This window comes from Nonomuraea sp. NPDC050783 (assembly GCF_040802095.1).
In the GTDB taxonomy this organism is placed as follows: Bacteria; Actinomycetota; Actinomycetes; order Streptosporangiales; family Streptosporangiaceae; genus Nonomuraea.
Genome location: NZ_JBFAHK010000004.1, coordinates 224,689 through 282,094 on the forward strand (window position 1 = coordinate 224,689; position 57,406 = coordinate 282,094).

Annotated in this window: 46 protein-coding genes (2 of these 46 running past the window's edge); 23 read left to right on the forward strand and 23 right to left on the reverse strand. The window is 74.3% G+C overall.

Annotation, left to right across the window (positions count from 1 at the left end; all coding sequences use genetic code 11):
* From AB0H75_RS12455 to AB0H75_RS12470, 4 genes are all read right to left on the reverse strand, one after another.
* Positions 1 to 553, reverse strand: partial view of a glycosyltransferase gene (locus AB0H75_RS12455; protein ID WP_367794838.1) — the beginning only. The gene continues 623 nt to the left of window position 1, outside the view; only the first 553 of its 1,176 coding nucleotides appear in the window; its start codon is at positions 551 to 553; the stop codon falls past the left edge of the window.
* A gap of 24 nt (positions 554 to 577) precedes the next feature.
* Positions 578 to 1,927, reverse strand: a complete 1,350-nt coding sequence (locus AB0H75_RS12460; protein ID WP_367794841.1) for an ATP-binding protein — start codon at positions 1,925 to 1,927, stop codon at positions 578 to 580.
* Positions 1,924 to 2,622 carry a response regulator transcription factor gene (locus AB0H75_RS12465; RefSeq protein ID WP_367794844.1) on the reverse strand — a complete coding sequence of 233 codons (699 nt, stop codon included), beginning with the start codon at positions 2,620 to 2,622 and terminating at the stop codon, positions 1,924 to 1,926. Before AB0H75_RS12465 ends, AB0H75_RS12460 begins: the two co-directional genes overlap by 4 nt.
* A gap of 63 nt (positions 2,623 to 2,685) precedes the next feature.
* Positions 2,686 to 3,858 (reverse strand): cytochrome P450, encoded by a 1,173-nt coding sequence (locus AB0H75_RS12470; protein WP_367794847.1) that lies wholly within the window; start codon positions 3,856 to 3,858, stop codon positions 2,686 to 2,688.
* A gap of 84 nt (positions 3,859 to 3,942) precedes the next feature.
* Between AB0H75_RS12470 and AB0H75_RS12475 the strand changes: the two genes are divergently transcribed.
* Positions 3,943 to 4,500, forward strand: a complete 558-nt coding sequence (locus tag AB0H75_RS12475; protein ID WP_367794850.1) for a TetR/AcrR family transcriptional regulator — start codon at positions 3,943 to 3,945, stop codon at positions 4,498 to 4,500.
* 78 nt (positions 4,501 to 4,578) lie between these two features.
* Here the strand turns inward: AB0H75_RS12475 and AB0H75_RS12480 are convergent, their stop codons facing one another.
* Both AB0H75_RS12480 and AB0H75_RS12485 read right to left on the reverse strand, forming a co-directional pair.
* Entirely contained in the window at positions 4,579 to 6,093 is a 1,515-nt protein-coding gene (locus AB0H75_RS12480) for a phytoene desaturase family protein (protein WP_367794852.1), read from the reverse strand.
* Positions 6,080 to 7,024, reverse strand: coding sequence for a LysR substrate-binding domain-containing protein (locus AB0H75_RS12485; RefSeq protein ID WP_367794855.1), 945 nt, complete (start codon positions 7,022 to 7,024; stop codon positions 6,080 to 6,082). Before AB0H75_RS12485 ends, AB0H75_RS12480 begins: the two co-directional genes overlap by 14 nt.
* 70 nt (positions 7,025 to 7,094) lie before the next feature.
* On the opposite strand from AB0H75_RS12485, the gene AB0H75_RS12490 reads away from it, so the two are divergent.
* From AB0H75_RS12490 to AB0H75_RS12505, 4 genes are all read left to right on the forward strand, one after another.
* On the forward strand, positions 7,095 to 8,279 hold the full coding sequence (locus AB0H75_RS12490) for a YeiH family protein (protein ID WP_367794858.1): 1,185 nt from the start codon (positions 7,095 to 7,097) through the stop codon (positions 8,277 to 8,279).
* 121 nt (positions 8,280 to 8,400) lie between these two features.
* Entirely contained in the window at positions 8,401 to 9,327 is a 927-nt protein-coding gene (locus AB0H75_RS12495; RefSeq protein WP_367794860.1) for a pseudouridine-5'-phosphate glycosidase, read from the forward strand.
* Positions 9,324 to 10,253 (forward strand): carbohydrate kinase family protein, encoded by a 930-nt coding sequence (locus tag AB0H75_RS12500; RefSeq protein WP_367794864.1) that lies wholly within the window; start codon positions 9,324 to 9,326, stop codon positions 10,251 to 10,253. The genes AB0H75_RS12495 and AB0H75_RS12500 overlap by 4 nt, the downstream gene beginning before the upstream one ends.
* Before the next feature lie 82 nt (positions 10,254 to 10,335).
* Entirely contained in the window at positions 10,336 to 13,005 is a 2,670-nt protein-coding gene (locus AB0H75_RS12505; protein WP_367794867.1) for a hypothetical protein, read from the forward strand.
* A 6-nt stretch (positions 13,006 to 13,011) separates the two neighbouring features.
* Here AB0H75_RS12505 and AB0H75_RS12510 read toward each other — a convergent pair whose 3' ends face one another.
* The 6 genes from AB0H75_RS12510 to AB0H75_RS12535 form a co-directional block, all read right to left on the reverse strand.
* A complete protein-coding gene (locus tag AB0H75_RS12510; RefSeq protein ID WP_367794870.1) occupies positions 13,012 to 16,248 on the reverse strand; it encodes a helix-turn-helix transcriptional regulator in 3,237 nt (1,078 codons plus the stop codon).
* A gap of 49 nt (positions 16,249 to 16,297) precedes the next feature.
* A complete protein-coding gene (locus tag AB0H75_RS12515) occupies positions 16,298 to 16,732 on the reverse strand; it encodes a GNAT family N-acetyltransferase (RefSeq protein ID WP_367794873.1) in 435 nt (144 codons plus the stop codon).
* 136 nt (positions 16,733 to 16,868) lie between these two features.
* Entirely contained in the window at positions 16,869 to 18,005 is a 1,137-nt protein-coding gene (locus tag AB0H75_RS12520) for an acyl-CoA dehydrogenase family protein (RefSeq protein WP_367794876.1), read from the reverse strand.
* A gap of 2 nt (positions 18,006 to 18,007) precedes the next feature.
* A complete protein-coding gene (locus AB0H75_RS12525) occupies positions 18,008 to 18,901 on the reverse strand; it encodes a hydroxymethylglutaryl-CoA lyase (protein ID WP_367795991.1) in 894 nt (297 codons plus the stop codon).
* 12 nt (positions 18,902 to 18,913) lie between these two features.
* Positions 18,914 to 20,938: a biotin carboxylase N-terminal domain-containing protein gene (locus AB0H75_RS12530; RefSeq protein WP_367794878.1), complete on the reverse strand. Its 2,025-nt coding sequence runs from the start codon at positions 20,936 to 20,938 to the stop codon at positions 18,914 to 18,916.
* Positions 20,939 to 20,940: 2 nt separating this feature from the next.
* A complete protein-coding gene (locus AB0H75_RS12535) occupies positions 20,941 to 22,512 on the reverse strand; it encodes a carboxyl transferase domain-containing protein (RefSeq protein ID WP_367794881.1) in 1,572 nt (523 codons plus the stop codon).
* Positions 22,513 to 22,582: 70 nt separating this feature from the next.
* Between AB0H75_RS12535 and AB0H75_RS12540 the strand changes: the two genes are divergently transcribed.
* The 5 genes from AB0H75_RS12540 to AB0H75_RS12560 all read left to right on the forward strand — a co-directional run bounded on the left by AB0H75_RS12540 (position 22,583) and on the right by AB0H75_RS12560 (position 26,060).
* A complete protein-coding gene (locus AB0H75_RS12540) occupies positions 22,583 to 23,182 on the forward strand; it encodes a TetR/AcrR family transcriptional regulator (RefSeq protein ID WP_367794884.1) in 600 nt (199 codons plus the stop codon).
* 82 nt (positions 23,183 to 23,264) lie between these two features.
* Positions 23,265 to 23,918 (forward strand): PadR family transcriptional regulator, encoded by a 654-nt coding sequence (locus AB0H75_RS12545; protein WP_367794887.1) that lies wholly within the window; start codon positions 23,265 to 23,267, stop codon positions 23,916 to 23,918.
* A gap of 14 nt (positions 23,919 to 23,932) precedes the next feature.
* Positions 23,933 to 24,910: an ATP-binding cassette domain-containing protein gene (locus AB0H75_RS12550; protein WP_367794890.1), complete on the forward strand. Its 978-nt coding sequence runs from the start codon at positions 23,933 to 23,935 to the stop codon at positions 24,908 to 24,910.
* Complete coding sequence (locus AB0H75_RS12555) at positions 24,907 to 25,767, forward strand: ABC transporter permease (RefSeq protein WP_367794893.1); 861 nt, start codon at positions 24,907 to 24,909, stop codon at positions 25,765 to 25,767. Before AB0H75_RS12550 ends, AB0H75_RS12555 begins: the two co-directional genes overlap by 4 nt.
* Before the next feature lie 95 nt (positions 25,768 to 25,862).
* Positions 25,863 to 26,060 (forward strand): hypothetical protein, encoded by a 198-nt coding sequence (locus AB0H75_RS12560; protein WP_367794896.1) that lies wholly within the window; start codon positions 25,863 to 25,865, stop codon positions 26,058 to 26,060.
* A 60-nt stretch (positions 26,061 to 26,120) separates the two neighbouring features.
* Here the strand turns inward: AB0H75_RS12560 and AB0H75_RS12565 are convergent, their stop codons facing one another.
* Entirely contained in the window at positions 26,121 to 27,488 is a 1,368-nt protein-coding gene (locus AB0H75_RS12565; RefSeq protein ID WP_367794898.1) for a hypothetical protein, read from the reverse strand.
* Positions 27,489 to 27,684: 196 nt separating this feature from the next.
* On the opposite strand from AB0H75_RS12565, the gene AB0H75_RS12570 reads away from it, so the two are divergent.
* On the forward strand, positions 27,685 to 29,907 hold the full coding sequence (locus tag AB0H75_RS12570) for a thiamine pyrophosphate-dependent enzyme (protein WP_367794900.1): 2,223 nt from the start codon (positions 27,685 to 27,687) through the stop codon (positions 29,905 to 29,907).
* A 9-nt stretch (positions 29,908 to 29,916) separates the two neighbouring features.
* On the opposite strand, the gene AB0H75_RS12575 is transcribed toward AB0H75_RS12570, so the two are convergent.
* Positions 29,917 to 31,581: a protein kinase gene (locus tag AB0H75_RS12575; protein WP_367794902.1), complete on the reverse strand. Its 1,665-nt coding sequence runs from the start codon at positions 31,579 to 31,581 to the stop codon at positions 29,917 to 29,919.
* 35 nt (positions 31,582 to 31,616) lie between these two features.
* Positions 31,617 to 32,315, reverse strand: coding sequence for a M50 family metallopeptidase (locus AB0H75_RS12580; protein ID WP_367794904.1), 699 nt, complete (start codon positions 32,313 to 32,315; stop codon positions 31,617 to 31,619).
* 177 nt (positions 32,316 to 32,492) lie between these two features.
* Between AB0H75_RS12580 and AB0H75_RS12585 the strand changes: the two genes are divergently transcribed.
* Complete coding sequence (locus tag AB0H75_RS12585) at positions 32,493 to 32,966, forward strand: nuclear transport factor 2 family protein (protein WP_367794906.1); 474 nt, start codon at positions 32,493 to 32,495, stop codon at positions 32,964 to 32,966.
* Positions 32,967 to 32,986: 20 nt separating this feature from the next.
* The gene (locus AB0H75_RS12590) at positions 32,987 to 34,105 is read left to right on the forward strand and encodes a magnesium and cobalt transport protein CorA (RefSeq protein WP_367794908.1); all 1,119 of its coding nucleotides are present in this window, start codon (positions 32,987 to 32,989) and stop codon (positions 34,103 to 34,105) included.
* A 101-nt stretch (positions 34,106 to 34,206) separates the two neighbouring features.
* Here the strand turns inward: AB0H75_RS12590 and AB0H75_RS12595 are convergent, their stop codons facing one another.
* From AB0H75_RS12595 to AB0H75_RS12615, 5 genes are read right to left on the reverse strand one after another with little or no spacing between them, the layout of a single operon-like run.
* Entirely contained in the window at positions 34,207 to 35,040 is an 834-nt protein-coding gene (locus AB0H75_RS12595) for a Clp protease N-terminal domain-containing protein (RefSeq protein WP_367794910.1), read from the reverse strand.
* A gap of 40 nt (positions 35,041 to 35,080) precedes the next feature.
* Complete coding sequence (locus AB0H75_RS12600) at positions 35,081 to 37,138, reverse strand: transglutaminaseTgpA domain-containing protein (RefSeq protein WP_367794913.1); 2,058 nt, start codon at positions 37,136 to 37,138, stop codon at positions 35,081 to 35,083.
* Positions 37,135 to 38,259, reverse strand: a complete 1,125-nt coding sequence (locus AB0H75_RS12605) for a DUF58 domain-containing protein (RefSeq protein ID WP_367794916.1) — start codon at positions 38,257 to 38,259, stop codon at positions 37,135 to 37,137. Before AB0H75_RS12605 ends, AB0H75_RS12600 begins: the two co-directional genes overlap by 4 nt.
* The gene (locus AB0H75_RS12610; RefSeq protein WP_367794919.1) at positions 38,259 to 39,245 is read right to left on the reverse strand and encodes an AAA family ATPase; all 987 of its coding nucleotides are present in this window, start codon (positions 39,243 to 39,245) and stop codon (positions 38,259 to 38,261) included. The genes AB0H75_RS12605 and AB0H75_RS12610 overlap by 1 nt, the downstream gene beginning before the upstream one ends.
* 13 nt (positions 39,246 to 39,258) lie before the next feature.
* Positions 39,259 to 41,421: a hypothetical protein gene (locus AB0H75_RS12615; protein ID WP_367794923.1), complete on the reverse strand. Its 2,163-nt coding sequence runs from the start codon at positions 41,419 to 41,421 to the stop codon at positions 39,259 to 39,261.
* Positions 41,422 to 41,570: 149 nt separating this feature from the next.
* Between AB0H75_RS12615 and AB0H75_RS12620 the strand changes: the two genes are divergently transcribed.
* The 3 genes from AB0H75_RS12620 (at position 41,571) to AB0H75_RS12630 (ending at position 47,800) form a co-directional block, all read left to right on the forward strand.
* Complete coding sequence (locus AB0H75_RS12620; RefSeq protein ID WP_367794926.1) at positions 41,571 to 42,770, forward strand: hypothetical protein; 1,200 nt, start codon at positions 41,571 to 41,573, stop codon at positions 42,768 to 42,770.
* A 245-nt stretch (positions 42,771 to 43,015) separates the two neighbouring features.
* Positions 43,016 to 44,524: a hypothetical protein gene (locus AB0H75_RS12625; protein ID WP_367794929.1), complete on the forward strand. Its 1,509-nt coding sequence runs from the start codon at positions 43,016 to 43,018 to the stop codon at positions 44,522 to 44,524.
* 72 nt (positions 44,525 to 44,596) lie between these two features.
* Positions 44,597 to 47,800 carry a chromosome partitioning protein ParA gene (locus tag AB0H75_RS12630; RefSeq protein WP_367794932.1) on the forward strand — a complete coding sequence of 1,068 codons (3,204 nt, stop codon included), beginning with the start codon at positions 44,597 to 44,599 and terminating at the stop codon, positions 47,798 to 47,800.
* A gap of 9 nt (positions 47,801 to 47,809) precedes the next feature.
* Here the strand turns inward: AB0H75_RS12630 and AB0H75_RS12635 are convergent, their stop codons facing one another.
* Positions 47,810 to 49,105 (reverse strand): citrate synthase, encoded by a 1,296-nt coding sequence (locus tag AB0H75_RS12635; RefSeq protein WP_367794935.1) that lies wholly within the window; start codon positions 49,103 to 49,105, stop codon positions 47,810 to 47,812.
* Between the two features lie 68 nt (positions 49,106 to 49,173).
* Here AB0H75_RS12635 and AB0H75_RS12640 point away from each other — a divergent pair, with 68 nt between their 5' ends.
* On the forward strand, positions 49,174 to 50,388 hold the full coding sequence (locus AB0H75_RS12640) for a hypothetical protein (RefSeq protein ID WP_367794938.1): 1,215 nt from the start codon (positions 49,174 to 49,176) through the stop codon (positions 50,386 to 50,388).
* Here AB0H75_RS12640 and AB0H75_RS12645 read toward each other — a convergent pair.
* Together AB0H75_RS12645 and AB0H75_RS12650 are read right to left on the reverse strand one after the other, a co-directional pair.
* Positions 50,329 to 51,696: an NAD(P)/FAD-dependent oxidoreductase gene (locus AB0H75_RS12645; RefSeq protein ID WP_367794941.1), complete on the reverse strand. Its 1,368-nt coding sequence runs from the start codon at positions 51,694 to 51,696 to the stop codon at positions 50,329 to 50,331. The two genes, AB0H75_RS12640 and AB0H75_RS12645, sit on opposite strands and share 60 nt — an antisense overlap.
* 76 nt (positions 51,697 to 51,772) lie before the next feature.
* Positions 51,773 to 53,065 carry an MFS transporter gene (locus tag AB0H75_RS12650; protein WP_367794944.1) on the reverse strand — a complete coding sequence of 431 codons (1,293 nt, stop codon included), beginning with the start codon at positions 53,063 to 53,065 and terminating at the stop codon, positions 51,773 to 51,775.
* A gap of 147 nt (positions 53,066 to 53,212) precedes the next feature.
* On the opposite strand from AB0H75_RS12650, the gene AB0H75_RS12655 reads away from it, so the two are divergent.
* The 6 genes from AB0H75_RS12655 to AB0H75_RS12680 all read left to right on the forward strand — a co-directional run.
* Positions 53,213 to 53,848 (forward strand): HAD family hydrolase, encoded by a 636-nt coding sequence (locus AB0H75_RS12655; protein ID WP_367794947.1) that lies wholly within the window; start codon positions 53,213 to 53,215, stop codon positions 53,846 to 53,848.
* 107 nt (positions 53,849 to 53,955) lie between these two features.
* Entirely contained in the window at positions 53,956 to 54,798 is an 843-nt protein-coding gene (locus AB0H75_RS12660; RefSeq protein ID WP_367794950.1) for a class I SAM-dependent methyltransferase, read from the forward strand.
* Positions 54,799 to 54,889: 91 nt separating this feature from the next.
* Positions 54,890 to 55,294 carry a GntR family transcriptional regulator gene (locus tag AB0H75_RS12665; RefSeq protein WP_367794953.1) on the forward strand — a complete coding sequence of 135 codons (405 nt, stop codon included), beginning with the start codon at positions 54,890 to 54,892 and terminating at the stop codon, positions 55,292 to 55,294.
* Positions 55,291 to 56,181, forward strand: a complete 891-nt coding sequence (locus AB0H75_RS12670) for an ABC transporter ATP-binding protein (protein WP_367794955.1) — start codon at positions 55,291 to 55,293, stop codon at positions 56,179 to 56,181. Before AB0H75_RS12665 ends, AB0H75_RS12670 begins: the two co-directional genes overlap by 4 nt.
* Complete coding sequence (locus tag AB0H75_RS12675; protein WP_367794958.1) at positions 56,178 to 57,236, forward strand: ABC transporter permease; 1,059 nt, start codon at positions 56,178 to 56,180, stop codon at positions 57,234 to 57,236. Before AB0H75_RS12670 ends, AB0H75_RS12675 begins: the two co-directional genes overlap by 4 nt.
* Positions 57,233 to 57,406: the 5' end (the start) of a S41 family peptidase gene (locus AB0H75_RS12680; protein ID WP_367794961.1), read on the forward strand. 1,248 nt of this gene lie beyond the right edge of the window; 174 of the gene's 1,422 nt are visible here — the first part of the coding sequence; the start codon lies at positions 57,233 to 57,235; the stop codon falls past the right edge of the window. Before AB0H75_RS12675 ends, AB0H75_RS12680 begins: the two co-directional genes overlap by 4 nt.

Consider the following 57,406-nt stretch of genomic DNA (forward strand, 5'->3'; position numbering starts at 1 on the left):
CCTCGACCCCGGGCAGCAGCGCCTGGGCGATCTCGGTGCGGACGGCCTTGAAGCCGCACTGCGCGTCGGAGAACCCGGCGCCCATCAGCGAGCGCAGCAGCAGGTTGTAGGAACGGGAGATGAACTCCCGCTTGGGTCCCCGCTCGACCCGCGACGCCCGGGCCAGCCGGGTGCCGATGGCCAGGTCGCTGTGGCCCGACAGCAGCGGCGCGACCAGCGGCAGGAACGCGTCCAGGTCGGTCGACAGGTCCACGTCCATGTAGCTGACGACGTCGGCCTCGCTGCGCGACCAGACCAGGCGTAGCGCGCGTCCGCGCCCCTTCTCGTCGAGGTGCACGGCCCGGACGTGCGGCAGCTCCCGCTCCAGCTCGGTGGCGATGCGCCAGGTGTCGTCGGTGCTGGCGTTGTCGGCGATCGTGATCCGGAACCCGTAGGGGAAGTTCCTGGCGAGGTACCCGTGCAGGCGGGTGACGCTCGCGCGGAGCGCCCGCTGCTCGTTGTACACGGGGACGGCTACCTCGACCAGGCGCGTCCGTACTGCTGTTGTGTCCATGCACCCAGCTCACGTATCGGGTCTTTAAGGGGACTTATCCGATTCTGAGTGACGAATGAGAGTTCCCGGTAGATCCAGAGTTGCGACCGCTCCGCCACCCGGCGCATTCGCCAGGCTCACCCGGCCGCCCGCCTCCGCCACCGCCTGGGCCACGATGGCCAGGCCGAGCCCGGACCCGGGCAGGCCACGCGCGGACGGGGAGCGCCAGAACCGCTCGAAGACGTGCGGCAGCTCCTCCTCCGGCAGCCCCGGCCCGTGGTCGCGGACGGTCAGCCGGCCGTGCTGGAGCGACACCTCGACCCCGCTGTCGGGGCTGAACTTGGCGGCGTTGTCGATGAGGTTGATCACGGCGCGCTCCAGCGAGGCGGCGTTGCCGACGACGTACCAGGGCTGGAGGTCGGTGACGACCTGCGCGCCGCGCAGCCGCGCCCGCTCCACCGCCGCCGTCACGACCTCGTGGAAGGCCACCTCGACGTGCGGTTCGTGGTCGTGGTCGCCGCGGGCGAGCTGGAGCAGGTCGGCCACCAGCGTGGACAGCTCGGCGAACTGCGCCTTGACGTTGACCAGCAGCCGCTGCTTGGCCTCGGGGTCGAGGCTGCGGCCGGTCTGCTCGCTGCGCAGCAGCAGGTCGATGTTGGTGCGCAGGGTGGTCAGCGGGGTGCGCAGCTCGTGGCCGGCGTCGGCGACGAGCTGTTTCTGGCGCTCGCGCGAGCCGGCCAGGGCCGCCGTCATCGCGTTGAAGGACGACGACAGGCGGGCGATCTCGTCGGTGCCGCGCACGGGGATGCGGGTGTCGAGGTCCTCGGTCTGCGCGATGTGCTCGACCGCCCGGGTCAGCTCGCCCACCGGGCGCAGGGCGGTGCGCGAGACCGCGAGCCCGGCCATCGCCGCGCCGAGCGCGCCGAGCACGCTGATGCCGCCCAGGCCGAAGGCCGCGTAGCGCATGGTGCGCTGGACGTGCCAGAGCGGCCGGGCCTCCAGCACGGCCATGCCGGGCTGGAGGTTCACGGTCACGACCCGCACCTGCTTGCCGTCGCGGGTGACGCCGTTGCGGTAGAGGGGCTCGGGCAGGTGGTCCAGCGCCCGCAGGTCGTCCTGGACGGGCACGATGGGCGGGCCGAGCGAGCAGGTGCTGCCGTCGGGGTACAACACCGTCGCCATGCCCTCGAAGAACGGCCCGCGGGTGCCGGTGGGCCGGCAGGTGTCGATCAGGTACTTCGCGTCCCCCTGGGACTCCAGGATGCTCTGGTCCACCTGCGCGACGACCAGCATCTGGATGATGAACCACGACATGACCGCGCACAGGGCGACGGCGAGCGACACGGCCGCGGTGACCAGGAGGGTCAGCCGCGCCCGCAGGCTGCGAGGTCTCACGGGGCGGCCCGCAGCACGTAGCCCACCCCGCGCACGGTGTGGATGACGCGCGGCTCGCCTCCCGCCTCGGTCTTGCGCCGCAGGTACATGACGTACACGTCGAGGGAGTTGGAGGTGGGCTCGAAGTCGAAGCCCCACACCTCGCTCAGGATCTGGTCGCGGGTGAGGACCTGCCGCGGGTGCGACAGGAACAGCTCCATGAGCAGGTATTCGGTCCTGGTCAGGTCGAGCCGGCGCTCGCCGCGGGTGACCTCGCGGGTGGCCGGGTCCATGCGCAGGTCCGCGTACGTCAGGACGTCGCCCTCACGGCCGCCGGTGCTCAGCGCGCCGCGGCGCAGCAGGGCGCGTACCCGGGCCAGCAGCTCGTCCAGCTCGAACGGCTTGACCAGGTAGTCGTCGGCCCCGGCGTCGAGCCCCGAGACCCGGTCGCCGACCGCGTCTCGGGCGGTGAGCATGAGGACGGGGATGTGGTTGCCCGAGGCCCGCAACCGGCGGCAGGCGGTCAGCCCGTCGAGCCGCGGCATCATCACGTCGAGCAGCACCGCGTCGTAGGTGTCGCGGGCCAGCTCCTCCAGCGCCGCCAGCCCGTCGTTGGCGGTGACGACCTTGTAGCCCTCGAACTCCAGGCTCGACTGCAACGCCTCGCGCAGGGCGGGCTCGTCGTCCACTACCAGCAACCGTGCGGGCTCACTCATACTCCAAACGCTAAGGGACCATCATGAGAACCCTATGAACGGGACCTTCCGCGTTTCCCGGGGTCACCACGTGACGGGCAGCTCGGCGAGGCCGAAGATGGCGGCGTCGTACTTGGCGGGCGGGTCCTCGCCGGCCGTCGCGGCGCGCAGGCCGGGCAGGCGCTCGAACAGCGTGCGCAGGGCGATCTCCAGCTCGGCGCGGGCCAGGTTCTGGCCGAGGCACTGGTGGACGCCGTAGCCGAAGGCCACGTGGTGGCGGGCGCCGCGCCGGACGTCGAAGTCGTCGGGGCGCTCGAAGGCCCGCTCGTCGCGGTTGGCGGAGGCGCCGAGCACGAAGACGCCCTCGCCCCGGCGGACGAGCTGCCCGCCGATCTCCTGGTCCTCGACGGCCACCCGGTCGAAGGCCACCCAGTCGGCGATCGAGTGGTAGCGCAGCAGCTCCTCGACGGCGGCCGGCCAGCCGGACGGGTCGGCACGCAGGGCGGCGAGCTGGTCGGGGTGGCGCAGGAGGGTGAGCGCGGCGAGCGGGATCATGTTGGCGGTGGTCTCGTGGCCGGCCAGGAGCAGCAGGAAGATCACGCCGACCAGCTCGGCGTGCGTCAGCCGGCCGCCGGTGATGAGCCGGCCGAGCAGGTCGTCCTCCGGGCCCTTCTCGGCGGCGGTGACGAGCGCGTCGAGGTAGTCCCTGATCTCGGACATGGCGGTGCGGCGCACCTCGTCCTCGGCGGCCGACAACATCGTGCGGGTGCGCGACTGGAAGAACTCGTGGTCGTCGTACGGGACGCCGAGCAGCCGGCAGATGACCAGCGACGGCAGCGGCAGCCCGAAGTCGCGCACCAGCTCGGCGTCCGGCCCCTTGGCCAGCATGTCGTCGATGAGCCGGTCGGCGATGTCCTGGATGCGCGGGCGCAGCTCCCGGACGCGGCGGACGGTGAACTCGGGGATGAGCAGCCGGCGGAAGCGGGTGTGCTCGGGCGGGTCGAGGTCGATGAAGTGGCCGTCGGCGAACCCGGGGACGGGCTCCCCCGCCTCGTGGTGGGGGTGGCCGGGGATGGCGGGGTTGGTGCTGATGCCCGTGCCGGACAGCACCTGCTGCGCCTCGGCGTGCCGGGTGACGAGCCACACGTCCTTGCCGCGGAACGTGCCGCGGACGAGCGGGGCCCGCTCGCGCAGCTCGGCGTACTCGGGGGGCGGCGCGAACGGGCACCTGCGCTGGACGGGGAAGGGCTGAGCCATAGTCTGCTCCCTAAAGCCGGATCGCATTGCTTACTTACACGAAAGTAAGCAATGCGGGGGCCGGCCGTCAAGGATGGGAGCGGCATGGCAGGGCGGCGGACGGACACACGAGAGCGGATCCAGCAGGTCGCGCTGGAGCTGTTCGCCGAGCGCGGATACGACAAGACGACGCTGCAGGAGGTGGCCGAGCGGCTGGAGATCACCAGGCCGGCGCTCTACTACCACTTCCGCACGAAGGAGGACATCCTGGCCAGCGTCGTGGACCGGCTGGTCGAGTCGATGGACGAGCTGACGGCGTGGGCCAAGGAGCAGCCCGCGACGGCCGAGGCCAGGAAGGAGATCCTGGGGCGGATCGCGGGGCTGCTGGAGGACCAGTGGCGGCCGCTGTTCCGCTTCGCGCAGGTGAACCAGGGCGTCATGGGGCACCTGCCGGCCGGGGAGCGCATGCAGCAGGGGCTGATCGGCATGCTCTCGGTGCTGTCGGCGCCCGGGGACGACCCGGTGCGCCGCTTCGAGGCGCGGCTGGCGGTGCTCGCGGTGGTGCTGGGCACCGTGCCGTTCCCGCTGGAGCTGGACCTGCCGGAGGAGCAGCGCGCGGCGGTGGCCATGGAGGTGGCCACCAAGCTGATCTCCGGTTACTAGCGGCCCTGGCTCCTGGGCGGGCCGGACTCCTGGGCGGGCCGGACTCCTGGCGGGCCTGGCTCCTAGCGGGCCTGGCTCCTAGCGGGCCAGCAGGGCCATCGCCGCGTTGTGGCCGCCGATGCCGCTGACGCCGCCGCCCCGGCGGGCGCCCGCGCCGCACAGGAGGATGCGCTCGTGTCCGGTCTCCACGCCCCAGCCGCCGCCCGGGCCGTCCTCGTCGTACGGCCAGCTCAGGTCGGTGTGGAAGATGTGACCGCCCGGCAGGCCGGCGTCCCGCTCCAGGTCCACCGGCGTCCTGGCCTCGACGCACGGGCTGCCGTCGGGCGCGGCGAACAGGCAGTCCTCGATGGGCTCGGCCAGGACGGAGTCCAGCGAGGCGAACGTGGCGCGCAGGGCGGCGCGGCGGGCGCCCTCGGGGTCGTCGCGGAAGAGCCGGGCGGGCATGTGCAGCCCGAACAGCGTCATCGTCTCGGCCCGGCCGCGCAGCTCCGGCCCCAGGATCGACGGGTCGGTGAGCGAGTGGCAGTAGACCTCGGCGGGCGGCAGCTCCGGGACGCGCCCGGCCGCGGCCTGGGCGTGGGCGCGGGCGAGCTGGTCGCGGCCCTCGTTGATGTGGAAGGTGCCGCTGAAGGCGGCGCGCGGGTCCACCGCGGGGTCCTTGAGCCGGGGCAGCCGGCTCAGCACCATGTTGACCTTGAGCTGCGCCCCCTCGGGGACGGCCGGCGGGCGGCCGAGCAGCCGGTCCAGCACCGCGGGCGGCAGGTTGGCCAGCACGTGGCCGCCGGTCACGGTGTGCTCGCCGGTCCCGTCCACGAAGGCGACCTCGCCGGACGGCGCGATCCCGATGATCTCGGCGCCGGTCCTGATCTCCGCGCCCGCCCGGCGGGCCGCCGCCTCCAGCGCGCCGGAGACCGCGCCCATGCCGCCCACCGGGACGTTCCACTCGCCCGTGCCGTCGCCGATGACGTGGTAGAGGAAGCACCGGTTGGCCGACAGGTCGGTGGCGGGGTCGGCGAAGGTGCCGATGAGCGCGTCGGTGAGCACGACGCCGCGCACCGTGTCGTCGGCGAAGCGCTCGTCCACCGTCCGGCCGATCGGCTCGGCGAACAGGTCCCGCCACGCCTCCGGGCCGACCAGGCGCTCGATCTCGGCGGCGGTGCGCAGCGGCTGGAGGAGGGTGGGGGCCAGGGTGCGGGCCACCTGCCCGGTCAGGCGGTAGAAGTCCTGCCAGGCCTTGTGGTCGGCCTCGCCGCCGGTGACCGCGGCGAAGGAGGCCGCCGTGCGGGCGGCGTCCTCGTTGTCGACGAGCAGGCCCGTGCCGCCCTTCGGCGTGTACGAGGCGTAGCGGCGGCGGCGCAGCTCCAGCCCCAGCCCCAGGTCGCGGACGATCCGCGCGGGCAGCAGGCTGACCAGGTAGCTGTAGCGCGACAGCCGCGCGTCCACGCCGGGGAAGGCGCGCGCCGAGATCGCCAGCCCGCCGGTGTGGCCGAGCCGCTCCAGCACCAGCACCCGCCGCCCGGCCCCGGCCAGGTACGCCGCCGCGACCAGCCCGTTGTGCCCCGCGCCCGCCACGATCACGTCATATGCGCCCATCTCCGCACTTTAAGGTCCCCGCCGCGTCCTCCGTCAATGCCGGGCGCTGGCTCGCCACGGCGAGCAGGGTCGCGGCCGGGGCGGTGAGCGGCCGGCCGCGCCGCCACACCGCGCACAGCCTCCTGGCCAGGTCCGGCCCGGCCAGCGGGATCTCCACCAGCCGCCCGGTGGCCACCTCCGCCTCCACCGCGTACGCGCTCAGCACCGCCGGCGCCGCGCCCGCCTGCGCCGCGCCCTTGACCGCCGAGTTCGACCCCAGCTCCAGCCGCGGCCCGGCCCGGTGCAGGCCGGCGAAGGCCACCTCCAGCGTCTCCCGGGTGCCCGACCCCGGCTCGCGCACCACGAGCGGCGTGGCGGCCAGCTCCGCCCCGCCGAGCGCCGTGCGCCGCCGCGCCCACGGGTGCTCCGGCGCGACCACGACCACCAGCCGGTCGGCGCCCACCACCCGGCTGGCCAGCCCCTCGGGGACGCTCGGCCCCTCGACGAACCCCAGCTCCACCTCGCCGGCCAGCACCCGGGCCGCCACGTCGGCCGAGTTGACCACGTCCAGTCCCACCTGGACGTCGGGCTCGCGGCGCTGCAGCTCGCCCAGCCACCTCGGCATCAGGTACTCCGCGACCGTCATGCTGGCCGCCGTCCGCAGGTGGGCCCGGCCGGCGTGCCGCACGGCCTTGACGGCGCGCACCAGCTCCTCGGCCGCCGCCAGCACCTGCGCCGCCCAGCCGGAGACCATCTTGCCCTCCGCGGTCAGCGTGGAGCCGCGCGGGGTGCGCTCCAGCAGCGGGACGCCGAGACGGCGTTCGAGCCGGGCGACGCGCTTGCTCGCGGACGGCTGCGCGATCCCGGCGGCCTTGGCCGCCCGCCCCAGGCTGCCCAGCTCGCCGACGTCCACGAGCAGCCGCAACGACTCCAGATCGGGCAACTCACTCATAGCCCCAGGCTATGAGCTCCCAGGCGATCGCCGGCTACCGGCCGCCCTTGACGCCCCGAAGACTGAGGGCATGCTCACCGGCGACCACCCTCGCGCCCGCCTGCCCGCCGCCCTGCCCGCCGTCCTGCCGGGGGTGGCGCTGGCCGCCGTGGCGGTGGTGCCGGCCCTGGTCGTCAACCACTTCGTGCCGGCGCTCAGCCCCGCCGTGGTCGCGGTGGCGTGCGGAGCGGCGCTGGCGAACCTGGCGGCGGTCCCCGCGCGGTTCGGGCCGGGGCTGGCGTTCGTCTCGCGGCGGGTGCTGCGGGTGGCGATCGCCCTGCTCGGCCTGCGGATCGTGGTGCCCGACGTGCTCGCGCTGGGCTGGCGGACGCTGGCCGTCGTGGCCGTCGCGACGGGGGTCACGTTCCTGGTGACGCCGCGCGTGGGGCGCGCCCTCGGGCTCACCCCCGGCACCTCGCTGCTCGTCGCCGCGGGCGTGTCCATCTGCGGCGCGTCCGCCGTCGCCGCCATGCGCGACAGCGTGCCGGCCTGCGACGACGACGACGCCGCCAACGCCCTCGGCGTCGTCGTCCTGTACGGCACCGCCGCGATCGTGGTGCTGCCCGCGCTGGCGTCCCTGCTGCGCCTGCCGCCCGACCGGCTCGCCGTCTGGGCGGGCGCCGCCGTGCACGAGGTGGCCCAGGTCGCCGCGATCGGCGCGGCCGCGGGCGGGCTCGCCACCGCCGTGACGGTCAAGCTGGCCCGCGTCGTCCTGCTGGCCCCGATGGTCGCACTGGCCGCCCACCGCCGACCTTCCCCGGACGCCGAGCGGGGCCGTCCCGGGGACGACGAGCCGGGCCGTCCCCGGGACGACGAGCCGGGCCGTCCCAGGGACGACGGGCCACTGGCCGGGCCGGCGGTCCGGCCGCACGTCCGATCGCAGGTCCAGTCGCAGGGCCGGCCGCCGGCCCGGTCGCACGTCCGGCCGCACGTCCGGCCGCAGGGCCGGCCGCAGGGTCGGCCGCCGGTCGTGCCGCTGTTCGTGGCCGCGTTCCTCGCGATGGCGGCGCTGCGGAGCACGGGCCTGGTCCCGGAGGCCGTGACCGCCGCGGTGCCGCAGGTGACCGGGGTGCTGACCGCCGCCGCCCTGTTCGCCCTCGGCACCGGGATCGACGTGCGCAAGCTGGCCAGGGGAGGCCGGACGCTGCTGCTGGGCGGGTTCGCCAGCGCGCTCGTCGCGGGCCTCTCGCTGGCCGGGGTGACGCTGCTCGTGTGATCATCGGCTGGACGACGGACCCCGGGAATGGCCGTAACCTGCAGAGTCAGCGGCAAATGTCGTAAACTCCGCCCCTCCCCTGCCCGGGGCCCAGGATCACGCAAGGAGCACGAGACCCACCATGCGCAGCACCGCAGACTCCGTCCTGAAGCCGTCCGACGAGGTAGCCGAGGCCCTGGCCGGCGGCGCGCCGGTCGTGGCGCTGGAGTCCACGATCATCTCCCACGGGCTGCCGCAGCCGCGCAACCTGGAGGTCGCGCGCGAGCTGGAGGGGATCGTCCGGGCGGCGGGCGCCGTGCCGGCCACGATCGCCGTGCTCGACGGCGTGCCCCGCGTCGGGCTGGACGCGGCGGAGCTGGAGCGCATCGCCACCGAGCCGGGGCTGCGCAAGCTGGGCCAGCGCGACCTGCCCGTGGCCGCCGCGCTCAAGGCCAGCGGCGCCACCACGGTGTCGGCCACGTCGTTCCTGGCCGCCCGCGCCGGCATCCGGATCTTCGCCACCGGCGGGCTCGGCGGCGTGCACCGCGGCTGGACCGAGGACCAGGACGAGTCCGCCGACCTCGACACGCTCGCCCGTACCCGGATCACCGTCGTGTGCGCCGGCGTGAAGTCGATCCTCGACGTGCCCGCGACGCTGCAGCGCCTGGAGACGCGCGGCGTGAGCGTGGTCGGCTACCGCACGGACACCTTCCCCGGCTTCTACCTGCACACCTCCGGCCGGCCGATCGACTGGCGCATCGAGACGCCGGAGGAGGCGGCGGCCGTCATGCGCGGCCAGGACGCCCTCGGCGGCCAGGAGACCGCGCTGATCGTCGCCAACCCCGTCCCCGTGGACCAGCAGCTCGACCCCGAGCTGCACGACCGCGTGCTGGCCGAGGCACTGGCCGCCGCCGAGCGCGAGGGCGTCAAGGGGCAGGCGATCACCCCGTTCCTGCTGGGCTACCTGGTCGACGGCACCGGCGGCGCCTCCCTGGAGGCCAACCTGGCCGCCGTGCGCGGCAACGTCGCCCTCGCCTCCCGGATCGCCCTGAGCTGGGCCGGCTCGTGACCGGCCGCGGCCTCCTGGTCGTCGGGGACGCGGTCACCGACGTGGTGGCGCGGCACGGCTCGCCGATCGTGGCGGGCGTCGACGCGGCGGCCGACATCGTGCTGCGCCCCGGCGGCTCCGGCGCGAACACCGCCGCCTGGGCCGCCCACCTGGGCGCCGACACCCGCCTGCTGGCCAGGCTGGGCTACGACAGCAGCGACTGGCACCTCGCCGAGCTGGCCAGGAGCGGCGTGCGCCCGCAGGTGAGCGTGGACCCCGACCACCCCACCGCCGTCGTCATCGCCATGGTGGACCACAGCGGCGAGCGCTCGATGCTCACCAACCGTGGCGCGGGCGGCCTGATCTCCGAGCACGACTGGGACCCCGCCCTGCTGGAGGGCGTGGCGCGGCTGCACCTGTCCGGGTACGTGTTCTTCGCCCCGCCGGGCCTGCGCCTGGCCCGGGCCGCCATCGCGGACGCGGCGGCCGCCGGGGTGGCGGTCAGCGTCGATCCGGCCTCCACCGAGCCGCTGCGCGCCTTCGGCGTCGAACGTTTCACGGCCGAGACCGCCGCGGCCGATCTCGTCATCCCCAATCTCGACGAGGCCCTGCTCCTCACCGGCGCGCCCACGGCGGAGCGGGCGGCCGAGCTGCTGAGTGAGAGATACGGCACAGCGGTGGTGAAGCTGGGCGCGCGAGGAGCGCTGGCGGCGGTGTCCGGGACGGTCATCGCCCAGGTAGCGGGGGTGGCGGCCGACGTGGTGGACACGACCGGAGCTGGGGACGCGTTCGCCGCCGGGTTTCTCGCCGCGACCTTGCGGGGATGCGGGGAAGAGGCAGCTCTGGAAGAAGGATGTCGTGCGGGTGCCGCATGTGTGGCCCAGGTGGGGGGTCGTCCACGGTACGGTTTGGATCTGAACCGTCTTTACCCTATTCACACTGATTGATAGCTTGCCGCGTAGGCTGCACCACTAGCCACAGGCACAACGGGCAGCACACGCGGCACACTGGGGAGGATAAGGTCCGCCGATGGAAGTCGAGTCATCGATCTGCCTGAGCGACCTAGTCCCTGCTCTGCGCTGGAGCCGGCCGCAGCAGATCGCCGAGGCGCTGAGCGATCCGCGCCTGCCCGCCGGATGGTGGTCCTCGCTTCCGCTGCCGAAGGCGCTCGGCACGGCGGGGCTCGACTGGATCTGCGAGCGCCTCGCCCGGCTGGCCGCCACCCGCTGGGACCATCTGCCGCTGGCCGACCTGGTGCCCGCGCTCACCGTCCACGCCGTCGATCCGGCGTTGCCCGGCTGGCCCGAGGCCACCCGCACGGCGGTCACCGGGCTCGGCGGCTGGCAGCGGCTGCGCCGCCTGTCCCCCGGCGATCTCGGCACCCCGTCCGCGACGCCCGAGGTGGTGGTCGGCGCGGTGCTGCGCGAGGTCCTCGGCCGCATCGCCGCCGCGCCCGCCGTCGTGCCCACCGCCGCGCATCCCGAGGTGACGCGCCCGCTGCCGCGCGGCGCGGACGAGACCCGGAGCACCGGCTCCTTCCCCGCCGTCCCCCGGTCCGGCCCGCTCGCCCCCGCCCCTTCCTTCCCCGGCCTCCCGGACGCCCCCCTCCCCGCCGCCGCCCAGAGCGGCCCCTTCGCCGCCCCGGCGGACGGGCGCGGCTCCTCCCCCGCCCCCTCGGCCCCGGAAGGGCAGGGCGGCGTCTTCCCCGCCGCTCCCGGCGGCGATCGCCAGGCGGCGAGCGGCGGCCTGTTCGGCCAGGGCCAGCAGCCGGACAACGACCGGCAGCGCCGCACGGGCGCCTTCCCGGCCCAGGGCACCGAGCGGCAGAGCGGCGCCTTTCCGGGGCAAAGCGGCGAGCGCCAGACGGGCGCCTTCCCCGGGCAGGACAGCGAACGCCAGAGCGGCGGTTTTCCCGCCCAGGGCGGCGAACGCCAGACGGGCGCCTTCCCCGGGCAGAGCGGCGAACGCCAGACGGGTGCCTTCCCGGGGCAAGGCGGCGAGCGCCAGAGCGGCGGTTTTCCCGTGCAAGGGGACGACCGGCAGGGCGGCGCGTTCCCCGGGCAGGGGGGCGAGCGCCAGACGGGCGCGTTCCCGGCGCAGGGCGGCGCGTTCGCCGGGACCTCCCAGAACGGTTCGTATCCGGGGCAGAGCGGCGCCCCGCGCCAGGGACTCCCGGGCGACGGCCTGCCGCAACGCCCGTCCCCCGCCCAGCCCGGACAATCCGCCGCCCAGCCCGGGCAGCCCGCCTCGTCCGGGCAACCCGGGCTACCCGGCCAGTCCATCCAATCCGGACAACCCGGGCAGCCCATCCAGCCTGGGCAGCCCGACCGCCTGCCGCAGCGTCCCGCGTCCCGGCAGCCCGGCCGCGAGGACACCGGCGCCTTCCCCGGCCTCTCGAACGGCCCGCTCCCCGGCACCGCCACCCCGAACGGCACCTCCCCCCAGATCCCCGCCCAGCCGGGCCCCTCGCTCCCGGGCCCCTCGCTCCCGGGCGGGCCGCTCCCGGGCGGGCCGAGCACCGGCTCCCTCCCCGCCGTCCCCGGCGCGGACCCGTCGAAGACCGGCTCCATCCCTGCCCCTGCCCCTGCCCCCATCTCCGCCTCCGGTTACGCCACCGGATCCACCGCCCCGGTGCCGTCCGACCCCGACCACGCGATGGTCCGCGTCGTGGACAGCCTGTTCCGCAACCTGAACAAGCTGGAGCTGGCCGTGGCCGTGCACCGGTTGTTCGCCGAGGACCCGGTCAGCCTCCGCACGCTGGCCCACAAGATGCTGGTCGAGCGGGAGGCCCTGTCCCAGGCGCAGCGCACGGCCGAGGAGCGGGTGCTCACCTGGCTCCGTTCCTCGGAGTCCGCCCCGGTGACGGGGCACATGTTCCGGCTGACGGAGTGGCTGGGCGCGGCGGCGACGGAGGAGCAGCTCATCGGCGCCGACCCGGCCCACCCGGTCATGGTCCCCTCGCTGCGCACCCCGCTGTGGCGGGTGCTGGTCACGCTCATGCCCGACCGCCGCCTCCAGGACGGCTGGCTCGTGGTGGGCGACATCCACGGCCTCCAGGCCCGTACGCGGCAGATCCTGGCCACCGCCCCGCCGGACGCCGACGTGGTGGAGCTGATGGCCGAGCTGGGCATCCGCGCCCACTCCGCCAAGGCGTGGCTGGACGCCCTGCCGCCCGAGTCGGCCGACCCGATGGCCTCGGCTCCGTCCCCGGCCCAGCCACTGCCACGCCGCACGCCGGGCGCGAACGGCCACCATCACCGCGGCGGCCAGCCCATCCCGCCCGTGACGTCCAGCTCGATCGACCCCTCGGCCGCGCTCGCGACGCTGTCGGCGCTGTCGGGCGGCCGGTCCGCGATGTTGCCGGGCAGCCTGGCGGGCACACCGTCCACGCCGCCTCCGCCGCTGCCGAGCCCGTCCTCGGACCCGCGCCGCTGGCAGCGCATCGAGGTCACGCCGGAGCACCTGCGCGGTGGCCCGGTGCCGGTGCCGGAGGGGTACGCGGCCCAGCTCGGCATGCGCCCCGGCACCCTGCTGTCGGTCACGGGCCCCGGCGACAACGCGATCGTCCTGGTCTGGCAGGGCCACCAGCCGGTCTTCGACTCCCTCCAGCCGGTCCTCATGCGCCTGAACGCCCGCCCCGGCGACCAGGTGTACGTGACGGTGGACGGCTACCGCCTGGAGGCCCAGCTCACCGCCTGAGCCCGCTCAGTCGCTGAAGAGGCGGAGGCGGTGGGCCGTGGCGGCGGCCTCGCCGCGGCTGGCGACGCCGAGCTTGGCCAGGATGTTGGAGACGTGCACGCTCACCGTCTTCACCGAGATGACCAGCGTCTGGGCGATCTCCCGGTTGCTGCGGCCGTTGGTGACCTCGCGCAGCACCTCCAGCTCCCGTGCCGTCAGCCCGAGCGGCTGCCCGTCGCCGGCGGGCTCGTCCGTCCCGCCGCCGATGCGGGCGCGCCGCCGGAACACGTCGAGCTGTTCCAGCAGCGGCGCGGCCCCGAGCCGGTCGGCCAGCTCGCGCGCCCGCCCGAGCCGGGCCGCCGCCTCCTGCCGGTCGCCCGTCGCCAGCAGCGCGTGCGCCGACGCCAGCAGGCCGCGAGCCTCCGCGTACGGCTGCCCGAGCGACACCCACGCCTGCACGGCGAGATCCCACGCCTTGACCTGCCAGACCGCCCGCGCCGCCGGATCCACGAAACCCGCGGCGCCCGGAGGGCCCACGGAACCGTCCGGGCCGGTGATGCCCGTGACGGCGGAACCCGTGCCAGTGGAACCCGTGGCGACGGAACCCGTGCCAGTGGAACCCGTGACGGCGGAACCCGTGGCGACGGAGCCCGTGGCGGCGGGCTCGGGCCCGATCAGCGCCTCGAACGTGAGCCGCTGCGCCTGCTGCAGATCGCCCTCCACGCCGATGGCCGACGCCAGCTCCCGCAGCCGGGGCAGTAACGACGCCGCCAGCCGCGCCACGGCACCCCCGTCCAGACCGCTGGACAACGACCCCCCGCCCACCGATCCGCCGGTCACCGCGCCACCGCCCGCAGGTCCACCGGCCGCAGGTCCACCGGCCACTGCGCCACCGATCATGGCGCCGCCGCTGCCCGCCGGACCAGCGACCGCCGCGCCGCCGCTTCCGCCGATGCCGGCGATCGCGGTCAGCATCCGGGCGAAGCTCACCAGCAGTTGCCACGTGTAGCGCGGGCTGCACGTCAGGTCGCGCTCCTCCAGGGCCCGGGCGACCGCCTCCACCGCCTCGCCGAGCCGCCCCCGAGCCTCCAGCAGCCGCACCTCCCGCCGCAGGTGCGGCAGCAGCATCTGGTCACGGTGGGCGCCCCGCGACAGCACGCCGCGCGAGGAGTGCAGCAACTGCTCGGCCCGGTCGAGCTGCCCGCGGGCCAGCGCGATGTCGGTGGCGAACCCCTGGAGGCTGGCCCGGTAGGGGGCGGGCGGCGCGAGGTCGATGGCGCGCTCGATGACCTCCAGCGCCTCGTCCCACCGCCCGAGCGAGACCAGCGGCTCGGCCAGGTTGATCGCCAGGAAGGTGCCCGAGGTGCGGGCCAGGCCGTAGTGGGCGGCGCCCTCGATGCCCTCGCGGGCGACCCGCGCGGCCTGCTCGTGCCGGCCCGCGCCCTCCAGCGCGTCGGACTCGGAGATGGCGCAGCGCATGAGCGCGCTGTACGCCTCCCCGCCGGCGGCGATGCGGCGCGCCTCGGCGAACGCCTCCATCTGCGCCTCGATCTCGGAGTAGCGGAAGCGCGCCCAGGTGGCGGTGATGAGGGCGTGGACCTCGACGTTGGCGTCGCCGATCGCGCGGGCGATCTCGCGGGCCAGGCCGGCCGTGGCGATCTTCTCGGCGAGGTCCTCCGGCCGGTGGAGCATCCGCGACAGGCTCTCCAGCACCTGCCCGCGCAGCCTGGTGGGCGGCTCGGCGGGCACCAGGGAGGCGGCCCGCCGCAGGTCGTCGAGGTTGCCGGGGCGGCCCAGGTCGAAGCGGGTCAGGCCGCGCTGCCGCAGGATGGCGGCGGTCCTGATGGGGTCGGTCTCCGGGTCGAGCTCGGCCAGGACGGCGCCGGCCAGGGCGATGCTGCGTTCGTACTCGCCGGCCAGGTGGGCGACGACGGCGGTGTGCCTGAGCACGTCGAGCCGGTCGCGGCCGATGCGCTCGGCGGCGTCGGGCACCTGGTCCCACAACTCCAGGACGCGGGAGAGCATGCGCAACTGCTCGTCGTAGGCGGTGGACGTGCGGGCCGCGGCGGCCGCCCCCCAGGCGCTGACCAGCGCCCAGGTGGAGTCGTGGGCCGCGTGCCAGTGGTGGGCCAGCTCGATGGCGCCGCGCGGGGCGGGCAGGATCGACAGGTCGCGCTCCAGCGCTTCGGCGTAGCGGGTGTGCAGGCGGGTGTGCTCGCCGGGCAGCAGGTCGTCGTGGAGCGCCTCGCGGATGAGCGCGTGCCGGAAGCTGTAGCCCTCGCCGTCGACCACCAGGACGTTGCCCGCGACGGCCGGCCGCAGGGCGCGTGACAGCGCGCTCTCGTCGAGCCCGGCCACGGCGGACAGCAGGTCGTGCTCGATGCGCTGGCCGCCCGCGCTGGCCACCCGCATCAGCTCCTGCGTCTCCTCCGGCAGCCGCTCGACGCGGGCCAGCAGCAGGTCGCGCAGCGACTCGGGCAGGTCGCCGCCGCCGCCCTCGCTGAGCAGCGCCTCGACGAACAGCGGGTTTCCCTCGCTGCGCGCGTAGATGAGGTCCATGTCGGTGTCGGGGGGCTGCCGCTCCAGGATGCTGGCCGCCTGCGCCACCGCCTCCCTGCGGGTGAGCCTGCGCAGCTCGACCCGGGTCACCGACTCCACCCGGCCCAGCTCGGCCAGCATGGGCCGCAGCGGATGGGTGCGGTGCAGCTCGTCGGTGCGGTAGGTCACCACGAGCAGCAGCCGCCCTGCGGTGCGCTGGTAGCGGACCAGGAACGACAGCAGGTCGCGGGTGGAGCGGTCGGCCCAGTGGGCGTCCTCGATGACGAGCACCACCGGGCGCTCCTCGGCCAGCCGCTCCAGCAGGCCCAGCACCAGCTCGAACAGCCGCGCGCGGGCTTCGGCGCCGTCCTTGCCCGGCTCGCCGAACTCGGGCAGCAGCCGCGCCAGCCCGCCCGTGGCGCCGCCGGGCACCAGCGCGGCGACGCCGTCGCGGCCGAGCCGCCGCACCAGCCCGCGCAGCACGGCGGTGAACGGCGCGAACGGCAAGCCCTCCGTCCCCAGCTCCAGGCACCCGCCGACGAGCACCAGGGCGTCGCCGGCCCGGTCGGTGAACTCCACGAGCAGCCGCGTCTTGCCCACCCCGGCCTCGCCGCCCACGAGCACGGTGGACGGGACCCCGGCGCGCGCCCTGGCCAGGGCGTCGCCCAGCACGGCGAGCTCGCGGGCACGCCCGACGAACAGCGGGCTGACGACGTGAATGCTCACGTAGGAAAGGATGCCACCCGCCGCCGACAGAACCGCGCGCGGATCGCTCTCAGCGCAGGACCTTGCGGAAGAACGTGGCCGATGCCTCGTAGCCGAGCGCGTGGTAGAACTCCGGCGCCCGGCGGGTGGCCATCGCGACGTAGCGGGCCCCGCGCGAGCGGGCCCACCGCTCGAACTCCTCCAGCAGCGACCGCCCGATGCCCTGCCGGCGCGAGCCCGACTGGACCATGGCCTCCTCGACCCAGGCCACCGGCCCGTTGGCGAACAACGTCAGATGGACGAACCCCAGCAGGTAGCCGCGGACCCGGCCCTCCGCGACGGCGGCGAGCAGCAGGGCGTCGTCGTTCGCCAGCAGCTCGGGCAGGGCGGCGTCGAACGCCTCGCGCTCCGGGCGGAACGTCAGCCCGAAGTCGCGGGCCAGCGCGAACACCTCGTCCGCGTCGGCTTTCTCCGCCCTCCTGATGAGAAGATCGTCAGCCGTCATGAACCCTGACAGTAGATCCTCCCGTGTCGCTCGCGCAATCCTCGAAGTCCTCCCACGTCAGGGTGATCCCGGCACGGCCGCGGGCCCGGTCGCGGGCCCGGTCGCGGGCACGGTCGCGGGCACGGCCGCGGCGCGCTCACAGGTCCGCCAGGCCGAGCTGGCGGGCGATGAGCATGCGCTGGACCTCGCTGGTGCCCTCGCCGATCTCCAGGATCTTGGCGTCGCGGTAGAAGCGGCCGACGGGGAACTCGTTCATGAAGCCGTAGCCGCCGAACACCTGGGTCGCGTCCCTGGCGTTGTCCATCGCGGCGTTGGAGGCGACCAGCTTGGCGATCGCCGCCTCCTTCTTGAACGGCGCGCCGGCCAGCATGCGCTCGGCCGCGTGGTAGTAGGCCAGGCGGGCGGTGTGGGCGCGGGCCTCCATGTCGGCGACCTTGAACTGGATGGCCTGGTAGTGGCCGATCGGGTGGCCGAAGGCCCGCCGGTCCCTGACGTACTTGAGGCACTCGTCCACGCAGCCCTGGGCCAGGCCCACGCTGAGGGCGGCGATGGCGACGCGCCCCTCGTCCAGGGTCTGCAGGAACTGGGCGTAGCCGCGGCCGCGCTCGCCCAGCAGGTTGGCGGCCGGCACGCGGCAGTCGGCGAAGGACAGCTCGCGGGTGTCGGAGGCGTTCCAGCCGACCTTGGAGTACTTCTTCGACACGGTGAAGCCGGGCGTGCCCGCCGGGACGAGGATCGTGGAGATCTCGCGCTCGCCGGTGAGCGCGGCCACGCCGACGACGCTGGTGAGGTCGGTGCCGGAGTTGGTGATGAACGCCTTCGTCCCGTTGAGCACCCATTCGGCGCCGTCGAGCGTGGCGGTGGTGCGCATGCCGCCGGGCACGTCCGTGCCGCCGCTGGGCTCGGTCAGGCCGAAGGCGCCCAGCTCCTGGCCGGAGGCGAGCCGGGGCAGCCAGTGGGCGCGCTGCTCGTCGGTGCCGAAGCGGTAGATCGGCATCGCGCCCAGCGACACCGCCGCCTCCAGGGTGATCGCCACGCTGGAGTCGACGCGGGCCAGCTCCTCCAGCGCCAGGCACAGGGCGAAGTAGTCGCCGCCCATGCCGCCGTACTCCTCGGGGAAGGGCAGGCCGAACAGGCCCATCGTGCCCATCTGCCGCACGATGTCGTACGGGAACTCCTCGCGCTCGTAGTAGCCCCCGATCACGGGGGCGACCACCTCGCGGGCGAACGCCTCGACCGTCTTGCGTAGTTCTTCGTACTCGTCCTTGAGCATGGTCAGCCTTTCGCGAGGGCCTGTACGACGCGGGACGGGCTGGGCCGGCCGAGCAGCCCGGCCAGCCAGGTGCTGGTGGCCACGAGCTTGTCCAGGTCGAGCCCGGTCTCGATGCCGAGCCCGCGCAGCATCCAGACGAGGTCCTCGGTGGCCAGGTTGCCGGTCGCCGACTCGGCGTAGGGGCAGCCGCCGATGCCGCCGGTGGAGGCGTCGACCGTGGTCACTCCGGCCCGCAGGGCGGCCAGCGTGTTGCCCAGCGCCTGCCCGTAGGTGTCGTGGAAGTGCACGGCCAGCCGCTCGGGCGAGCGGAACGCCCGGATCAGCTCGGTGACGTGCCCCGGCGTGCCGACGCCGGTCGTGTCGCCCAGCGACAGCTCGTGGCAGCCGAGCCCGAGCAGCCGCTCGCCCACCCGGACGACCTGCGCGATCGGGGTCGGCCCCTCCCAGGGGTCGCCGAAGCACATCGACACGTACGCCCGCACCCGCACCCCGTGGTCGAGGGCCCTGGCCACGACCGGCTCGAACATGTCGAACTGGCTCTCCAGGCTCCGGTTGAGGTTCTTGGCGGCGAACGTCTCGGTGGCGCTGGCGAAGACGGCGATCTCGTCCACGCCGCGCTCCAGGGCCCGGTCGAGGCCGCGCTCGTTCGGCACCAGCACGGGATAGCGCACGCCGGGCCTGCGGGGCAGGCGGGCGAGCAGGTCGTCGGCGTCGGCGAGCTGCGGCACCCATTTCGGGTGCACGAAGCTGGTGGCCTCGATGATCCTGTGGCCGGCGTCCGCGAGCCGGTCGATGAACTCGGCCTTGACCTCGACGGGCACGACCGTGGCCTCGTTCTGCAGCCCGTCGCGCGGGCCGACCTCGTAGACGGTGACCTGCTTGGGCAGACCTTCCATCGGGTACGGCACCTAAGCCTCCTCAGAAGTGGCCGCGTCAGGGGTCACCACGGCCAGGACGGCGTCCATGTCGACCGGCTGCCCCGGCTGGACCGGCAGCTCGGCGAGCACGCCGGCGCACGGGGCGGGCACCGTGTGCTCCATCTTCATGGCCTCGACCACGACGAGCGGCTGCCCGGCGCTCACCCGGTCGCCCGCCTGGGCCTTGACCAGCAGGACGGTGCCCGGCATGGGGCTGCGCACCACGCCGTCGCCGGACGTGGCGGCGCCGGGCCGGTCGCCGGGGTCGCCGATGAGGTGGCGGGTGAACGCCCACGCCCGGCCCTCCCGGCCGAGCCAGAGCGTGTCGCCGTCGCGTACGCGCAGGTAGCGCGTGGTGCGGCCGCCGATCGTGACGGCCACCTCGGCGCCCTCGGCCCGCACGCGGGCGGGCGCCGGCCCGTCCGCCAGCAGCACCTCGGCGGACTCGGCGGGCAGCCCGCGGACCCGCACCTCGTGCACGCCGTCCCGGGACTCCAGCCGCCAGGTCGTCCAGGCGCGCTCGCCGAGCCGCCAGCCGTCGGTGACCTCCCACGGGTCGCGGCCCCGCGGCAGCGTGTGGAGGACCAGCGCGGCCGCCGCGGCGACCTCGGCGGGCGTCTCCTGGCCCGGCAGCAGCTCGGGCAGCGCCCGCTCCACCAGGCCGGTGTCCAGCTCGCCCGCCCGAACGGCGGGATGGGCGGCCAGGGCGCGCAGGAACGGCACGTTGGTGACCACGCCCAGGACGGCCGTGCCGGCGAGGGCCCGGTCGAGGGCGCGCAGCGCCTCCTCGCGGTCCGCGGCCCAGGCGACGACCTTGGAGAGCATGGGGTCGAACGCGCTGCCGACGACCCCGCCCTCGGCCAGCCCGGAGTCCACCCGCACCACGGGTCCCGGCCCGGGCTCCCGGCGCGGCCCGCCCGGCCCGCTCGGCCCGCCCGGCCCGCCCGGCTCGTTCGGCCCGCCCGGCTCGCGCAGCAGCAGGACCCGGCCGCCGGTCGGCAGGAAGCCGCGCGCCGGGTCCTCGGCGTACACGCGGGCCTCGACGGCGTGCCCGCGCAGGCGCACCTCGTCCTGGCCGAACGGCAGGGGCTCCCCCGCCGCCACCCGCAGTTGCAGCTCCACCAGGTCCAGGCCGGTCACCAGCTCGGTGACGGGGTGCTCGACCTGGAGGCGGGTGTTCATCTCCATGAAGTGGTAGGCGCCGGTGACGCCGTCCACGATGAACTCGACGGTGCCGGCGCCCACGTACCCGACCGAGCGCGCGGCCTCCACCGCCGCCGCCCCCATGCGCTCGCGCAGCTCGGGGGTGACGAAGGGGGACGGCGCCTCCTCGACGATCTTCTGGTGCCTGCGCTGCAGGCTGCACTCGCGCTCCCCCAGGTGCACGACGCCGCCGTGGGCGTCGGCCAGGACCTGGATCTCGATGTGGCGGGGGCGGTCCACGTAACGCTCGATGAGCAGCGTGCCGTCGCCGAACGCGGCCCGCGCGGTGCGCCGCGCCGACGCCAGCGCCTCGGGCAGCTCGGCGGCCGAGCGCACCAGCACCATGCCCTTGCCGCCGCCGCCCGCGGACGGCTTGATCAGCGCGGGGAAGTCGCGCCACTCCTCCAGGTCGTCGTCCGGCTCGGCACCGCCCGGCACCACCGGCACCCCGGCGGCCGACACGGTGGCCTTGGCCCGGATCTTGTCGCCCATCGCGTCGATGGCTCCGGCCGGCGGCCCGACGAAGGTCACCCCGGCCGCGGCGCAGGCCCGCGCGAACCCGGCGTTCTCCGCCAGGAAGCCGTAGCCGGGGTGCACGGCCCGCGCCCCGGACTCCAGCGCCGCGGCCACGATGGCCTCCGCGTCCAGGTAGCCGGGCACCTCCAGGGCGAGGTCGGCCTCGCGTACGTGCCGGGCGTCCGCGTCGGACGGCGTGTGCACGGCCACCGCCGTGATGCCGAGCCGGCGCAGCGTGCGGATGACGCGGACGGCGATCTCGCCCCTGTTGGCGATGAGAACACGGTCGAAGAGCATGGTCACATCCGGAAGACGCCGTAGCCGGCGGGTTCGAGCGGGGCGTTGGCCGCCGCGGACAGCGCCAGGCCAAGGACGGTGCGGGTGTCGAGCGGGTCGATCACGCCGTCGTCCCACAGCCTGGCCGTGGAGTAGTACGGGTTGCCCTGGTGCTCGTACTGGGCCCTGATCGCGTCGGCGTCGGCGGAGCCGACGGTGGTCAGGACGTTGGCGGCCTGCTCGCCGCCCATGACCGAGATGCGGGCGTTGGGCCACATCCACAGGAAGCGCGGCGAGTAGGCCCGCCCGGCCATCGCGTAGTTGCCGGCGCCGAAGGAGCCGCCGATCACCACCGTGAGCTTGGGCACCCGGGCGCAGGAGACGGCGGTGACCATCTTCGCGCCGTGCTTGGCGATGCCGCCCGCCTCGTAGGCCCTGCCGACCATGAACCCGCTGATGTTCTGCAGGAACACCAGGGGGATGCGGCGCTGGTCGCACAGCTCGATGAAGTGGGCGCCCTTCATGGCCGACTCGCTGAACAGGATGCCGTTGTTGGCCACGATGCCCACCGGGTGGCCGTGCAGGTGGGCGAAGCCGGTGACCAGGGTGTGGCCGTACTCGGCCTTGAACTCCAGGAAGCGCGAGCCGTCCACGATCCTGGCGATGACCTCGCGCACGTCGTAGGGCTGGCGGGTGTCGGCGGGGACGATGCCGTACAGCTCGCGCGGGTCGTGGCGGGGCGGCTCGGGCTCGGCGACCGGCCAGGGCCGCTCGGCGCGCGGAGCGAGCGTGGAGACGATGTCGCGGACGATGGCCAGGGCGTGGGCGTCGTCCTCGGCCAGGTGGTCGGTGACGCCGCTGACCCGGGCGTGCAGGTCGCCGCCGCCCAGCTCCTCGGCGGTGACCTCCTCGCCGGTGGCCGCCTTCACCAGCGGCGGGCCGCCCAGGAAGATCGTGCCCTGGCCGCGGACGATGACCGCCTCGTCGCTCATCGCGGGGACGTACGCGCCGCCCGCGGTGCACGAGCCGAGCACGGCGGCGATCTGCGGGATGCCGCGGGCGGACATGGTGGCCTGGTTGTAGAAGATGCGGCCGAAGTGGTCGCGGTCGGGGAACACCTCGTCCTGCAGGGGAAGGAACGCGCCGCCGGAGTCCACCAGGTAGACGCAGGGCAGGTGGTTGTGCAGGGCCACCTCCTGCGCGCGCAGGTGCTTCTTGACGGTCATCGGGTAGTACGTGCCACCCTTGACGGTGGCGTCGTTGGCGACGACCACGCACTCGCGGCCGGAGATCCGGCCGACGCCCGTGATGATCCCGGCGGCGGGCGCCTGGTCGTCGTAGAGGCCGTCGGCCGCCAGCGGCGACAGCTCCAGGAAGCGCGAGCCGGGATCGAGCAGGCCGTCCACGCGGTCGCGCGGCAGCAGCTTGCCGCGCTCGACGTGCCGCCGCCGCGACCGCTCGGGGCCGCCGAGCGCGGCGGTGGCGAGGCGGTCCAGCAAGTCGGCGGCCAGGCGCTCGTTGAGCTCGGCGTTGCGCTTGTACGCCTCGCCCGCCGGGTCGGCGGCCGATCCCAGCACCGGCCAGTCGCTGCTCATGAGTCCCCTCTCGTGGCTCTCATGGCTCGAATGTTAGTCAGCGTTAACCTCATCGTCTAGTATGTGAGACGTGACCACCGCCTCCGCGACCTCTGCCCGCCCCCGGCGCAACCGGCGCGCGGAGATCCTGGACGCGGCCTCCCGCCTGTTCGCGGCGCGCGGCTTCCACGGCGTCTCGATCGAGGACATCGGCGGCGCGGTGGGCGTGTCGGGCCCGGCGCTCTACCGGCACTTCAGCGGCAAGGAGGCGCTGCTCGCCGAGATGCTGCTCGACGTCAGCTCGCGGCTGCGCGAGGCGGCCGTGGCCGTGGTGACCTCCTCCCCCGGCCCCGAGCAGTCGCTCGGCGCCCTGCTCGACGTGCAGATCACCTTCGCCATCGAGCAGCCGGCCCTGATCACCGTGCACGACCGGGAGCTGGGCAACGTGCCCGAGCCGCAGCGGCGGCGGATCAGGCGGCTGCAGCGGCTCTACGTCGAGGAGTGGGTGACCGTCCTGGCCGAGCTGCACCCCGCCTGCCCGGCCGCCCGGCTGCGGGCCGCCACGCACGCGGTCTTCGGCCTGCTCAACTCCACCCCGCACAGCGCGGGCGAGCTGCCGGGCGGCGACATGCGGCCGCTGCTGCGGGCGATGGCGCGGGCGGCGATCGAGGCCGCTGTTAACGTCCGCTAACAAATGGCGTCGCCGGTAACGGCCTTGTTTGTCGCAACTATCTAGATATATCGTCACGATATCTCGATAGTTGGAGGTCGTCATGGACGAGCCCGATTTCTGGGACGATGTCCCCCCGCCCCCGCCTCCCTTCCCCCCGCCTCCCTTCCCCCCGCCCCACCTCCCTCCTCCGGCCTTCCCGCCGGGGCCGCCCGGGGCGCCGCACCCGGCGGCCGGGTTCGTGCCCGCGCCGCCTCCCCCGCTGGCGCCGCCCGGTCCCGGGCCCGTCATGGCGGTCCACTGGGGCCGGCCCGCGCCCCGGGTTCGGCGCGGGGACGTCCGGGCGGCCCTGCTCGCCCTGCTCCACGAGGGCCCGCAGAACGGCTACCAGATGATCCAGGGCATCGAGGAGCGCAGCGGCGGCGTCTGGCGTCCCAGCCCCGGCTCCGTCTACCCGGCGCTCCAGCAACTGGAGGACGAGGGCCTGGTGACCGGTGACGAGTCGGGCGGCAGCCGCACGTACCGGCTGACCGACGGCGGCCGCGAGCAGGCGGCCCGGCACGCCGGCGAGGCCCCGTGGGAGGAGGTGGCCCGCAGCGTACCGGCCGGCCAGCACGAGCTGGCCCTGCTGTGGGCCCAGCTCAACGAGGCCTTCGCCCACCTCGTGCACACGGCCGGCGACCGGCAGGTCGAGGAGGCCAAGAAGCTCATCAGGAGGACGCGCAGGGCCGTCTTCCAGATCCTGGCGGAGGACTGAGGGGAGGACCGGACATGGCCGGGGAGACCGCCGTCTCCGTACGGGGACTGCGCAAGACGTACGGGAAGGTCGAGGCCGTCAAGGGCATCGACTTCGAGGTGCCGCCCGGCGAGGTGTTCGGGTTCCTGGGCCCGAACGGCGCCGGCAAGACCACCACCATCAGCATGCTCTGCACCCTGGTCGGCCCCACCGGCGGCAGCGCCACGGTGGCCGGGCACGACGTGGTGCGCGAGCGCGACGAGGTCCGCAGGAACATCGGCCTCGTCTTCCAGGACCCCACCCTCGACGGCTACCTCAGCGCCGAGCAGAACCTGCGCTTCCACGCCGAGCTGTACGGCGTCCCGAAGGGCCTCGTCGGCGACCGCATCCGCCAGGTGATGGAGATGGTCGCGCTGTGGGACCGCAGGGACGCCAAGGTGATGACGTTCTCCGGCGGCATGAAACGGCGGCTGGAGATCGCCCGCGGCCTGCTGCACTCGCCGCGCGTGTTGTTCCTCGACGAGCCGACGGTCGGGCTCGACCCGCAGACCCGCTCGGCCATCTGGGGCTACATCAACCGGCTGCGCCGCCTGGAGGACATCACCATCTTCATGACCACCCACTACATGGACGAGGCCGAGTACTGCGACCGGATCGCCATCATCGACCACGGCGAGATCGTGGTCATCGACTCGCCCGAGGCGCTGAAGGCCGGCGTCGGCAAGGACCGCGTGCAGATCCAGACCGGCGACGACGGCGCGGCGATCGAGGCGCTGCGCGAGCGGTTCGGGCTGGAGGCGGCCGTGCACGAGGGGGCGGTCACCTTCGCGGTGCCGTCCGGCGAGGAGTTCGTGCCCCGGCTCTTCGCGGAGCTGGGGATGCCGATCACGTCGGTGAGCGTGTCCCGGCCGTCGCTGGACGACGTGTTCATGTCCTACACCGGCTCCACCATCCGCGACGCGGAGGCCGGGGCCGACAACCTGTCCTTCATGCGCGCGATGGCGAGGCGATGACGATGGCGGCGGAGGCGATCGGCGTCCGGGTCCCGGCCCGCGGCGCCGGGCACGACCTGCGGGCGGTCAAGGTCGTGCTGCACCGGGAGATCCTGCGTTTCGTCAACGACCGCACCCGCATGGTGTCGTCGCTGGTGCAGCCCGTGCTCTGGCTGTTCGTCATGGGCGCGGGCCTGGGGTCGCTGGTGCGGGGCTCGATCCCGGGCATCGACTTCCGGACGTTCATGTACCCCGGCATGATCTCGATGACCGTGATCATGACCGGCATGTTCTCGGCCGGGTCCATCGTGTGGGACCGCGAGTTCGGCTTCCTGCGCGAGATGCTGGTCGCGCCCGTCTCGCGCGGCGCGATCGTGGTCGGCAAGTGCCTGGGCGGCGCGCTCGTGGCCACCGCGCAGGGCGTCATCATCCTGGCCATGGGCGGGCTGGTGGGGGTGCCCTACGCGCCCGGGCTCATGCTCACGCTGCTGGCGGAGATGTTCCTGGCGGCGTTCACGGTCACGGCGTTCGGCGTGATGCTGGCGGCCCGGATGAAGAACATGCAGTCCTTCTTCGGGCTCATGCAGATGGCGATCATGCCCATGATGTTCCTGTCCGGGGCGATGTTCCCGCTGGCCAACCTCCCCTCCTGGCTGCACGTGCTCACCGTCGTCAACCCGATGACGTACGCGGTGGACCCGATGCGCCAGGCCGTCTTCTCCCACCTGGACGTGCCCGAGCGGGTGAACGCGCTGCTGAACCCCGGGGTGCGGTGGGCCGGTCTCCAGGTGCCGGTGCCGCTGGAACTGGGGCTCGTGGCGGCGCTGGGCGTCCTGCTGCTGGGGGTCGGGATCGCGGAGTTCCGGCGCGCGGAGTAGGAACGACCCTCGCATCGGACTGCAACCACGCGGACACGTAGGGTAACGTCTAGACGTACCGCGCGGCCCCGCCCCTTCCGTGGAAAGGAACCCCCTTGTTCGATCTGCACAGCAAGCTCTGCCAGTTGGAAGTCCGCGTGACGGCGCTGGAGCGCGTCCACCTCCGGCTGGACCGGTACGACGGATGCTCGAACCGTCTCGAAGCGGTGGAGGAGCGGTTCGGGCGCGTGACCGACGACCTCGCCGACCTCAAGTCGACTCTCGCCCGCATCGAGGGCAAGCTGTCCGGCTGACGCCGGCGGACGGCAAGGCCCGGGGTGGGAGCCCCGGGCCTTGCCGTCAGTTCAGATCGTTCAGCGGATCACCCGGACGTAGTCCGTCCGGCTGGTGGAGCCGTACGCGTCGCCGTCGCCCTTGAAGGTGAACCTCCAGCGCCCGGAGTCCCAGGCCCTGGCCTTGACGTAGAGGTGGCCGCCGCCGCCGGAGCGGAACGACTTCACGTACTCCCACTTCTTCGACCCGGCCTTCTTGAAGAACAGCGCCACCTTGCCGGCGTAGCCCTCCCAGGTGCCCTCGTCGGAGATCTGCAGCTTGCCCCTGAACTTTAGGTACTTACCGCGTTTGACCGGCTCGGGGTAGGCGTTGAACGCGGTCAGCCGCGTGTCGGCCCTGGTCTCCTCGGGCGGCGGGGCGGGCTGGGTGACGGTGACCCAGTCGGCGTCGCCGGCCGTGCCGTTCACGCCGCGCGTGCCCGCGTACTGGGCGCGCCACCAGCCGGAGGCGGCGGCGGTGGCCGAGGCGCGGAAGAAGCCGTGCCGGCCGGTCACCGCGCTGGTCACGTACTCCCAGCGCGTGGAGCCCGCGGCCCTGAAGAAGACGGACACGCGCTGCCCGGCGAGCCCGCCGCGGCCCTCGGCCCGCAGGGAGCCGGTGAGGGTCAGCGTGTCGCCCTTGGCGACCGGCTCGGGCCGGGCGTCGAAGCCGGCGATCGTGCTGTCCACGGCGCGGTGCCGGATCACCAGCCCGGCCAGGTCGCTGACCGAGCCCTTGGCCGCGGCCGTGGCCGTGAACACGGCGCGGAACGAGCCGCTCCGCCAGGCCCGGACGCCGGTGGCGAACCAGCCGCCGTTCCCGGTCGTCACCTTGGCGACCTCGCGGAAGTCGCCGGAGTGGCGGCCGCGGAACTGGACGGAGACGCTCTGTCCCCGGTACCCCTCGCCGTCGGCGAGCAGGCGCCCGGAGACCCTGACCACGTCCCCGCGGCCGGCCACGCCCGGCCGCACGCCGAAGCCGGCGAAGCTGGTGTCGGCCGGCTTCTTGACGGCGACCTCGAACGTCCCGGTGGCGGACTTCTCCTGGCCGCCGCCCGTGGCCGTGGCGAGGTAGCTCCACGTGCCGGTGGGCGAGGTCTCGAACTTCTTGGTGCCGGTCCACTTGATCCAGCCGCGGACCGGCGTCCTGGTCAGGTCACCGGCGGAGGTGTAGACCCCCGCGGGCGGCTTGAGCTGGAGCGTGGCGGCGTCCGCGTTCTTCGTGAAGAAGGTGAAGGTGGCGGTGACCGGCCCGCTGGTCACGTCGATCGGCGGCTTGGGGGTGATCTGCACCCGGCCGATCACGACGGTTTCCTGGGAGGCCGCGGTCGCGGTGGCCGGTGCGAGGGCCACCAGGCCCCCTGCGCCGATCAGAACGGCGAATGCGGCGACACGGATGCGTTGTAACATGCGGGTTCCTTTCTGGAGACCCTTGCTTCAACGCGGCATTGAGGGTGCCACGTGTGTCCCTTCAATAGACCCATATATGACCGGCGAAGTTGAGTATTTTGACAAACGGTTATAGATCAAGGTCAATTAGGACCGGTCCACAACACGACCCTCCCGACCGGCAGACGTCAGGCCGGATGGAAGACATAATCGGGGTGTGGCGCGGGACACTGTTGAGACACATTTCACCGAGGCCGTGGCGACGCTGAAGGCGGGGCTCCCGCGTGATCCGGCCGGCCCGGTCCGCGAGGGCACCACGCTGACCGGCGAGCAGTGCAGGGCCCTGTTCCGGCGCCAGCTCGACAGCAGGCTGCTCGACATCGCCGCCCGCTGGCTGCGCGAGCAGGACGAGGGCTTCTACACGATCGGCTCGGCCGGGCACGAGGGCAACGCCGCGGTCGCCGCCGCGCTGCGGCCCACCGATCCCGCGCTGCTGCACTACCGGTCCGGCGCGTTCTACCTGACCAGGTCCGAGCAGAAGGGCAGGCTGCCCGAGCAGGGGCTCAGAGACGTCCTCATGGGCCTGACGGCGGCGGCCGACGAGCCCATCGCGGGCGGGCGGCACAAGGTGTTCGGCCATCCCGAGCTGGCCGTCATCCCGCAGACCTCGACCATCGCCAGCCACCTGCCGAGGGCCGTGGGCGTGGCCTTCGCCATCGAGCGCGCCAGGGCGCTCGGCGTGCCGTCCAAGTGGGGGGCCGACGACGCGATCGCGGTGTGCAGCTTCGGCGACGCCTCGATCAACCACGCCAGCGCCCTGTCCGGCTTCAACACCGCCTCCTACGCCACCTACCAGGGGCAGGCGCTGCCGATCCTGTTCGTGTGCGAGGACAACGGGCTCGGCATCAGCGTCCGCACGCCGAAGGGCTGGGTGGCGGCGGCCGCGCGGCGGCCCGGCATCGAGTACTTCGCGGCCGACGGGTGCGACCTGGCCGACGCCCACGACGCCGCCGTGCGGGCGGTCGAACACGTCCGCGCCCGCCGTGCCCCCGCGTTCCTGCACCTGTCCACGGTGCGGCTGATGGGGCACGCCGGGTCCGACGTGGAGGTGGCCTACCGCACCCAGCGCGACATCCGCGCCGACCTGGCCCGCGACCCGCTGCTGCGCACCGCCGCGCTGCTGGTCGAGGCCGGGCTGGAGACGCCGCAGGAGCTGCTCAAGCAGTACGAGTCCGCCCGCGAGCACGTGCTGCGCATCGCGCTGGAGACCACCCGCAGCCCGCGGCTCGGCACCGCCAAGGAGATCATGGAGCCGATCGCGCCGCGCCGGCCCGACCTGATCACCCGCCTCAGCCCCACCGCCGCGCCCGCCGCCGTCAGGGAGAAGGCGTTCGCCGGAGCGCTGCCGGAGCACGACAAGCCGCTCACGCTCTCCCTGGCGATCAACCGCACGCTCGCCGACGCGCTCGCCGTCCACCCCGAGATGATGGTGTTCGGCGAGGACGTCGCCAGGAAGGGCGGCGTCTACGGCGTGACGCGGGGGCTGCAGAAGCGGTTCGGGGCGGGGCAGGTGTTCGACACGCTGCTGGACGAGCAGACCGTCCTGGGGCTGGCGCTCGGGTCGGGGGTGTCGGGCCTGCTGCCGGTGCCGGAGATCCAATACCTCGCCTACCTGCACAACGCGCTCGACCAGATCCGCGGCGAGGGGGCGACGCTGTCGTTCTTCTCGCGCGGCGCCTACCGCAACCCGATGGTGGTGCGGGTGGCGGGCTACGCCTACCAGAAGGGGTTCGGCGGGCACTTCCACAACGACAACTCGGTGGCGGCGCTGCGCGACATCCCGGGGCTGGTCATCGCCTCGCCCGCGCGGCCCGACGACGCCGCCGCCATGCTGCGCACCTGCCTGGCCGCGGCGCGCACCTGCGGGTCGGTGTGCGTGTTCCTGGAGCCGATCGCGCTCTACCACACGCGCGACCTGTTCGAGGAGGGCGACGGGGGCTGGCTGGCGCCGTACGTGCCGCCGTCGCGCTGGGCCGAGACGCACGTGCCGATCGGGCGGGCGCGCTCGTACGGCGACGGGCGGGACCTGACGATCGTGACGTTCGGCAACGGGGTGCGGATGAGCCTGCGGGCCGCCGTGCGGCTCACCCAGGAGGGGTACGGCTGCCGCGTCCTCGACCTGCGCTGGCTGGCGCCGCTGCCGCTGGACGACCTGCTGCGCGCGGCCGAGCTGACCGGCAAGGTGCTGATCGCCGACGAGACCCGGCACACCGGGGGCGTCTCCGAGGGCATCGTGGCGGAGCTGACCGACGCCGGGTTCGGCGGGCAGGTGGCGCGGGTGACCTCGGCCGACAGCTTCATCCCGCTGGGGGCGGCGGCCGATCACGTGCTGCTGTCGGAGGCGGAGATCGAGCAGGCGGCCCGCAAGCTCCTGGGATGAGCCCTGCCCCTACCGGCGGGCCCTCGCGCCCCTGATGCAGGCCGGCTTCGACCAGGCGACCGTCGACTGCTCCGAGATGCGCAGCGGGACGCCCACCAGGAAGCAGTAGCCGGTGTCGGGGTCCAGGCCGGCGACGCGGGTGGTGGTCGCGCCCTGGCCGAGGGCGGTGACGGCCTGCTCGCCCTTGGCCACCGGGCTGCGTTGCAGGACCACCGGGTAGCGGCGGGCGCCGGCCGGCAGTGACCAGCGCAGCTCCACCAGGGCGCCGCGGTCGGCGGTCACCTTGACGGCGCGGGGGGCCAGGGCGGCGATGTCCTTCTCCTCGATGGGGGCCGGGTCCTGGGGGCTCTGCGAGGGCTGCCCGGTGGTGCGGCCGGTCTCCTGGGACGGGGCGCCGGGCGGGAGCGACAGGTAGACGGCCGCGACCGTGCCCGCGACGGCCACCGTCGCGACGATCCCGCCGACGAGCAGCGCCTTCGGCGTCCGCCCGCGCGACGGCGCCGGGGACGGCGTGGCGGGGTTCGGGGCGGGGTTCGTGGCGGGGTTCGGGGCGGGCCGGCTCTCCGGGGCCGCCGGGTGCGGCCCGGGCCGCGGGGACGTGGCGGGCGGCAGGTGGTGACCGGTCGAAGGAAGCGACGAGGAGACCGGCGGCGGGAACGCCGAGGGACCCTGCGGGGCGAACGGCGACGAAGCCGGGGTCGGCCCCAAGGTTGAGGACGGGGCCGGGGACGGGGACGGCGGGTTGAACGGCGGGAAGGGCGGGGGTGGGGAGTCCGGGTGGGGTCTGGGGACCGTGGACAGGTGCGGGCCAGGCCCCGGGTCCTGGCCCACCAGGTCCGTCACCGGCAGCCCCAGCTCCGCCTGCAACCCCTGCAACTGCCGGGCCAGCTCGCGCGCCGACCCGGGCCGCGCCTCCGGCTGCTTGGCCATGGCCCGCAGGATCGCCTGGAAGACCCGCGGCGGCAGGTCGGCGCGGCCGATGGGCGGCGGTTCGAGGCTGAGCACCCGGTACATCAGCGGCGCGATCGACGGGTCGGCCGGGTTGTGGAAGGCGGGCTGCCCGGCCAGCAGGTGGTAGAGGGTGGAGCCGAGGGAGTAGAGGTCGGTGGGGACGGAGTGCGGGGCGCCGGTGAGCACTTCGGGCGCGGCGTGCAGCGGGGTGAACGCCTGCGAGGTGGCCGAGATCTCGGCGGCGTCGACCACCCGGGCCACGCCGAAGTCGGCGATGGCGGGCTCGCCGTACCGGGAGATGAGGATGTTCTGCGGCTTGATGTCGCCGTGCAGGACGCCGGCCTCGTGGACGGCGGCCAGCGCCCCGGCCAGCTTGACCCCGGCCCGCAGCACGTCGGGCACCGGCAGCGGCCCTTCCTTGCGGACCTTGTCGCGCAGCGAGCCGTTCTCGAAGAAGTCCATCGCGATGTACGGCTTGCCGGAGCGCGTCACGCCGGTGTCGAAGACGGTGACGACGTTGGGGTGGCCGGTGAGCCGCCCGGTGAGCTGGAGCTCGCGCTGGAAGCGCCGCATGGTGCGCTGGTCGACGCGGTCGACCGACAGCACCTTGAGCGCCACGACGCGGTCGAGGCGTTCCTGGTAGGCGCGGTACACGACGGCGAACCCGCCCTGGCCGGCCTGGTCGAGCACGCGGTAGCCGGGCGCGTCCTCAGCTGGCAGCACGGCGGTACTCACTCTCCCCCCTGTCGCAGGCGAGTTTAGAGCGGATTCATGAGGTACGCACCGAATGCGGCGGCGGTGACCGCCACCACGAAGAAGAAGAACACGTAGAAACCGCCCGGCAGGAACGTCAACCGGGCGAGCTGATCGGCGTCGGAGTCCCTGGCCTGCCGGCGGCGCCGCTTCTGCTGCAGCTCGACGATGGGCCGGATGCCGCCGAACAGCAGGAACCACACCGCGACGAGGGCGGCGCCCTGCTGGACCGCGTCGGGGGCGTACATGCTGAGCGCGAACACCGCGCCGCCGGTGGCGAGGAGGATCAGCGCGCCGTACAGGTTGCGGATCAGCAGCAGCATGCAGACCAGGAACAGCAGCACCGCCCAGATCAGCAGCGTGATGCGCCCTTCCTCGGTGAGCCAGGCGGCGGCCAGCCCGAGCAGCGGCGGCGCGAGGTAGCCCGCCATCGCGGTCAGCACCATGCCGGGACCGTTGGGCCGGCCCCTGGTCAGGGTCACGCCGGAGGTGTCGGAGTGCAGGCGGATGCCCTCCAGCTTGCGCCGGGTGAGCAGCGCCATGAGCGCGTGGCCACCCTCGTGGGCGATGGTGATCAGGCCCCGGGACACCTGCCAGGGCATGCGGAAGCCGACGATCACGAGCGCGACGAGTGCCGAGACCGCCACGACCCAGGGCTGGGGGTCAGGCTGAACCTCGATCAGGTGGGCCCAGAGCTTGTCCATCGAGACAGCACCCTATCCAGGTAAAGTCTCGGCCGCGGCCACCGAACGACATTCTGGCCAGGGGGCGCCGGACAGGAGCGACTCGCGCGCTTGATCCCAGGTTGTCGGGGAAGGTGGTGCCCGGCAGTGATCCGCTCCGGGCCGCGTGCCGGGCCGGGGACCGAACCGTGATCTGATATGAAGGTGAACGATCGTCACGTGGCGCTGATCAGCGCTTTCTACGACGCCCTGGGGCGGGCCGACCTCGCGGCCATGGAGAGCTGCTACCACCCCGAAGTCAGCTTCGGCGATCCCATCTACCAGGAGATCGAGGGGCGCGACCGGGTGATGCGGATGTGGCGGCTGCAACTCGGCGTGCGCGACGGCCTGCGCTCGGACTACTGCGACGTCACCGCCGACGACCACACCGGCACCGCGCACTGGACCGCCCGCTACATCTTCTCCAGCACCGGGCGCGAGGTGGTCAACGAGGTGGACGCGCTGTTCAGGTTCGAGGACGGCCTGATCGTGCGGCATCACGACGACTTCGACTTCAAGCGCTGGTCGAGGATGGCGCTGGGCCGGCCGCACGGGTTGTTGTTCGGCTGGACGCCGATGTGGCGCAAGACCATCAGGGACCGGGCGGCGCAGCAGCTCGACGCGCTCGGCTAACAGGAGGGGACACCAAGGCGATGGCCAGGGTCAGGAGTTTGCGGCGCGGCGGCGAGGTGCGCGAGGAGCCGCCGGAGCACTCGATGGACCCGCGGGCGGCCGAGGACCCCCCTTACCGGCCCACCGTCATCGACAACGCGATCTACTGCGACGGCGAGCGCGTCGACAATCCCGGCTCGCTCGCCGACGCCTTCGAACGCCTCAAGGAGATGCCGGGCAGCATGGCCTGGATCGGGCTCTACCGGCCGAAGGAGTGGGAGCTGGTCAAGCTCGGCGAGGAGTTCGAGCTGCACGAGCTGGCGCTGGAGGACGCCATCGTCGGCTCCCAGCGGCCCAAGTCCGACCGGTACGGCGACACGCTGTTCGTGGTGCTGCGCGCGGCCCGCTACCTGGACGACGTGGAGGAGGTCGCCTTCGGCGAGCTGCACGTCTTCGTCGGCCCCAACTTCGTCATCACCGTGCGGCACGCCGAGGCCCCCGACCTCCAGGGCGTGCGCAAGCGCATGGAGTCCGACCCCGCCCTGCTGCGGCAGGGCCCGCAGGCCGTGCTCTACGCCATCCTCGACACCGTGGTCGACGGCTACGCGCCGGTGGTGGCGGGGCTGCAGAAGGACATCGAGGAGATCGAGGTCCAGGTCTTCAGCGGCGACCCCTCGGTGTCGCGGCGCGTGTACGAGCTGTCCGGCGAGGTCATCGAGTTCCAGCGGGCCACGGCGCCGCTGGTCGGGATGATCCACGGCTTCATCGCGGGGGCGCCCAAGTACGGACTGAACGACGAGCTGCAGAGCTACCTGCGGGACGTGGCCGACCACGCCATCACGGTCGCCGAGCGGGTGTCGTCCTTCCGGCAGATGTTGCAGAACATCCTGGTCGTCAACTCCACGCTGGTCACGCAGGCGCAGAACGCGGAGATGGCCCGGATGACCGAGGCCAGCATCCGGCAGGGCGAGGAGGTCAAGAAGATCTCGGCGTGGGCGGCCATCCTCTTCGCGCCGACCCTGGTCGGAACGATCTACGGGATGAACTTCGACTTCATGCCGGAGACGCACTGGGCGCTCGGCTACCCGTTCGCGATCATGCTGATGGCCGCCGTGTGCCTCGTGCTCTACATGGTCTTCAAACGGCGTGACTGGCTCTAGCCCCCCGCCGGGTCACCACAGCGCCCCGATCACCAGGCCGACGAGGATCAGGGCGACGATGGCGGCGCGCAACGCGCCGAGCGCGCGGCCGTTCACGGCGGTCAGGGCCGCAGGCCGGCGTGCTCTTCCAGGCGTTCCAGGCGCTGGACGATCGGCTGCAGCTCGGCCCTGATGGCGGCGGCCAGCAGCTCGGCCTGGGCCTGGGTGGGCTGCTGCGCGCCCCCCTGCCCGCCCCCCTGCCCGGCGGCCTGCGCGGGCTGCTGGGTCTGGGCGCGTAGGTGGACGTAGCCGGCCAGGGCCGCGCTCACCGCGCGCCGGGTGACGCGGGGCTCGGCGCCCAGGGCGCGCAGGACCTGCCCGGCGGTGCCGTCGGGCTCGGCGACCAGGCCGAGCAGGAGGTGCTCGCAGCCGACGTAGTTGTGGCCGAGCGAGATGGCCTCGTTGACGGCGAACTCCAGGGCGTTGGCGGCGTTGGCACTGAAGGTGCGCGGCCCGCCCTCGGCGGGGGCGCCGACGGTGGCAGCGGTGGTGGGGTCGGTGCCGGTGGTGGCGTCGGCACCGGCCTCCCGGCGCCGGTCGAGGTCGCGCCGCACCTGGTCGAGGTCGATCTCCATGGCCCGCAGGACGTGCAGGGCCAGGTTGCCGCCCTCGGCCAGTACGGCCCCCAGCAGGTGCTCGGTGCCGATCTCCGCGGCCGCCCGGGTGCGGGCCTCGTCGGCGGCGAGCTTGAGCGCCTGGCGGGCCCTGGCCGTCAGGTGGGTCAGGGCTCCGGCGGGCGGCTCCAGGTCGAGGTCGGTGAGCGTGGTCTCCCTGATCGCGGTCACCCGGCGGACCGCCTGCTCCAGCGCGCGCTGGCAGACGGCCGACACCGGCACGCCGGCCTCCTTGACGGCCTCGGCGAGGTCGTCGGGCAGGTAAACGTTGATCTTTGGCATAACCCCAATGTAACCCCAATGGGGGTATGCGTCTACCCCCTCAACGGAGGAGCAGCCGGCGGCGCAGGCGGGCGGGCAGCGGGGTACGGGCGCGGACGGCGCGGCGCAGGGCGTCGCTGTGCCGCCAGGCCGCGGTGGCGGTCGTGTCGGTGACGGCGTCGGGGGCGTACCGCACGAAGTTGGAGAGGTCGGCCAGCGGGCGGAGATGAGGTGACAGGTCGGGTGGCTGGGCGGCGAGGACGTCCTCGGCCGTCAGGGCGTGCTCGCGGGCCAGGCCCAGGTCGTCGCGGGCCTGCCGCCACGCGCCGAGCACCCGCGACCCCGGGTCCGGCCCGCGGCGGCGGGCCCGCCGGCGCCACCACGGCAGGGCCGCCGCGAGGCCCGCGTACGCGAGCACGAGCAGCCCGCCCCCGGCCGCCCCCACCGTCCACGGGGACGGGCCGCCCCCGGACCGCTCCCCCTGGCCGTCGCCCCGCGGCTCGGAGGAGGCCGCGTGGCCGCCACCGCCCCGCGCGAACTCGCCCTCCAACTGCTCGCTCTCCTCGATGGCCGAGGACACGACCTCGTGGTCGTCCTTGGCGCCGCTGCGGCCGGGCGTCGGGTAGAACGGCCGCCAGCCCAGCCCCTCGAACTCGATCTCCGCCCACGCCATCACGTGCCCCGACTTGACGTGGTAGACCCCGCCGGAGGGCGTGCCGGGCCGGAAGCCGACGACCACCCGCGACGGCAGCCCGAGCGTCCTGGCCATGAGCGCGAACGTGGTCGCGAACTGCTCCGACGTCCCCCGGTGCGTGGTCTCCAGGAAGAACTCCAGGCTCTTCAGCGAGTGGCCGGGCGGGGCGGTGACGTCGTAGCGGGCGCTGGTGCGAAGCCAGCTCTGCAGCCGGTACGCCTGCCGCATCGGCTCCTCGGCGCCCTTGACCGCCTTGCGCGCCAGCTCGCGGAACAGGGCCCGCTGCGGGCCGTCGGGGAAGGCGGTCAGCGCCGGGTCGCCGGCCGGGACGGCGGCGAGCAGGTCCTCCTTGGACGGCCGGGGCACCCGGGAGGTCACCTCGTAGGTGAAGCCCTTGCCGGGCCTGCCGGCGGTCAGCAGCGCGCCGCTGCCCGGGTCCACGGCCAGGCCGCGCACGCCGGTGACCCGCTCGGGGCGCTCGGCCGCGGGGAGCCAGGTGCCGGGCAGGCCGCCGAAGGTGACGCGCTGGCGTACGAGGTCGGCCTCGCCCGTCCACGGCCCCTCGGGGACCCGGCCGCCGGTGGGCCGGAAGCCGGCGGCGGAGGTCCAGCGCACGCCGTCGTAGCGGTCGAGCACGGCCAGCCGCCAGTTGAGCGGCCGGTCCGCCCGGACGGTGAACAGCTCCCGGTCGGGGATCTGCAGCCAGGCCGAGACCCGGTCCAGGGGGCTGACGCTGTCCACCCGCGCGGGCGGCGGCAGGTCGGCGTGCTCGCGCGGGTTGTACGGCTGGGCCGCGATCGGCAGCAGCGGCGCCGCGAACAGCGCGACGGCGGCCAGGGCGGCGGCCACCGGGAGGCCGGCCGGCAGCCAGAGCGGCGGGCGGCCGTCGCGGAGCACGGCCAGGACCCCGATCAGCGTGACCAGCACGGCCGCGACCGGCAGGTTCGAGCCCTCGCCGTCCACGCCGAGCAGGAGCGCGGCCCCGTACACCAGGAGGGCGGGGATCGCGGCGGCGATCCTGGTCGCGCCGCGCGACAGCAGCTCGGCGCCGGCCACGGCCGCCGACCAGACCAGGGTGTGGACCAGGACCAGCAGGGCGGGGTCCGGCTCCGCGGGCAGGAGGGTGGTGAGCAGCGCGTGCCAGGAGTCGGCGACGTCCTTCAGGAGGCCGGGCTCCAGGCCCCGGTAGAGCGGGACGGTCCCGGCGAACCAGGCGACGAGGTCGAGCATCAGGGCCAGCCATAGCGGCCGGCCGGCGGTGAGCGCCGCCACCAGCGCGGGGGCCGCGGCGGCGGGGACGACGGCCAGGAGCAGCTCGGTGCCGGGGAACACCCGGTGGAAGCCCCAGCCCGCGGTGGCCGCGATGGCCGCGACCAGGGCGAGCCCCAGCCACCGGCGCCACCGGGACGGCCCGGCGGCGGTCACCGGGAGCCCCAGAGCACGGGCAGCACGTCGAGGGCGGGGACGGGCAGGACGGTGACGCCGGGCACCGAGACCGGGTCCTGGCCGACGTACACGCAGATGACGCGGTCGAAGCGGCGGCGCACGCCCGCCACCCGGCCCGCCTCCGCCGGGTCCCCCGTCACCAGCACCAGCGACCCGCCGCCGCGCGCCAGCCGCATGGCCTCGCCGACGCCGGCCGCCGTGCCGCCCACCAGGGCCAGCCGGTCCAGGACGGCCTCCGCGTCGGGCTTGCCGTCCAGCAGCAGCCCGTCGCCGGTGACCACCCGGACCGGGAAGCCGGCGCGGGCGGCGGCGACGGCGACCGAGGCGGCGGCGTCCACCGCCGGCTCGGACGGCTCGCCGCGCGTGTCGAGCACCACGGTCGTGGTGGGCAGGCTGGCGTCGATGAGCCGGCGGACCATGAGCGTCCCGGTGCGGGCGCTGGAGCGCCAGTGGACGTGCCGCAGGTCGTCGCCGACGACGTACTCGCGCAGGGTGTGGAAGGTGACCGTGCCGCTGGGCGCGTTGTCGCCGGCCGGCCCCTCCAGGTGGTGGGCCCGGCCGGACGGCGGCACGGGCAGCGGCACGGTGCGCGGGCGGACCAGCAGCGTCACCGCGCCGCCGTACGCGCGGACCCGGCGGGCCAGCCCGAACGGGTCGGCCCGCACCACGACCAGCGGCCCGACCGGGATCTCGCCGCGCACGCCGGTGGGCAGCGGGTACGACACCGTGCGGGTCCCGTTCCTGGGCAGCCGGGGCAGCTCGACCGTGTGCTCGACGGCGCCGATCCGGTCCTGGGCGCGCAGGCCGGACAGGCCGCGGCGGCCGAGGTTGGCGACGGTGAGGACGGCCACGGCGGCGTCCCCGCGCGGCACCTTCAGCGGCGTCACCTCGCGCCGGACCTCCAGCCGGGGCCGCGGAAGGGTCCAGGCGAGCGCGACGGCCAGCGCGAGCAGCCCGCCGGTGGCCAGCACGACCGGCTCGGGGTAGCCGAGCGCGAACCCGGCGGCGTACAGCACGATCGAGCCGGCCAGCGTCCCCCAGCCGAGCGGGGTGAGCACGGCGGCCCGCCCGCTCCACCGGTCCGCCTGCGAGGTGCGCACTACGCCGCCTGCGGCACCGGCGTCCCGGCGGTGATCTCGCCGAGCACGGCGGTGGCGGTGATGTCGCGCAGCTCGGCGTCGGGCGAGAGGATCAGCCGGTGCGCGAGGACCGGCCCGGCCAGCGCCTTGACGTCCTCCGGCACCACGTAGTGCCGCCCGGCCGCGGCGGCCTTGACGCGGGCGGCCCGCAGCAGCGCCAGACTGCCCCGGGGGCTCGCGCCGAGCCGCAGGTGCGGGCTCGTCCTGGTGGCCGCGCACAGCGCCACGACGTAGTCGTAGACCGGGTCGGCCACGTGGATGCGGGAGGCGAAGTCGATCATCCCGGCCACGTCCGAGGCCCGCGCCACCGCCGGCAGCAGCTCGACCTGCGGCCCGGTCGGCATGCCCTTGAGCACCTCGACCTCGGACACGTGGTCGGGGTAGCCGACGGAGATCTTCATCAGGAACCGGTCGAGCTGGGCCTCGGGCAGCGGGTACGTGCCGTCCATGTCCACCGGGTTCTGCGTGGCCACCACCAGGAAGGGGCGCGGCACCGGGTGCGGCTCGGCGTCCACGGTGACCCGGCGCTCCTCCATGACCTCCAGCAGGGCGGCCTGCGTCTTCGGCGAGGCGCGGTTGATCTCGTCGGCGAGCACGATGTTGGCGAAGACCGGCCCGTGGTGGAACTCGAACTTCTGCTGCGCCTGGTTGAAGATCGACACGCCGGTGATGTCGCTGGGCAGCAGGTCGGGCGTGAACTGCACGCGCCGCCACTCGGCGTCCACGCTGGCCGCCAGGGAGCGGGCGAGCGTGGTCTTGCCGGTGCCGGGGACGTCCTCCAGCAGCAGGTGCCCCTCGGAGAACAGGCAGATCAGGGCCAGCTCGATGGCCTCGTGCTTGCCCCGGATGACGCGCTCGACGTTGCCGGCCAGCAGGTGGAAGCGCTGCGCGAACTGCTGGGCCAGCTCCTGCGGCGACTGCTGCTGCTGGTAGTGGTACTGGGTCAACTGAGTCCCCTTCTCAGTCGGTGCACTCGAAGAGCGGTCCCTCGGGGAAGCCGCCGTCCGGGGTGGCCACCAGGGTGTCGTTCAGGTAGCCGTTGCCGTACTGGCTCTCCACGCGGTTCCAGATGTCGCTGGTCTTCCCCGTCGACCTGTCGGTGTAGGACTCGCCCTTGACCTGGCAGATCACGGTGAGCGTGATGTACTTCTTCTGCGGGATCTTGCCGGCCTCGCCCGAGGCGGAGGGGCCGGGCCTGATGAGGGTGTTGGTCTCCTCGTTGCTGGCGTTCTGGTACTGCTGGCGCGGGTAGGCCAGGTCCACCTCGGTCGTGGCCGCCTCCGGGCTCTCCCCCGCCGCGTTCTTGGCCTTGAGCTTGAAGGCGTGCTTCTGGTTGTTCTTCAGCCCGTCCACGGTGAACGATGTGCCCTTGATGGAGTCCTTGGTGGCCGCGCCGGTCAGCTCGTACGTGGTGGCGTCGTCGGCGTTGTCCGGGGCGTTCCAGGTCAGCTCGGCGCCCTTGTTCCTGGGCTTGGCCGCGAAGCCGGTCGGCGCGCCGGGGGCCACGCAGGGCCGCACCCCGGCGCTCGGCTCCGAGGTGACCTCGCCGCCCGACCAGTGGGCGACGACGGTGAAGGTGTACTCGTCCGCGCAGTCGCCGCCGGTGAACTCGAACTGGTAGGGCCCGTCCGCGGGCACCGACTGCGGCACGGCGCGGCCGGAGCCGGAGGTCTTGAGCGTGTAGCGCTCGACCTTGCCGCCGGTGGACGGGCTGAAGCCGATCGTCACCTTGCCGGGGCCCGAGCGGGCGGTCACGGCCCCGGGCGCCGAGGGCGCGGAGGGCGTGGGCGTGGGGGTGGACGTGGGCGTCCTGGTGGGCGTCGGTGTCGGGGTGGACTCGGGTGTCCTGGCGGGCGACGGCTCGTGGGAGGGCGTCGCGGAGGGGCGCGCCCTGGTGGGGCGGACCGGGGCGGTCGTCGTCCCGACCGGGTCCGGCTGCGGCGGGGCGTCGGTGTTGGACGGCTCGTCGCGCGGCGTCTGCCGGGGTTTGGGGGTGTTGGTGGGGCCGGGGACGTCGGAGTCGTCCTTGTCCACCTCGTGCTTGCGGCCCTCGGGGTCGATGACCACGGCCCGGTCGCCGTTCTCGTCGTTGGCCCAGAGCAGGCCGTCCTTGACGAACACGTCCACCGGGCCCGGGCCGTCGGCGACCTGGAGCGTGGTGGGCCGGCCGCCGGCGGCGCTGTCCCAGACGATCAGCGAGCCCGCGCCCTGGTCGGGGACGTACACCTTGGTGCCGAGGACCTGCGGCACGCCGAGCCGGGCCGGGTCGCCGGCGTCGATCTTGGTGCTGAGCACCGCGTTCGAGGCGGTGTCGAGCACCACGAGCAGGCCCGAGTCGCCGGACGCCAGGATCGGCACCAGCGGGCCCTCGGTCGCGGCCGGGGCGAGCGCGCCGCCCTTGGCGGCCTGGGCCACGCCCTTGGGCAGAGTGATCTCGCCGACGCCGCCGTCCGAGCCGACGACCGTGGCGACGGCGGCGCGGGTGTTGACCACGACCGGCAGGCCGCCCGCGATCGTCACGGACAGCTCCTCGCCGGGCTCGCCGACCTTCAGCGGGCCCGCCGCCGCGCCCCGCGTGACCGGGACGACCTCGCCCCTGGCGGTCACCGGCACCCACAGCCGGCCGCCGCCGTCGATGCGGGCCGCGCCGAGCGGCCCCGGCAGGGTGAGGGGGGCACCGACCGAGTTCAGCGTGTACGGGTGGATCTGCTGCACCCTGCCCGCCGCCGGATCGACGGCGTAGGCCGTGTCGCCGGAGACGGCGAGCTGGAGCCCGGACGCGCCGAAGTCGCGGGTCTGGGTGACGTCGAGCTGGCTGGGCTCGATCCTGCTGACGAAGCCGGTGCGCTCGTCCACGAGCAGCACGTTGCCGCCGTCCTGGACGACGCGGAGCCGCCGGCCCGCCTTGTCGTTCAGGTAGCCGTCCACCTCGCCGGACAGGCCGTTGACGTGCACGATCCGGCCCTTGGCCGAGGTCCACAGCCAGGCGCCCACGTCGGCCAGCTTGGGGTTGGCGCTGGAGACGCCCACACCGAACCACGCCGCCGCGGCGACCAGGACCACGGACGCGGCGACGGCGACGACCGCCGTGCCCCGATCGCCCCGGAGCCCGGGGATCCGCATCTCACTCACCCCGTATGTACGATTACTTACCGTTTGCCCCCGCATTACCGGGGATCACCCTAGCGCCCGTACGCCGCGAATGGGGACGTACTGGCTGGTAGTCGCGCCGGGTTCTCTGACTGTCGGTGCGAAGCCGTACCTTAGAGCGCGTGTCCGAGCAGCCCCTGACCCTCGACGCCGTCCTCACCGACGAGGCGGTCCTGTCCACCTACCGCCGCATGTTCGCCGCGCTGGCCCGCGACAGCGGCGCCGTGGTCGACGACCCGGTGCTGGTCGACATCGCCGAGACGCTGTTCGCGGCGTTCGCGGAGGCGGGCGAGGAGTGGCTGACGCACGAGCAGATGCGCTTCGCCTGCCGCGCCTACCCCGGCGAGCAGTTCGACAACCGGCTGCGGGTGCTCAAGGGGCTGGGCGCGATCCGTGAGGTGTTCCCCAAGCCCAACCAGCTCCGCTACCGCGCCTCGTTCACCAGCGTGGTCGGGCTGATGTTCATCCGGCGGATGATGGACGACGGCGGGCAGTCGGAGATGCACCGGCTGCTGGCCCTGGAAGACCTCAACGTCGCCGACCCGCGCACCACGATGGAGGAGGCCCGGCAGAGCGCGGCCAACCTGGCGCGGGCGTTCCGGCTGTGGGCGCTGGAGCTGATCACGCTCACCACCGGCACCATCGAGGAGCTGCGCGAGCAGGCGCCCAAGCTGTGGGGCACGGAGGAGATCGCGCGGCGGGCGCAGGGCCTGCACGGCACGATCCTGACCCGCTGGCCCGAGCTCGACCGGGTCTGCACCGACCTGCGGGCCGCCATCTACGCCTACAGCGACGCCTCCCGGCGGGCGGCCGGGCGGCTGGCCGACTCGGCGGGCACCACCCGCAACCTCACGCTGCTGCCGACCGAGACGTGGCGAACGTTCGCGCAGACCGCCTCCAAGGAGCGGCTGGCCGCCGTGCTCGACGGGTTCGTCTTCGACGCGCCCGCGCCGTGGCACGACCCGGCCGCCGTCGCGCGGGCGGTGGACGAGGCGCCGCGCCCGGCGCCGGCGCAGCCCACGCCGCCGCGCTCCGCCCTGCCCGACCCGGGGCCGTCCGGCTCGCTCGACTCCTCGCCTGGGGCCGCCGTCGAGCGGCTGCGGGAGATGGCCGAGTCGCTGCTGGGCGGCACGGAGCGGGTGGCGCTCGCCGACGTGCTCGGGCCCGACTGGGTGACGGCCCGGCGGGTCCTCGCCGACCTGACCAGCGCCGACCTGCGCCCCGAGCTCCCCTACCGGCTGACCTGGTCCGACGAGTTGTCGGCCGACCCGGGCCGGGAGCCGGCCTGGCTGTCGCGCGGCTTCCTGGAGCGCACACCATGACCACCCCTGGGGCAAGCGGATTCGGACCGAACGAGCCAGGGACGGACCAGCCCGGAACGGGCGGGGCCGGGGTGGACCGGGCCGGGACGAACGGGTCGCGGACGGCCCTGGCCGGGGCGGACCAGGCCGGGACGAACGGAACCGGGACGAACGGAACCGGGGTGGACCGGGCCGGGGTGGACCGGGCCGGGGCGAACCGGTCGCGGACGGCCCTGGCCGGGGTGGGTGCGGCTTGGGAAGGGCGTATGGCGCACGTGCGGGCGCGGGCCGGCGGGCCGTTGCCGCTCGGGGCCGGGGTGCCCGCGCCGGCCGGGATGATCCGGCTGACCTGGGCCGACTCGACCGGGCAGGCGCTGCCGGCGTGGCCCGACGGGGTGACACCGGCCCTGCTGGAGGAATACCAGGTGGCGCCCGCGCCGGTGGAGCGGGCCGGGGAGACGCGGCGGGTGCTGGCGGCGGTGCTGAAGTGCTGCTGGAGCGACCTGTCGGTGGATCCGTGGCCGGGCGTGCCGGCGCCGGTGGAGCTGGTGCTCGACACCTACCGGGCGCTGATCGGGCGTACCGACGACCTGATGCGCAACTGGGCCGTCGGCGCGCTGCGGCGGCTGCACGACTCGGCGTGGGTCGTCGTGGACGACGGCGTGGTCGTGCTGGGCCCGCGCTGCGCCCTGTGGCCGGTGGAGGCGCACGCCCAGCTCCAGGAGCTGGTACGCCGCCTGCCCTCGCCGGAGCGGGCCGAGCTGACGGTGGTGGGCGACGCCGACATCGTGGCCGCCGCCCGCCCCACGCCCCTGGCCACCGGCCTCGGCGCCAGAGCCGGTACCGGCGCCAATTCCGGGGCCGGGGCTGGGGTCGAGGTCGGGGTCGATCCCAGTGCCGATCCCAGTGCCGACACCGGAGCCGGGGTCGATCCCAGTGCCGATGCCGACGCCGGTCCCGACGCCGGGGCCGGGGGCGGCGGGCGGGCCGAAGGTGGGGCGGAGGACGCCGCCGCGGAGTTCGGCGACCTGTTGGGGGCCTACGACGAGCGGCGGCGGGCCGAGCTGGTGGCGGCGTTCATGGCGGTGGAGCACGCGGCGGAGCCGGTGCAGGAGGTGCGCTTCGCCGCGCTGCGCGACCCGGCGTTGCGGCACACGCTGGGCGAGATGCTGGCACGGCGCGGGCGGGTGCTGATCCAGCACCGCGACCGCTGGACGTCCGGCTACGACGACGCCTGCGCCGCCGCCCTGACCCGCGCCGACCCCGCGAACGGCCCCACGAGCAGCCCGGCGAACGGCCCCACGAGCGGCCCCGCGAGCGGCCCCGCGAACGGCCCCGTGAGCGGCCCCGTGAGCGGCCCCGTGAGCGGCCCGGCGAGCGGCCCGGCGAATGGCCCGGCCGCGGGCTGGCGGCTGGGTGTCGCGGAGCGGGCGGTGCTGACGCTGGTGCTGGTCCACTCGGTGGCGATCCCGCGGGCCGAGGGGCTGCTGCCCGAGGACTCCTGGATGTCGCCGCATCCCGCCCCGGCCGACGAGCTGCGCCGCCACACCCAGCTGCCCATCGGCGAGCTGGAGTCGGCGCTGCGCACGCTGCGCCACGCCGGGCTGATCAGCCAGGTGAAGGCCGGCGAGGAGGCGGGCGGGTACGTCCCGGGCCCGCAGTTCCACCGGCTCACCCCGGCGGCGCGGCGGCGGCTGCAGGAGGAGCTGATCCTGGCCGCCGGGCCGAGCACGCCGCTCGCGGCGGCCGTACGCGCGCGCAGGTCGGCCAGATGAACGCGCGCCCGCGGGAGGTCCCCGCGCGCGCCACCACGGATGGAAGGGTTACGGGGGTCACAGGTGTCGCAGGTGGAGAACGTCGTCGGGGACCGCGTGCTGATCGCCGTGCAGGCGGTCAACATCTCGCGGCTGTCGACCCATCCGGTGCCCACGGTCCCCGGCACGCTGATCGTGGTGGCGGGCGCCGGGCCGAAGGACTCCAACGGCGCGGGTAAGTCGTCGTTCATCGCCTCGATCACGGCGCTGCTCGGCGACGAGCAGTGGCGCTTCGCCTCGGGCGCCAAGGCGGTCTCCGAGCTGCTGTTCAACGCCGAGCTGGCCAGCGGCGCGGGCGGCCGCCAGTGGGCGAGCGCCGACCACGGCTACATCGTGGGCGTCTTCGCCCCACCCGGCACGGACGGCTTCCCCGCCCCGGGCGGCACGGCTGGCTTCCCCGCCCCCGCCCCGGGCGAGACCCCGCCCGCCGTCTCGGCCGTTCCCGGGGCCAGCGCCCCGCCCGCCGTGCCCGGGACCAGCGCCGCGCCTGCCGCCCTCGTCGTGCCCGGGACCAGCGCCGCGCCCGCCGTCCCGGCCGTCCCGTCGGCTGCCGGGGCCGCCGCCCACTCCCCCACTCTCATGGACGCCGACGACGGCGAGAGCGGCGAGCTGTTCGACGTGCCCGACACCTCCGGCGGCGCCCTGACCGTGTGGCTGCGCGTCAACCAGGAGGCGCCCCACCTGGAGATCCGCTGGCGCGACGGCGTCCACCTGGCGGCCTCGCCGTCGGAGGCCGAGCGGGTGGCGCGGGCCGACGAGATCTGGGCGTCGCTGCCGAGGTCCGCGGGCAAGCGCGACGTGGTGGCCCGCGACCTGACCAGGGCCCTGTACGGCGACCGCGTCCGCTGCGTGTCGTTCCTGTCCACCTCCGTACGCAGCAAGGTCGCCACCAACCTGCTCTCCCAGCCGCTCAACGAGATCTCCCCCGAGCGCGTCTTCGAGGCCATCGCCGCCCTGACCGGCCTGGACGCCGAGCTGGAGCAGGAGCGGGAGGCCCGCCGCGACGAGCACGCCAAGCGGGTGCGCGCGGCCCAGGCCGCCGACCGGCTGGCGGAGTTCGAGGCGGAGTCGAAGGCGCTGCTGGCCACCTTCGACCGGCGCGACCAGGCGCGCGTCCGGCTGGCCGAGGCGCTGCGCTGCTGGCGCGGCCGGCAGGCGCGCAAGCTGGCCGACGCCGCCGCCAAGGACGAGGCGCTGGCCGCCGAGCTCGCCCGCCACCAGGCGGCCGGCGAGGCGGCGGCGGAGGCGATCGCCCTGGTCAAGGCCGAGATCGCCACGCTGCGCGAGGACACCCTCGACCGGCAGGTGTCCCAGGCCCGCAAGGAGCTGGCGGCGATGCAGGCCAGGGCCGCCAAGCTGGAGACCGACCGCGCCGTGACCGAGAGCTCCGCCGACGAGCTGCGCGGCCGGATCCCGGCGCTGGAGGAGAGCCGCAGGTTCGCCGACGGGCGCGACGTGCCGGCGGCCGAGCGGGAGCTGCGCGAGGTCCGGCTGCGGCTCAACGAGGCGCTGAAGGCGCTCGGCGTGGCCGACCGGGAGGCCCAGTCGGCGCAGGCGGCGCTGGACGACGCCGAGGGCGGCCCGGCCGCGGCCCAGCTCAACGCGCTCGCCGCGGCGGGCGTCGCCGCGACCGGCCTGCTCGACGCGCTGGACGTGGCCGAGCAGGCCCGCGACGCGGTGCGCCCGGCGGGGCACCCCGCCGGGGGTCCGGCCGCCGCTCCCGCGGGGCTGCGCGGCTGGCCGCACGAGCACGCGGTGATCGTGGACGCCGGCCGGCTCGACGCCGCGGCCGAGGCGCTGGCCGGGCTGCCCGGGTCCGTGCTGGTGAGCGCGGCCGGGGTGAGCGTGGTGGGGGCGTTCGAGGGCGTGGCGACCGGGCGGGAGGCCCGGATCAAGGCCGCCGAGCAGCGGCTGCACCGCGCCAGGGACACCCAGGAGGCGGCGGCCCAGGCCGTCCGCGACGCCGAGGAGGCCGTGGCGGAGGCGCAGCGGCGGCTGGAGGGCGCCCAGGCCGGGGTGCGGCTGGCCGAGGTCGAGGCGAAGCTGGCCGAGCGGCGCGCCCGGCTGGCCGAGCTCAACGCGGCGGTCGAGGAGCTGGCGCCCGCCGTGGCCGAGGCCGGGCGGCTGGCCGGCTCGCTGGACTTCCGGGCCCGTACGCGGGACATGGAGATCGAGCGGATGGACGGCCGCAGGCAGCGGCACGAGGCCGAGCGGGCGCAGGCCCGCGACCAGGAGGCCAGGGTCAGCACCGAGCGGGAGGCGCTGCGGCTGGACGCGCTGGCCGCCGACTGGGGCGGCACCGCCGAGACGGCCAGGCAGTGGCTGGAGGCGCTGCCGGAGGAGGAGCGGCCGCGCACCGCCGACGAGTGGTGGCGGGTCGCCGAGCGCCACTTCGACCAGGCGTTGCGCGACACGTTCCCGGAGGAGGACGCCGAGCTGCCCGAGGAGCTGCGGTTCCTGCTGAGCGAGCGGGGCGGGAGCACGGCGCGCGAGCAGGCGACGTTCTCGGCGGTGTGCGGGGCGCTGGCGTCCTACCTGCGCGGCCAGGAGGAGTACGAGCGGCACCAGCGGCGGCAGATCGAGGCGCAGCTCGTGACCCGGCAGCGCGACCTGGCGGCGGCGGCCCGGGGCGCGGAGGAGGCGGCGCAGTCCACGGCGGTGCACCGGGCGGCGCTGACGGCGGCGATCAAGGCGCGGCTGGCGCGGGTCGCCGAGGAGTTCGACAAGCTCGACACCTCCTACGGCGGCTACGGCGCGACCCTGGAGTTCCCGGTGCCGCCCGCGCCCGCCGATCCCGAGCAGCGCTGGCAGTGGCGGGTGACGCCGAAGTGGCGGCGCGGCGAGGGGCAGGGGTTCGTGCCGTACAACCGGCGGGCCAACACCGCGCTCATGGACGAGAAGGCCGTCAAGCTGGTGTGCGCCGCCGCCATCGCCTCCTCCGGCGGCGGTCACCTGTGCCTGGTGCTCGACGAGCTGGGGCGCAACCTGGGCAAGGAGCACCGCAGGGAGGCGGTGGCGCTGTTCCGGCGGATCGGCGAGACGTACGGGATCACGGTGATCGGGGCGTTGCAGGACGACATGGAGCCGTACGCGATCGACGCCTGCGGCCAGTACGTCAAGCTGCGCCGCTCGTCGGACGCGATGCCCTACAACGAGCCGCCGGTGATCGTGGGCCACGACCAGCACGCGGAGCGGGTGCGGGCGCTGGCGGCGTACGTCGAGCGCACGACCGCCTGACGGGCGCCGCTACCTGATCGGCGGGCCGGTGTAGGAGGCGCGCAGGCGCAGCAGGGTGCCGCGCTCGTACTCCTCCGTGGCGTGCGCCAGCCAGCCGGCCACCCGGGCGACGGCGAAGATCGCCTCGCCCGCGCCGGGGATCATGCGGGCGACGGCGGCCAGGACGGCCAGGGCGAGGTCGATGTTGTGCTCGGGCAGCCGCCGCCTGCGCATCTCGGCCACCAGGGCGGCGCTCGCCGCGATCAGGTCGTGGCCGGGCGCGGCCCGCTCGACCAGGTCGAGCAGGAAGGCGCCGCGGGCGTCGCCGTTCTTGTAGATGCTGTGGCCGAAGCCGGGGACACGCTCGCCGCGCCGGATCCGCTCGGCGACGGCGCGGGCGGCCTGGCCGGGCTCGGCGATCTCGGCCAGCAGCCGCTCGGCCGCGTACGACGCGCCGCCGTGCAGCGGGCCGCCCAGCACGCCGAGCCCGGTCAGCACCACCGCGTACGGGTCAGCCCTGGCCGAGGCGGCCACCCGGGCGGCCAGGGTGGAGGCGGCCAGTTCGTGGTCGGCGAGCAGGACCAGCGCGGCGCGCAGCGCGTCGAGCAGGGCGGGCGTGGCGGGGTGCGGGCACAGGCGGGACCACAACCGCTCGGCGATCGAGTCACCGGCCGGCTCGCTCAGCTCGGGCAGGGCGTCCACCAGGCCGGCGATGAGGCGGCGGCCGGTGGCCGCGACCGAGGCGGGGTCGAGCTGGAAGCGCAGCGAGTCGGAGGCGCCGAGCACCGTGGTGATCACCTGGAGCCGGTCGAGCGGCAGCAGGTCGGCGGGCAGCCCGCGCTGCGCCGCCTCGGCCGCCCGCAGCCCTTCCCCGTCACACCGCCACGGCGCACCCCCGCCGCCGTGCCCGCTCCCCTGCCCGATCCCGCCGCCCTGCCCGATCCCGCCGCCCTGCCCGATCCCGTGCCCTCCCCTGCTCCCGTGCCCGTCTTCCCGCTCCCGCAGGGCGGCGGGGTCGCCGGTCCACAGCCAGGTGGCGACCGCCTCGAACGCGCACGTCCCGGCCAGCTCCAGCGCGTCGGCCCCCCGGTAGTAGTGCCGGTCCGCGCCGAGCGCCGTGACGGCCGACTCGATGACCAGCTCCGGCGGCTGGCCGCGCGGCCGGCCGCGGCGGGCCAGCCGCTCGACCTCCTCGGCGGAGAACAGGCTGCGCCGCCCGTCCTCGGCGTGCCGGCGGCGGAGCACCCCGCGGCTGACGTAGGCGTACAGCGTGGCCGGCTTCACCCCCAGCCGCTCGGCGGCCGTGGCCGCGTCGATCCACTCCATCCGCCCTCCCCCTACATTGACGAAAATCAATATTGATCCACGTTGAGCGAGCGTGTCAACGTGAAGTCATGCCCAAAGTCCACTTCCTCGACGTGACCAACCGGGACGGCGTGCAGACCGCGCGCACCGGCCTGTCGAAGTTCGGCAAGACCATGGTCAACTTCTATCTGGCCAAGCTCGGGGTGGCGCAGTCCGAGATCGGCTTCCCGTTCCTGTTCCACGAGGTCCCGTACGTGCGGGCGCAGCTCGCGCTCGCCGAGGCCGGCGCGTTCGGCACGCTGCGGCTGTCCGGCTGGTGCCGCGGCGTGCCGCAGGACGTCGAGCAGGCGGCCCCGCTCGGCCTGGAGCACTACAACCTGTCCATCTCGACGTCCGACTACATGATCCAGAACAAGTTCCGCGGCCGGCTGGACCGCGGCGCGATCATCAGGGAGATGACCGCCGCCGTGCGCGCCGCCAAGGCCGCGGGCGCGCTGACCGTGGGGGTGAACGCGGAGGACGGCTCGCGCACCGACGACGGGTTCCTGCTGGAGTTCGCGCTGGCGGCCAAGGAGGCGGGGGCCGACCGGGTGCGCTACTGCGACACGATCGGCGGCGACACGCCCGACCGCATTCGCGAGCGCTTCGCGAAGCTGGCCGCCGCCGCCGCGATGCCCGTCGAGACCCACTGCCACAACGACCTGGGCCTGGCCGTGGCCAACTCGGTCTCCGGCGCGCTCGGCGACCTCGACGCCGGCCAGGACGCCTGGATCAACACCTGCGTGAACGGCATCGGCGAGCGCTCCGGCAACGCCGACCTGCTGTCCACCGTCCTGGCCTTCCGGCACGGCTTCGGCCTGGACGCCGAGATCGGCGACGACCTCGACCTGTCGTGGGCCCGGCGCTTCGCGCTGTGGGCGGCCTACGCCTTCGGGCAGCCGCTGCCGTACAACCAGGTGGGGGCCGGCCGTAACGCCTTCGCCCACGAGTCGGGCATCCACGCCGACGGCGCGCTGAAGGACCACGGCAACTACGAGCTGTACGACGAGGCCACGCTCGGCCCGTTCCCGCAGGACTGGCACGCCCGCGCCGGCCGGGTCGTGCTGACCGGCGAGTACGGCGGCAAGTCCGGCTTCCGGCACGTCATGGACGGCCTGGGCATCGAGGTGACCGACGAGGACCTGACGTTCCGCCTGGTCCAGCTCTGCAACGCGATGACCGGCAAGCCCCTCACCGACGACGAGCTACGCCTGATCGCCGCCCACCCGCGCGAGCTGTCGCTGCTCTTCCCCGCCCACGCCTGACGCCCGGGGCCGGTCGAGGGCGGCGGCGGCGCGGAAGTCCTCGTCGGGGTGCTCGATCGCGCCGAGCTGCACGGTGTTCCGCCGGAACAGCGCCGACAGCGTCCAGTCCGCCAGCACGCGGGCCTTGTGGTCGAGGGTCGGCACCCACGCCAGGTGGTACGCCCGGTGCGCCAGCCATCCCAGGAGCCCGGTCAGCCGCAGCCGGTACACCTGGGCCACCCCCTGGTGGTGCCCGAGCCCGGCGACCGAGCCGAGGTAGGCGTGCCGGTACGGGCGCAGCGGCCGCCCCCGCACGTAGGCCACCAGGTTGCGGCCGAGCAGCTTGGCCTGGCGGACCGCGTGCTGGGCGTTGGGGCCGGTGAACTCGCCCGGCCGGGTCAGGTCGGGCACCGCCGCGCCGTCGCCGGCGGCGAACGCGTCCGTCAGCCCCGCCACCGTCAGGTACTCGGTGGCGGTGATCCGGCCGAGGCGGTCCACGGGCAGGCCGCTGTCGGCGGCCAGCGGGTTGGGCCGGCCGCCGGCGGCCCACACGAGCGTGCCGGCGTCCAGGCGGGTGCCGTCGCTCAGCTCGGCCACGCCGTTCTCGGCCGAGACGAGCCGGGTGCCGAGGCGGATGTCCACGCCGCGCTCGCGCAGCGCCTTCACGGCCCAGCGCCCCAGCTCGGGGTGCAGTTCGGGCAGGATGCCGTCGGTGGCCTCGACCAGGGTCCAGCTCAGGTCGGCGGGCTCGACGCCCTCGTGGTGCCGGACGGCCTCGTCGGCCAGGCCCTGCATCTCGGCCAGCGCCTCCACGCCCGAGAAGCCGCCGCCGACCACCACGAACGTCAGCGCCCTGCGCCGCACCCGCTCGTCGTCGGTCGAGACGGCCGCGGCGAGCTGGGCCAGGACGCGGTTGCGCAGGTGCACGGCCTCGGCGACGGTCTTGAACCCGACGGCGTTCTCGGCCAGGCCGGGGATGGGCATCAGGCGGGTGACCGAGCCGGCCGCCATCACCAGGATGTCGTAGCCGATGCTCCTGGCCGGGCCCTGCGCCGGCTGGAACTCCGCGCGGCGCTCGTCGTGGTCCACCTGGGTGATCCGGCCGGTCAGCACCCGCACGCCCTTGAGCACCCGGCCCAGGGCGGCGACGACGTGCCGCGGCTCGACCGCCCCGCCGGCGGCCTCGGCGAGGAACGGCTGGTAGGTCATGTAGCCGCGCGGGTCCACGACGGTGACGCTCGCCTCGCCCGAACGGATCAGCTTGCGCAGCCCCAGTGCGGTGTACATGCCGACATATCCACCACCGACGATCAGAATGTGCTTGCTCACTGTCCCGTCTCCTTTCGGGTCTTCCACCGTGAGGACGGGACAGCGACCGCATTCGTGACAGGTTCGCGGGATTTCTCTACAGGGATTTGCCGCCGGTTTCCGGGAGGGCGAGGAGGCACAGGAGGCTCAGCAGGGCCATCGCCGAGACGTACGCGCCGATCGCCGTGGCGCCGAGCCCGCCGGCCTGCATGCCGGTGGCGACCAGGGGCGGCACCGCGCCGCCCAGCACGCCGCCGAGGCTGTAGGCGACGGAGGCGCCGCTGTAGCGGTACTCGGTCCTGAACAGCTCGGGCAGGTAGGCGCCCATCGGGCCGAAGATCAGCCCCATGAGGCCGAGCGCGCCCGCCAGCGCCACCCCGACCAGGACCACCGACCGGGTCTCCATCAGCGGGAACATCGCCAGCCCCCACGCGATCGCCGCCCCGCAGCCGGTGATCAGGGTGCGCCGGCGGCCCAGGCGGTCCGACACCACGGCCGAGGCGACCGTGCCGGCCGCCATGAAGACGACGCCGATCATGGTGAGGCCGAGCATCGTGGTCCGCGGGATCTCCAGCGTGGCGGTGCCGTAGGCCAGGCAGTAGGTGGTGGCGGTGTAGAACAACGTGTACGCCACCGTCATGGCCCCGGCGCCGAGCAGCACCCGCCCCCACTGGTGCCGCATGAGGCCGGCGAACGGCACCTTGGCGATGCGCCGCTGGTCCATCGCGGCCTTGAAGACCGGCGTCTCGGAGATCCTGAGCCGGACGTACAGGCCGACGATCACCAGCAGCAGGCTGGCCACGAACGGCAGCCGCCAGCCCCACCCGTCGAACTGCTCCTCGCTCAGCACCTCGCCCAGGACGAGGAAGAGCCCGTTGGCCACGACGAACCCCACCGACGGCCCGAGCTGCGGGAACATCGCGTAGAGCCCGCGCTTGCCGGGCGGCGCGTGCTCGGTGGCCAGCAGCGCAGCGCCGCCCCACTCGCCGCCCAGGCCGATGCCCTGCGTGAAGCGCAGCAGCACCAGCAGCACGGGCGCGGCGACGCCGATGGCGGCGTAGCCGGGCAGCAGCCCGATCAGCACCGTGGACAGCCCCATGACCAGCAGCGACACCACCAGCATGGACTTGCGCCCGATCCGGTCGCCCCAGTGGCCGAACACGGCCGAGCCGAGCGGCCGGGACACGAACGCCACCGCGAACGTCGAGAACGAGGCGAGGCTGCCCGCCACCCGGTCCATCTCGGGGAAGAACGCGGTGTTGAGCACCAGGGCCGCGGCGGTGCCGTAGATGTAGAAGTCGTAGAACTCGATCGCGGTGCCGACGAGGCTGGCGGCGGCGATCCGGGTGCGGCTCGGCGCGGCGGTGTCCCGCTGGGGGGCTGTGTTCATGAATGTCTCACTATGCGGACTGACATCTTGTTAGGCGATACGAAAACGCTACCACCTGCCACGACGTGTCCCCACTCCCCCGAAAGCAGGCGAAACCCCTCCCGATAGGGTCAGATCAAAGACCGCGAAACACGGAGGTAAGGCGCGTTGGCTGTCGATCTGGTCATCTTCGACTGCGACGGGACGCTGGTCGACAGCGAGCCCATCTCGGTACGGGTGGGCACCGCCGCGCTGCGACGCCTGGGCTGGTCGATCGACGAGAAGGAGTACGCCGAGCGCTTCGTGGGCTGCACCAACGAGTTCTGGGCCGAGCAGGTCGGCGAGACCCCGCCGGGCTGGAAGGAGCAGCTCGACGCCGAGTACGTGGCCGCGATCAAGGCCGAGCTGTGCGTCATCGAGGGCATCGAGGAAGCCCTCGACCGGCTGTCCATCCCGAGCTGCGTGGCATCCAACGGCCGCCACCGCACGATCCGCCGCAGCCTGGAGATCACCGGGCTGGCGGAGCGGTTCGCGGGGCGGGTCTTCAGCGCCGAGGACGTGGCGCGGGGCAAGCCGGCGCCCGACCTGTTCCTGCACGCCGCCGCCGCGATGGGGGCCGAGCCGGAGCGGTGCGTGGTGGTGGAGGACAGCCCGTTCGGGGTGATGGCGGCGGTGAGCGCGGGCATGCGCTGCCTGGCGTACGCAGGCGGCCTCACCCCGGCCGAGCGCCTGACGGGCCTCGGCGCCACCCACCTCTTCCACGACCCGGCCGGCATCCCCGACCTGATCGCCGCCCTGGACTGACCGGCCGCCGATTTCGATATCGCCATTCTTTGCGGCCGTTATCGTCAATTGATTTTCCCGTGTTATGCTCTTTGCATTCCCCGAAAAGCCGTGGCTAGCATCGCCGCGTGAATGACGAGAAACCCAGCCTCACGGCGATGATGGCGGCCGCCGCCCGCGCCGCCCACCTCGTGGTCGACGAGCCCCCGCACATCTTCACGGACCACCTCGCCGCGCGGCTCCTCGGCGAGCGGGCCGGGGAGCTGCTCGGCTACCACCGCCTGCACGGCGGCCACCTCATCCTGTCCGGCACCCGCGCCCAGGTCACCTCCCGCAGCCGCCACGCCGAGGACCGCCTGCGCCGGTCCGGCCTCACCCAGTACGTCAGCCTCGGCGCCGGCCTCGACACCTTCGCCCAGCGCGCCGCGGGCGGCCGGATCCGCGTCATCGAGGTCGATCACCCGGCCACCCAGGAATGGAAACGGCGCCTTCTCGCGGACGCCGGGATGGCCATTCCGGAATTTCTCACCCTCGCCGGCGTCGATTTCGAGAAAGAGGACCTGACCGCCCGGCTCCGCGCGGCCGGGCTCGATCTCTCCCGGCCCGCGTTCGTGAGCTGGCTCGGGGTGAGCATGTATCTCACGGCGGAGGCGATCTCCGCCACGCTCGCCGCGTTCGCCGCCTTCGCGCCCGGCTCGGAGCTGGTCATGGAGTACGCCCTGCCCGCCGGCGCGCGGGACGAGCCGGGCGAGGAGATGGCCGGGTACGCGCTGCCGGCGGCCGCCGAGCGCGGCGAGCCCTGGCTGTCGTTCCACACCCCCGAGGAGATCACCGCGCTGCTGGCGGGCCACGGCCTGCGGGTGGCCGAGCACGTGCGCCAGGCCGACATCCCGGCCGTGGCCGCCAGGACCGCGCCCGCGCCGGTCAGCGTGGACCTGTGCCGCCTGGTCGTGGCCACCCCGGCCGGCTGACCAGGCCCGGCCCCGACCTGCCGCCGAGCCCGCGGTGACCTTTACGGCCTCCTTAATATCTAGGAATCTATAGTCCTATGAACCTAGATAAATGGAGAAGCCGGTGATCGAGTTCTACCTGGACGGCAGGTCGGGCGTCTCGCCGTACCTGCAGCTGGTCCAGCAGGTACGGCACGCGCTGCGGCTCGGCCTGCTGCGCGAGGGCGACCAGCTACCGACCGTCAAGGAGGTCGTGGCGCAGCTCGCGATCAACGCCAACACCGTCCTGAAGGCCTACCGGGAGCTCGAACACGAGGGCCTGGTCGCCGCCCGCCCGGGGGTGGGGACGTTCGTGACGGCGACGCTCACCGGCGCCTCGCTGGCCGCGCACGGCCCGCTGCGGTTGGAGCTGCGGCGCTGGCTGGCCAAGGCCCGCCGGGCCGGCCTCGACGACGAGAGCATCGAGGCCCTGTTCATGAGCACCTTTCGGACCACCGCTCAGGAGGACATAGCGTGACTTCCGTCCTGCAGGCCCAGTCGCTGGGCAGGAGATACGGCAAGCGGTGGGCGCTGCGCGAGTGCACCATCGACGTCCCGGCGGGCCACGTCGTCGGGCTGGTGGGCCCCAACGGCGCCGGCAAGACCACGCTGCTGAAGCTGGCCGCCGGCCAGCTCGAACCGACGGCCGGCGGCATCACCGTGCTCGGCGGCCGGCCCGCGGGCACGCCCGCGCAGCTGGCCAGGATCGGGTTCGTCGCCCAGGACACCCCCGTCTACGCGGGCCTGACCGTCGCCGAGCACTTACGGCTGGGAGAGCGGCTCAACCCCCGCTGGGACGCCGCCTTCGCCCAGGAGCGCGTCGCGCGGCTCGATCTCGCCCCCGCCCAGCGGGCGGGCAAGCTGTCGGGCGGCCAGCGCGCCCAGCTCGCCCTCACCCTGGGCCTGGCCAAGCAGCCCGAGCTGCTGATCCTGGACGAGCCGGTCGCCTCGCTCGACCCGCTGGCCCGCAGGGAGTTCCTGCAGGCGCTGATGGAGGCGACCGCCGAGCACGAGTTCAGCGTGGTCCTCTCCTCCCACCTGGTCTCCGACCTGGAACGCGTCTGCGACTACCTGATCGTGCTGGTGGACTCGCGGGTGCAGGTCGCCGGGGAGGTCGAGGAGCTGCTGGCCACCCACCACCGGCTCACCGGCCCGCGCCGCGACCCCGACCGGCTGCCCGCCGGCCAGCACGTCGTCTCCGCGCGGCACACCGACCGGCAGAGCACCTACGTGGTCCGTACCGAGGCGCCGATCCACGACCCCGCCTGGACGGTCAGCCGGCTCGGCCTGGAGGACCTCGTCCTGGCCTACATGGACAAGCGCGCCGCCGAGAACCGGCGCGTCGCCCTGGAGGTGCTGCGATGATCTGGCTGACCTGGCGCCAGCTCCGCGGCTCGGCCGCGATGATGGGCGCCCTGCTCGTCGTCCTCGCCGCCGTCCTGGCCCTGACCGGCCCGGGACTGGTCTCCGGCTACTCCTCGGGGATCGCCGGCTGCACCACGGACAACACCTGCGAGAACTTCTACAACCGCTTCTTCGGCGAATACGACCTCCCGTTCACGGCCCTGACCCTCGTCGTGCTCGTCCTGCCCGCCCTCGTCGGCCTCTTCTGGGGAGCGCCGTTGATCACCCGCGAGCTGGAGGCGGGCACGCATCTGCTGGTGTGGAGCCAGAGCATCACCCGCGGCCGCTGGCTGGCCGTCAAGCTCGGGCTCACCGGGCTGACGGCCGTGGCCGCCGCCGGCCTGTGCGGTCTCATGGTGACCTGGTGGTCCAGCCCCCTGGACGCGTCGGCCGCCGAGGGCATGGCCCTGATGGCCCCCCTGGTGTTCAGCGCCCGCGGCATCGCCCCGATGGGGTACGCGGCCTTCGCCTTCGTCCTCGGCGTGACCGTGGGCATGCTGGTGCGCCGCACGCTGCCCGCCATGGCCCTCACGCTGGCCGTTTTCGCCGCGATCCAGCTCGCCCTGCCGGCGGTGGTCCGTCCTCATCTGATGGCCCCGGTGACCGCGACCTTCGAGCTCGGCAGGGCGAACGTGGACAGCCTCAGCATCCCCCGGGAGGGAGGCGCGGCCCCACGGCTGTTCTTGCAGGAGGCCGTTCCCGGCCGGCCGGGTTCCTGGGTCCTGGCCAACGAACTGCTCGGCCCGGCCGGGCGCGTGATCTCCGGCGGCAGCAGCGGCGCCGGAGCCGTCATCGACGTCTCCTCCACGTCGGGGTCCTGCGCACCGGGGAGCGCGTCGGGCGCCGGGGACGGCTGCCTGGGCGAGATCAACCGCCTGGGCTACCGGCAGCAGGTGACCTACCAGCCCCTTGAGCGCTTCTGGGTGTTCCAGTGGATCGAGACCGGAATCTACGCCCTGCTCACCGCTGTCCTGACGTGGCTGTCGTTCTGGTGGATCCGGAGACGGATCTCATGACCGCGATCAGGGCCGCGACCGCCGGGCTCGCCCTCCTGCTGGCCGTGGCCTGCACACCCCCGGCGGCACCGCGCAGCGAGTCGAACACGGCAGGCGGTACGGTCTGCGCGCCGCCCCAGGGCCGCCCGCCGGCGCAGACGCCCACCACGATCGACGTCATCGAGCAGGCG

What these genes read in the sequence shown, in the direction of transcription:
- AB0H75_RS12470 (WP_367794847.1), bottom strand. Translation starts at nt 3,858, where the DNA reads ATGGCTCAGCCCTTCCCCGTCCAGCGCAGGTGCCCGTTCGCGCCGCCC.
- AB0H75_RS12515 (WP_367794873.1), bottom strand. Translation starts at nt 16,732, where the DNA reads ATGACGGCTGACGATCTTCTCATCAGGAGGGCGGAGAAAGCCGACGCG.
- AB0H75_RS12565 (WP_367794898.1), bottom strand. Translation starts at nt 27,488, where the DNA reads ATGTTACAACGCATCCGTGTCGCCGCATTCGCCGTTCTGATCGGCGCA.
- AB0H75_RS12475 (WP_367794850.1), top strand. Translation starts at nt 3,943, where the DNA reads ATGGCAGGGCGGCGGACGGACACACGAGAGCGGATCCAGCAGGTCGCG.
- AB0H75_RS12495 (WP_367794860.1), top strand. Translation starts at nt 8,401, where the DNA reads ATGCGCAGCACCGCAGACTCCGTCCTGAAGCCGTCCGACGAGGTAGCC.
- AB0H75_RS12520 (WP_367794876.1), bottom strand. Translation starts at nt 18,005, where the DNA reads ATGCTCAAGGACGAGTACGAAGAACTACGCAAGACGGTCGAGGCGTTC.
- AB0H75_RS12580 (WP_367794904.1), bottom strand. Translation starts at nt 32,315, where the DNA reads ATGGACAAGCTCTGGGCCCACCTGATCGAGGTTCAGCCTGACCCCCAG.
- AB0H75_RS12595 (WP_367794910.1), bottom strand. Translation starts at nt 35,040, where the DNA reads ATGCCAAAGATCAACGTTTACCTGCCCGACGACCTCGCCGAGGCCGTC.
- AB0H75_RS12525 (WP_367795991.1), bottom strand. Translation starts at nt 18,901, where the DNA reads ATGGAAGGTCTGCCCAAGCAGGTCACCGTCTACGAGGTCGGCCCGCGC.
- AB0H75_RS12635 (WP_367794935.1), bottom strand. Translation starts at nt 49,105, where the DNA reads ATGGAGTGGATCGACGCGGCCACGGCCGCCGAGCGGCTGGGGGTGAAG.
- AB0H75_RS12590 (WP_367794908.1), top strand. Translation starts at nt 32,987, where the DNA reads ATGGCCAGGGTCAGGAGTTTGCGGCGCGGCGGCGAGGTGCGCGAGGAG.
- AB0H75_RS12675 (WP_367794958.1), top strand. Translation starts at nt 56,178, where the DNA reads ATGATCTGGCTGACCTGGCGCCAGCTCCGCGGCTCGGCCGCGATGATG.
- AB0H75_RS12480 (WP_367794852.1), bottom strand. Translation starts at nt 6,093, where the DNA reads ATGGGCGCATATGACGTGATCGTGGCGGGCGCGGGGCACAACGGGCTG.
- AB0H75_RS12555 (WP_367794893.1), top strand. Translation starts at nt 24,907, where the DNA reads ATGACGATGGCGGCGGAGGCGATCGGCGTCCGGGTCCCGGCCCGCGGC.
- AB0H75_RS12490 (WP_367794858.1), top strand. Translation starts at nt 7,095, where the DNA reads ATGCTCACCGGCGACCACCCTCGCGCCCGCCTGCCCGCCGCCCTGCCC.
- AB0H75_RS12505 (WP_367794867.1), top strand. Translation starts at nt 10,336, where the DNA reads ATGGAAGTCGAGTCATCGATCTGCCTGAGCGACCTAGTCCCTGCTCTG.
- AB0H75_RS12665 (WP_367794953.1), top strand. Translation starts at nt 54,890, where the DNA reads ATGGAGAAGCCGGTGATCGAGTTCTACCTGGACGGCAGGTCGGGCGTC.
- AB0H75_RS12465 (WP_367794844.1), bottom strand. Translation starts at nt 2,622, where the DNA reads ATGAGTGAGCCCGCACGGTTGCTGGTAGTGGACGACGAGCCCGCCCTG.
- AB0H75_RS12485 (WP_367794855.1), bottom strand. Translation starts at nt 7,024, where the DNA reads ATGAGTGAGTTGCCCGATCTGGAGTCGTTGCGGCTGCTCGTGGACGTC.
- AB0H75_RS12615 (WP_367794923.1), bottom strand. Translation starts at nt 41,421, where the DNA reads ATGCGGATCCCCGGGCTCCGGGGCGATCGGGGCACGGCGGTCGTCGCC.
- AB0H75_RS12535 (WP_367794881.1), bottom strand. Translation starts at nt 22,512, where the DNA reads ATGAGCAGCGACTGGCCGGTGCTGGGATCGGCCGCCGACCCGGCGGGC.
- AB0H75_RS12625 (WP_367794929.1), top strand. Translation starts at nt 43,016, where the DNA reads ATGGCGCACGTGCGGGCGCGGGCCGGCGGGCCGTTGCCGCTCGGGGCC.
- AB0H75_RS12545 (WP_367794887.1), top strand. Translation starts at nt 23,265, where the DNA reads ATGGACGAGCCCGATTTCTGGGACGATGTCCCCCCGCCCCCGCCTCCC.
- AB0H75_RS12530 (WP_367794878.1), bottom strand. Translation starts at nt 20,938, where the DNA reads ATGCTCTTCGACCGTGTTCTCATCGCCAACAGGGGCGAGATCGCCGTC.
- AB0H75_RS12650 (WP_367794944.1), bottom strand. Translation starts at nt 53,065, where the DNA reads ATGAACACAGCCCCCCAGCGGGACACCGCCGCGCCGAGCCGCACCCGG.
- AB0H75_RS12585 (WP_367794906.1), top strand. Translation starts at nt 32,493, where the DNA reads ATGAAGGTGAACGATCGTCACGTGGCGCTGATCAGCGCTTTCTACGAC.
- AB0H75_RS12640 (WP_367794938.1), top strand. Translation starts at nt 49,174, where the DNA reads ATGCCCAAAGTCCACTTCCTCGACGTGACCAACCGGGACGGCGTGCAG.
- AB0H75_RS12550 (WP_367794890.1), top strand. Translation starts at nt 23,933, where the DNA reads ATGGCCGGGGAGACCGCCGTCTCCGTACGGGGACTGCGCAAGACGTAC.